At 67.0% G+C, this 55,940-nt stretch carries 51 protein-coding genes, 1 tRNA gene and 2 pseudogenes (1 of these 54 running past the window's edge); 27 read left to right on the forward strand and 27 right to left on the reverse strand.

From position 1 onward, the window contains the following. From EPO51_RS08310 to argF, 3 genes are all read left to right on the forward strand, one after another. On the forward strand, positions 1–301 hold a 301-nt coding region (locus EPO51_RS08310), incomplete at its 5' end, for a TonB-dependent receptor (protein WP_293348611.1). A gap of 100 nt (positions 302–401) precedes the next feature. Then, positions 402–1,637, forward strand: a complete 1,236-nt coding sequence (locus tag EPO51_RS08315; protein WP_465246599.1) for an acetylornithine transaminase — start codon at positions 402–404, stop codon at positions 1,635–1,637. Next, positions 1,634–2,569, forward strand: a complete 936-nt coding sequence (gene argF / locus EPO51_RS08320) for an ornithine carbamoyltransferase (RefSeq protein WP_293348613.1) — start codon at positions 1,634–1,636, stop codon at positions 2,567–2,569. The genes EPO51_RS08315 and argF overlap by 4 nt, the downstream gene beginning before the upstream one ends. A gap of 52 nt (positions 2,570–2,621) precedes the next feature. Here the strand turns inward: argF and EPO51_RS08325 are convergent, their stop codons facing one another. Further along, on the reverse strand, positions 2,622–3,005 hold the full coding sequence (locus tag EPO51_RS08325; protein WP_293348616.1) for a hypothetical protein: 384 nt from the start codon (positions 3,003–3,005) through the stop codon (positions 2,622–2,624). A 128-nt stretch (positions 3,006–3,133) separates the two neighbouring features. Here EPO51_RS08325 and EPO51_RS08330 point away from each other — a divergent pair, with 128 nt between their 5' ends. After that, complete coding sequence (locus EPO51_RS08330; RefSeq protein WP_293348619.1) at positions 3,134–4,030, forward strand: Hsp33 family molecular chaperone; 897 nt, start codon at positions 3,134–3,136, stop codon at positions 4,028–4,030. A gap of 22 nt (positions 4,031–4,052) precedes the next feature. Here EPO51_RS08330 and metZ read toward each other — a convergent pair whose 3' ends face one another. After that, complete coding sequence (gene metZ, locus EPO51_RS08335; RefSeq protein ID WP_293348623.1) at positions 4,053–5,237, reverse strand: O-succinylhomoserine sulfhydrylase; 1,185 nt, start codon at positions 5,235–5,237, stop codon at positions 4,053–4,055. A 139-nt stretch (positions 5,238–5,376) separates the two neighbouring features. On the opposite strand from metZ, the gene EPO51_RS08340 reads away from it, so the two are divergent. Beyond that, the gene (locus tag EPO51_RS08340; protein WP_293348626.1) at positions 5,377–6,396 is read left to right on the forward strand and encodes a 2'-deoxycytidine 5'-triphosphate deaminase; all 1,020 of its coding nucleotides are present in this window, start codon (positions 5,377–5,379) and stop codon (positions 6,394–6,396) included. A gap of 54 nt (positions 6,397–6,450) precedes the next feature. Continuing rightward, positions 6,451–7,317, forward strand: coding sequence for a TraB/GumN family protein (locus EPO51_RS08345; protein WP_293349960.1), 867 nt, complete (start codon positions 6,451–6,453; stop codon positions 7,315–7,317). Positions 7,318–7,324: 7 nt separating this feature from the next. Here EPO51_RS08345 and EPO51_RS08350 read toward each other — a convergent pair whose 3' ends face one another. Continuing rightward, positions 7,325–8,239, reverse strand: a complete 915-nt coding sequence (locus EPO51_RS08350; protein ID WP_293348628.1) for a hypothetical protein — start codon at positions 8,237–8,239, stop codon at positions 7,325–7,327. 5 nt (positions 8,240–8,244) lie between these two features. Then, positions 8,245–8,838, reverse strand: coding sequence for an HD domain-containing protein (locus EPO51_RS08355; RefSeq protein WP_293348631.1), 594 nt, complete (start codon positions 8,836–8,838; stop codon positions 8,245–8,247). Between the two features lie 107 nt (positions 8,839–8,945). Between EPO51_RS08355 and EPO51_RS08360 the strand changes: the two genes are divergently transcribed. Next, positions 8,946–9,020 (forward strand) — tRNA-Gly (locus tag EPO51_RS08360). Between the two features lie 118 nt (positions 9,021–9,138). On the opposite strand, the gene EPO51_RS08365 is transcribed toward EPO51_RS08360, so the two are convergent. Then, a complete protein-coding gene (locus EPO51_RS08365) occupies positions 9,139–9,618 on the reverse strand; it encodes a hypothetical protein (protein ID WP_293348634.1) in 480 nt (159 codons plus the stop codon). A 72-nt stretch (positions 9,619–9,690) separates the two neighbouring features. Here EPO51_RS08365 and EPO51_RS08370 point away from each other — a divergent pair, with 72 nt between their 5' ends. Then, positions 9,691–9,912 carry a helix-turn-helix domain-containing protein gene (locus EPO51_RS08370; protein WP_293348637.1) on the forward strand — a complete coding sequence of 74 codons (222 nt, stop codon included), beginning with the start codon at positions 9,691–9,693 and terminating at the stop codon, positions 9,910–9,912. A gap of 69 nt (positions 9,913–9,981) precedes the next feature. Here EPO51_RS08370 and EPO51_RS08375 read toward each other — a convergent pair whose 3' ends face one another. The 6 genes from EPO51_RS08375 to EPO51_RS08400 form a co-directional block, all read right to left on the reverse strand. After that, a complete protein-coding gene (locus EPO51_RS08375; protein WP_293348640.1) occupies positions 9,982–10,719 on the reverse strand; it encodes a hypothetical protein in 738 nt (245 codons plus the stop codon). Positions 10,720–10,780: 61 nt separating this feature from the next. Further along, complete coding sequence (locus EPO51_RS08380) at positions 10,781–12,250, reverse strand: ATP-binding protein (RefSeq protein ID WP_293348643.1); 1,470 nt, start codon at positions 12,248–12,250, stop codon at positions 10,781–10,783. A 10-nt stretch (positions 12,251–12,260) separates the two neighbouring features. Continuing rightward, positions 12,261–13,865 (reverse strand): radical SAM protein, encoded by a 1,605-nt coding sequence (locus tag EPO51_RS08385; protein WP_293348646.1) that lies wholly within the window; start codon positions 13,863–13,865, stop codon positions 12,261–12,263. 86 nt (positions 13,866–13,951) lie between these two features. Further along, on the reverse strand, positions 13,952–15,514 hold the full coding sequence (locus EPO51_RS08390; RefSeq protein WP_293348649.1) for an ATP-binding protein: 1,563 nt from the start codon (positions 15,512–15,514) through the stop codon (positions 13,952–13,954). Positions 15,515–15,523: 9 nt separating this feature from the next. Then, a complete protein-coding gene (locus EPO51_RS08395; protein WP_293348651.1) occupies positions 15,524–17,278 on the reverse strand; it encodes a PIN-like domain-containing protein in 1,755 nt (584 codons plus the stop codon). Next, positions 17,278–17,562 carry a hypothetical protein gene (locus tag EPO51_RS08400; protein ID WP_293348654.1) on the reverse strand — a complete coding sequence of 95 codons (285 nt, stop codon included), beginning with the start codon at positions 17,560–17,562 and terminating at the stop codon, positions 17,278–17,280. The genes EPO51_RS08395 and EPO51_RS08400 overlap by 1 nt, the downstream gene beginning before the upstream one ends. Positions 17,563–18,012: 450 nt before the next feature. Between EPO51_RS08400 and EPO51_RS08405 the strand changes: the two genes are divergently transcribed. Beyond that, the gene (locus tag EPO51_RS08405) at positions 18,013–19,305 is read left to right on the forward strand and encodes a hypothetical protein (protein ID WP_293348657.1); all 1,293 of its coding nucleotides are present in this window, start codon (positions 18,013–18,015) and stop codon (positions 19,303–19,305) included. Positions 19,306–19,766: 461 nt separating this feature from the next. Here EPO51_RS08405 and EPO51_RS08410 read toward each other — a convergent pair whose 3' ends face one another. Both EPO51_RS08410 and EPO51_RS08415 read right to left on the reverse strand, forming a co-directional pair. Further along, positions 19,767–20,279 carry a hypothetical protein gene (locus EPO51_RS08410; protein ID WP_293348660.1) on the reverse strand — a complete coding sequence of 171 codons (513 nt, stop codon included), beginning with the start codon at positions 20,277–20,279 and terminating at the stop codon, positions 19,767–19,769. Positions 20,280–20,299: 20 nt separating this feature from the next. Next, the gene (locus EPO51_RS08415; protein WP_293348663.1) at positions 20,300–21,331 is read right to left on the reverse strand and encodes a ParA family protein; all 1,032 of its coding nucleotides are present in this window, start codon (positions 21,329–21,331) and stop codon (positions 20,300–20,302) included. A gap of 254 nt (positions 21,332–21,585) precedes the next feature. On the opposite strand from EPO51_RS08415, the gene EPO51_RS08420 reads away from it, so the two are divergent. After that, positions 21,586–22,698 carry a hypothetical protein gene (locus EPO51_RS08420; protein ID WP_293348666.1) on the forward strand — a complete coding sequence of 371 codons (1,113 nt, stop codon included), beginning with the start codon at positions 21,586–21,588 and terminating at the stop codon, positions 22,696–22,698. A gap of 356 nt (positions 22,699–23,054) precedes the next feature. Here EPO51_RS08420 and EPO51_RS08425 read toward each other — a convergent pair whose 3' ends face one another. Genes EPO51_RS08425 through EPO51_RS08440 form a run of 4 tightly spaced genes read right to left on the reverse strand, consistent with a single transcriptional unit; the run spans position 23,055 to position 28,278 of the window. Continuing rightward, the gene (locus EPO51_RS08425; protein ID WP_293348669.1) at positions 23,055–24,014 is read right to left on the reverse strand and encodes a hypothetical protein; all 960 of its coding nucleotides are present in this window, start codon (positions 24,012–24,014) and stop codon (positions 23,055–23,057) included. After that, positions 24,011–27,085, reverse strand: coding sequence for a hypothetical protein (locus EPO51_RS08430; protein WP_293348672.1), 3,075 nt, complete (start codon positions 27,083–27,085; stop codon positions 24,011–24,013). The genes EPO51_RS08425 and EPO51_RS08430 overlap by 4 nt, the downstream gene beginning before the upstream one ends. Positions 27,086–27,088: 3 nt before the next feature. Next, positions 27,089–27,664: a hypothetical protein gene (locus EPO51_RS08435; RefSeq protein WP_293348675.1), complete on the reverse strand. Its 576-nt coding sequence runs from the start codon at positions 27,662–27,664 to the stop codon at positions 27,089–27,091. Further along, positions 27,661–28,278, reverse strand: coding sequence for a hypothetical protein (locus EPO51_RS08440; RefSeq protein ID WP_293348677.1), 618 nt, complete (start codon positions 28,276–28,278; stop codon positions 27,661–27,663). The genes EPO51_RS08435 and EPO51_RS08440 overlap by 4 nt, the downstream gene beginning before the upstream one ends. 176 nt (positions 28,279–28,454) lie before the next feature. Between EPO51_RS08440 and EPO51_RS08445 the strand changes: the two genes are divergently transcribed. Together EPO51_RS08445 and EPO51_RS08450 are read left to right on the forward strand one after the other, a co-directional pair. Next, positions 28,455–28,700, forward strand: a complete 246-nt coding sequence (locus EPO51_RS08445; RefSeq protein ID WP_293348679.1) for a hypothetical protein — start codon at positions 28,455–28,457, stop codon at positions 28,698–28,700. Between the two features lie 59 nt (positions 28,701–28,759). Then, positions 28,760–29,749, forward strand: coding sequence for an MvdC/MvdD family ATP grasp protein (locus tag EPO51_RS08450; RefSeq protein ID WP_293348681.1), 990 nt, complete (start codon positions 28,760–28,762; stop codon positions 29,747–29,749). A gap of 199 nt (positions 29,750–29,948) precedes the next feature. Here EPO51_RS08450 and EPO51_RS08455 read toward each other — a convergent pair. Next, positions 29,949–30,611 (reverse strand): annotated as a pseudogene (locus EPO51_RS08455) (Clp protease N-terminal domain-containing protein); the annotation flags it as partial. A gap of 426 nt (positions 30,612–31,037) precedes the next feature. After that, a pseudogene (clpS, locus tag EPO51_RS08460) lies at positions 31,038–31,363 on the reverse strand (ATP-dependent Clp protease adapter ClpS). Positions 31,364–31,746: 383 nt separating this feature from the next. Here clpS and EPO51_RS08465 point away from each other — a divergent pair. The 5 genes from EPO51_RS08465 to EPO51_RS08485 all read left to right on the forward strand — a co-directional run bounded on the left by EPO51_RS08465 (position 31,747) and on the right by EPO51_RS08485 (position 38,155). Beyond that, complete coding sequence (locus tag EPO51_RS08465; protein WP_293348684.1) at positions 31,747–32,205, forward strand: hypothetical protein; 459 nt, start codon at positions 31,747–31,749, stop codon at positions 32,203–32,205. A 215-nt stretch (positions 32,206–32,420) separates the two neighbouring features. Next, positions 32,421–33,134 carry a TnsA endonuclease N-terminal domain-containing protein gene (locus EPO51_RS08470; RefSeq protein WP_293348687.1) on the forward strand — a complete coding sequence of 238 codons (714 nt, stop codon included), beginning with the start codon at positions 32,421–32,423 and terminating at the stop codon, positions 33,132–33,134. Further along, entirely contained in the window at positions 33,124–35,301 is a 2,178-nt protein-coding gene (locus EPO51_RS08475; protein WP_293348690.1) for an integrase catalytic domain-containing protein, read from the forward strand. The genes EPO51_RS08470 and EPO51_RS08475 overlap by 11 nt, the downstream gene beginning before the upstream one ends. Then, positions 35,301–36,269, forward strand: a complete 969-nt coding sequence (locus EPO51_RS08480) for a TniB family NTP-binding protein (protein WP_293348693.1) — start codon at positions 35,301–35,303, stop codon at positions 36,267–36,269. The genes EPO51_RS08475 and EPO51_RS08480 overlap by 1 nt, the downstream gene beginning before the upstream one ends. 26 nt (positions 36,270–36,295) lie before the next feature. Continuing rightward, positions 36,296–38,155, forward strand: coding sequence for a hypothetical protein (locus EPO51_RS08485; protein ID WP_293348696.1), 1,860 nt, complete (start codon positions 36,296–36,298; stop codon positions 38,153–38,155). Positions 38,156–38,402: 247 nt separating this feature from the next. On the opposite strand, the gene EPO51_RS08490 is transcribed toward EPO51_RS08485, so the two are convergent. Continuing rightward, on the reverse strand, positions 38,403–38,816 hold the full coding sequence (locus EPO51_RS08490; RefSeq protein ID WP_293348699.1) for a hypothetical protein: 414 nt from the start codon (positions 38,814–38,816) through the stop codon (positions 38,403–38,405). A 297-nt stretch (positions 38,817–39,113) separates the two neighbouring features. Between EPO51_RS08490 and EPO51_RS08495 the strand changes: the two genes are divergently transcribed. From EPO51_RS08495 to EPO51_RS08530, 8 genes are all read left to right on the forward strand, one after another. After that, positions 39,114–39,455 (forward strand): ArsR/SmtB family transcription factor, encoded by a 342-nt coding sequence (locus EPO51_RS08495; RefSeq protein WP_293348702.1) that lies wholly within the window; start codon positions 39,114–39,116, stop codon positions 39,453–39,455. A 98-nt stretch (positions 39,456–39,553) separates the two neighbouring features. Next, positions 39,554–39,862 carry a hypothetical protein gene (locus EPO51_RS08500; protein WP_293348705.1) on the forward strand — a complete coding sequence of 103 codons (309 nt, stop codon included), beginning with the start codon at positions 39,554–39,556 and terminating at the stop codon, positions 39,860–39,862. Between the two features lie 4 nt (positions 39,863–39,866). Then, the gene (locus tag EPO51_RS08505) at positions 39,867–41,363 is read left to right on the forward strand and encodes a class I adenylate-forming enzyme family protein (RefSeq protein WP_293348708.1); all 1,497 of its coding nucleotides are present in this window, start codon (positions 39,867–39,869) and stop codon (positions 41,361–41,363) included. 14 nt (positions 41,364–41,377) lie between these two features. Next, positions 41,378–42,355, forward strand: coding sequence for an enoyl-CoA hydratase/isomerase family protein (locus tag EPO51_RS08510; RefSeq protein WP_293348711.1), 978 nt, complete (start codon positions 41,378–41,380; stop codon positions 42,353–42,355). Next, positions 42,352–43,371: a CoA transferase gene (locus EPO51_RS08515; RefSeq protein WP_293348714.1), complete on the forward strand. Its 1,020-nt coding sequence runs from the start codon at positions 42,352–42,354 to the stop codon at positions 43,369–43,371. Before EPO51_RS08510 ends, EPO51_RS08515 begins: the two co-directional genes overlap by 4 nt. Further along, positions 43,368–44,741 (forward strand): amidohydrolase family protein, encoded by a 1,374-nt coding sequence (locus EPO51_RS08520; RefSeq protein WP_293348717.1) that lies wholly within the window; start codon positions 43,368–43,370, stop codon positions 44,739–44,741. The genes EPO51_RS08515 and EPO51_RS08520 overlap by 4 nt, the downstream gene beginning before the upstream one ends. A 106-nt stretch (positions 44,742–44,847) precedes the next feature. Further along, positions 44,848–45,084, forward strand: coding sequence for a hypothetical protein (locus tag EPO51_RS08525; RefSeq protein WP_293348720.1), 237 nt, complete (start codon positions 44,848–44,850; stop codon positions 45,082–45,084). Positions 45,085–45,276: 192 nt separating this feature from the next. Further along, a complete protein-coding gene (locus tag EPO51_RS08530; RefSeq protein WP_293348723.1) occupies positions 45,277–46,491 on the forward strand; it encodes a putative sulfate exporter family transporter in 1,215 nt (404 codons plus the stop codon). Between the two features lie 15 nt (positions 46,492–46,506). Here the strand turns inward: EPO51_RS08530 and EPO51_RS08535 are convergent, their stop codons facing one another. From EPO51_RS08535 to EPO51_RS08555, 5 genes are all read right to left on the reverse strand, one after another. Further along, on the reverse strand, positions 46,507–48,636 hold the full coding sequence (locus EPO51_RS08535) for a M13 family metallopeptidase (protein WP_293348726.1): 2,130 nt from the start codon (positions 48,634–48,636) through the stop codon (positions 46,507–46,509). Positions 48,637–48,771: 135 nt separating this feature from the next. Beyond that, positions 48,772–49,479, reverse strand: coding sequence for a Crp/Fnr family transcriptional regulator (locus EPO51_RS08540; RefSeq protein ID WP_293348729.1), 708 nt, complete (start codon positions 49,477–49,479; stop codon positions 48,772–48,774). 287 nt (positions 49,480–49,766) lie between these two features. Continuing rightward, a complete protein-coding gene (locus EPO51_RS08545; RefSeq protein WP_293348732.1) occupies positions 49,767–50,261 on the reverse strand; it encodes a pyridoxamine 5'-phosphate oxidase family protein in 495 nt (164 codons plus the stop codon). Between the two features lie 74 nt (positions 50,262–50,335). Beyond that, positions 50,336–51,970 (reverse strand): amidohydrolase, encoded by a 1,635-nt coding sequence (locus EPO51_RS08550; protein WP_293348735.1) that lies wholly within the window; start codon positions 51,968–51,970, stop codon positions 50,336–50,338. A gap of 58 nt (positions 51,971–52,028) precedes the next feature. After that, on the reverse strand, positions 52,029–52,202 hold the full coding sequence (locus EPO51_RS08555; RefSeq protein ID WP_293348737.1) for a hypothetical protein: 174 nt from the start codon (positions 52,200–52,202) through the stop codon (positions 52,029–52,031). A gap of 61 nt (positions 52,203–52,263) precedes the next feature. Here EPO51_RS08555 and EPO51_RS08560 point away from each other — a divergent pair, with 61 nt between their 5' ends. After that, positions 52,264–53,277, forward strand: a complete 1,014-nt coding sequence (locus EPO51_RS08560; protein WP_293348740.1) for a DUF4118 domain-containing protein — start codon at positions 52,264–52,266, stop codon at positions 53,275–53,277. 43 nt (positions 53,278–53,320) lie between these two features. Here the strand turns inward: EPO51_RS08560 and EPO51_RS08565 are convergent, their stop codons facing one another. Together EPO51_RS08565 and EPO51_RS08570 are read right to left on the reverse strand one after the other, a co-directional pair. Then, a complete protein-coding gene (locus EPO51_RS08565) occupies positions 53,321–53,854 on the reverse strand; it encodes an RcnB family protein (RefSeq protein WP_293348743.1) in 534 nt (177 codons plus the stop codon). Between the two features lie 31 nt (positions 53,855–53,885). After that, positions 53,886–55,622 carry an MHYT domain-containing protein gene (locus EPO51_RS08570; RefSeq protein ID WP_293348746.1) on the reverse strand — a complete coding sequence of 579 codons (1,737 nt, stop codon included), beginning with the start codon at positions 55,620–55,622 and terminating at the stop codon, positions 53,886–53,888. Between the two features lie 209 nt (positions 55,623–55,831). Between EPO51_RS08570 and EPO51_RS08575 the strand changes: the two genes are divergently transcribed. Next, positions 55,832–55,940: the 5' end (the start) of a bifunctional helix-turn-helix transcriptional regulator/alpha/beta hydrolase gene (locus EPO51_RS08575; RefSeq protein WP_293348749.1), read on the forward strand. It continues 1,733 nt past the right edge of the window; 109 of the gene's 1,842 nt are visible here — the first part of the coding sequence; it begins with the start codon at positions 55,832–55,834; its stop codon lies beyond the right edge, outside the window.

Below are 55,940 nucleotides of genomic sequence, written 5' to 3' on the forward strand. Positions count from 1 at the left end.
GCGCCACTTCAACAAGGTGACGCTGGACGCCTACTCGTCCGACCCGCAACTCAACAACCCGGGTCTGCAGTACGCCACGGACAAGACCCTCGCCTCGCGCGACTACTTCGACCTGACGGCCTCCTGGACGATGCGCGACAACCTCAACTTCCGCGCCGGCGTGAACAACATCTTCGACAAGGATCCGCCGCTCAACGGTTCCTCGAACTGCCCGACCGGGCCCTGCAACGGGAACACCTGGGCCCAGGTCTATGACGCCCTCGGACGCTACCTGTTCATCGGCCTGACCGCCGACTTCTGATCGGAAGATTGACACCGTCACATTCCGAGAAGAAAAGGCGAAGCCTTCCAGTCCCCGCTGCTCACGCGGCGGGGACGTTCCTTTTTGGAGGGTCCTTACAGTGGCCGAGCCGACCACCGCCCCCGTTCCCAGCGATCACATCATGGGCGTCTACGCGCGCGCCCCGCTGGCGTTCGAGCGAGGCGAGGGCTCGCGACTGTATACGACCGACGGCGAGGCCTATCTCGACTGCATGGCCGGCATCGCCGTGACGGCGCTGGGCCACAACCACCCCAAGCTGGTGCAGGCGGTGAAGGACCAGGCGGAGAAGCTCTGGCACACCTCCAACATCTTCCGCATTCCGAACCAGGAGAAGCTGGCCAAGCTTCTCACCGACAACACCTTCGCCGACGTGGCCTTTTTCACGAACTCCGGCGCCGAGGCGATCGAGTGCGCGATCAAGACCGCGCGCAAGTACCACTGGGCCAACGGCCAGCCGGAGCGGATCGACATCATCGGCTTCGACGGCTCGTTCCACGGCCGGACGATCGCGACGATCTTCGCGGCGGGCAATCCCAGCTATGTGGAGGGCTTCGGCCCGGCGCTGCCCGGTTTCGTGCAGGCGAAGTTCGGCGACCTCGAGGGCCTGCGCGCCCTGGTCGGCCCGACCACCGCGGCGATCCTGCTGGAACCCGTGCAGGGCGAAGGCGGCGCGCGCTCCTGGACCGAGACCCAGCTCAAGGCGATCCGCCAGCTCTGCGACGAGACCGGGACGCTGCTGATCTACGACGAGATCCAGTGCGGCCTGGGACGGACCGGTAAGCTGTTCGCCTACGAGTGGGCCGACGGCGCGGCCGATCCGGACATCATGGCCGTGGCCAAGGCGCTGGGCGGCGGCTTCCCGGTGGGCGCCTGCCTGGCCACGGCGGAAGCGGCCAGGGGCATGACCCCGGGCTCCCACGGCTCCACCTATGGCGGCAACCCGCTGGCCATGGCGGTCGGCGTGGCCTCGGTCGAGGAACTGGTGAAGCCGGAACTGCTGGCCCATGTCCGCGAAGTGGCCGGCTACTTCAACCAGCAGCTCTCGGGCCTGAAGGACCGCTTCCCGGAGGTCGTCCTCGACATCCGCGGCAAGGGCCTGCTGATCGGGATCAAGCTGGGCACGCCGAACCGCGAGTTCATGCAGATCGCCCGCGACCAGCACCTGCTGATCGCCGGCGGCGGCGACAACTGCGTGCGCCTGCTGCCGCCGCTGACCCTCAGCCTCGACGAGGCGCGGGAAGCCATGGGCCTGCTGGAAAAGGCCTGCGAAGTCGCGCAGGCCAAGGCGGCCCAGGAAAAGGCGGGGGCCGCATGAGCAAGTCCGTCCGCCACTTCCTCGACCTCTGGAAGCTCGAGGGGACCGAGCTCCGGATCATCCTCGAGGACGCCAAGGCCCGTAAGGCCGCCCGCGCCGGCTGGCCCAAGGGCCGGCCCGACGAGGATCACCCGGCGCGCGGCCGCACCCTGGCGATGATCTTCGAGAAGAACTCCACCCGGACGCGCTTCTCGTTCGACGCGGCCATGCGCCAGCTGGGCGGCGACGTGATCATCTCCAACGCGGTCGACATGCAGCTCGGCCGCGGCGAGCCGATCGAGGACACCGCCCGCGTCCTGTCGCGGATGGTCGACGCCATCATGATCCGGTCCAACGTCCACGAGGACGTGGAACGCCTGGCCATGTGGTCGTCGGTCCCCGTGATCAACGGCCTGTCGGACAAGAGCCATCCCTGCCAGATCCTGGCCGACCTGATGACCTTCGAGGAGCATCGCGGCAACGTCCATGGCAAGACGTTCGCCTGGGTCGGCGACGGCAACAACGTCTGCTCGTCGTTCATCCATGCGGCGCCCAAGCTGGGCTTCAAGCTCAACATCGCCACGCCGGCCATCTTCCACCCGGACATGATGGACCTGGCCCGCGCGGCCGAGCAGCAGGGCCACGTGATGACGACCCACGACCCGGTCGAGGCCGTCCGCGGCGCCGACTGTGTGATCACCGACACCTGGGTCTCGATGGGCGACACCGACCACGACGAGCGCATCGAGGCGCTGGAGCCCTACCAGGTCGACGCGAAGCTGATGGGCGAGGCGGCCAAGGACGCGGTGTTCCTGCACTGCCTGCCCGCCCACCGCGGCGAGGAGGTCACCGACGAGATCATCGACGGTCCGGCCAGCCTGGTCTGGGACGAGGCGGAAAACCGCATCCACGCCCAGAAGTCGATCCTGGCCTGGTGCTTCGGGAAGATCTGACGAGCCGCCTCTCCCCGCTCGCGACGTCGGGGGAGGGAACTCCGCGCCTTATCTACTGCCTGGCCCCCGACCAGCTCACTTCCATGTTGAAGCTCACGTCGAGCTGCTTCTTGCCCCGGTCATAGAGGAAGACGCTGTCGCCGCGGGCCTGCTGGATCGTGTTCATCGCTGCGGTCAACGGCACGGTAATGCTGGGCAGGCGCTGGTAGTCCGAGGTGACGCTGACCGTGTTCGGGCCGGTGCGGGTGACGGTCAGGCTCACGTTGCTGCGGCTGGATCCCTTGGAGTCCGAGATCACGTCGCCGGCGTAGGTCCCGGCCACGGCGTCCGCCAGGTCGGGCTTGCGTTGCGGCTGCGCCGCGGCCGCGCCGGCCGCCAGCAACGCCATGGCCGCGCCCAGCATCGCCGCACGCCCTCCCGTATCCATCCTGCCCACGATCGGTCTCCTCCCTTGCCCGAGCGAAGGTTGCCGCGACTGCGGTCGCGAGGCCAGCCCTTCTGTTTCAAGCGATAGGACAACTCGTCCCGCTCGCAACCGGCCCGACGCGCCCTATATTGCGCCCCATGCCTGACACCCAGATTCCCGACGACGTCGTCGGCGCCTTCCAGATCGAGGGCGAGCCCGTCCGAGGCCGCGTCGCGCGCCTGGGCCCCGCCATCGACCAGATCCTGCTCGGCCACGACTATCCCGAGCCGGTGGCCAACCTGCTGGGCGAGGCCTGCGCGCTGGCCGCCCTGGTAGGCTCCAACCTGAAGTTCGAGGGCCGGCTGATCGTCGAAGCCCGCGGCGCGGGCCCCGTGCGCTATGTGGTGGCCGACTACGACACCTCGGGCGGCCTGCGCGGCTATTGCCGGTTCGACGCCGACGAGGTGGCCGCGGCCTCGACCGGCTTCCTGCGGCCGGGCGCCAAGACCCTGCTGGGCGAGGGCGTCTTCATGATGACCGTCGACCAGGGCAACGAGATGGACCGCTACCAGGGCATGACGTCGATCGAGGGCGAGACCCTGGCGCTCTGCGCCGAGCAGTACTTCGCCCAGTCCGAACAGACCCCCACGCGCGTGCGCCTGGCCGTGGGGCGCGAGGGCGACATCTGGCGCGCCGGCGGCTTCCTGATCCAGTACATCGCCGGCGACGATGCGCGCGGCGACACGCTGGAGGCCTGGGTGCGCACCCAGGCGTTCTTCGAGACCATCGGCGAGGACGAACTGCTGGACACCGAGCTGGCGTCCGAGCGGCTGCTGTTCAGGCTGTTCCACGAGGACGGCGTCCGCGTGTTCGGCTCCAAGCCCCTGCGGGCCTTCTGCCGCTGCAACCAGGAGCGGATCGAGGCGGTGCTGAAATCCTTCGACCGGGCCGAGCGCGAGGACATGGTCGAGGACGACGGCAAGATCCACGTCACCTGCGAGTACTGCAGCCGCGTCTACGCCATCGCCCCGGAGACGCTGGAGGCGGCGGCTTGAAACAACCGATGACGAGGCTTTTTTAGGCCGCGTCCAGCGCCCGGCTGACGTCGCGCACCAGGTCGCCCGGGCCTTCCAGCCCGACGCTCATCCGCACCCAGCCTTCGGTCAGGCCGATCTCCAGCCGTTCGGCCTCGGGCATCGAGCGGTGGGTGGTGGTGCAGGGGTGCGTGGCCATGGACTTGGCGTCGCCCAGGTTGTTCGAGATGTCGACGATCTCGAGGGCGTCCAGGAACCGCCAGGCCGCCGCCCGGTCGCCCAGGTCGAAGGCCACGACGTTGCCGCCTCCGGTCATCTGGTTGGCGATGATCGCCGCCTGCGGATGGTCGGCCCGGCCGGGATAGATCGTCCGCTTGACCTTCGAGTGAGCGGCGATGGCGTCGGCCACCTTGCCGGCGTTCGAGGTCTGCTGCCGCACCCGCAGGTCCAGGGTCTCCAGACCCTTCAGCAGCACCCAGGCGTTGAACGGCGACAGCGCCGGGCCGGTGTGGCGGTGCATGTCCTTGTAGGCCTCGGTCATCAGCTCCGCGGCGCCCAGGATCGCCCCGCCCAGCACCCGGCCCTGGCCGTCGATGTGCTTGGTGGCCGAATAGACGACGATGTCGGCGCCCAGGGCCAAGGGCTTCTGGAAGATCGGGGTGGCGAAGACGTTGTCCACCACCAGCTTGGCGCCGGCCGCGTGCGCGATCTCGGCCACCGCCCCGATGGCGGTCACCTCCAGCAGCGGGTTGGCCGGGCTCTCGACCAGGAACGCCTTGGTGTTGGGCCGGACCGCGTTCTTCCACGCCTCCAGGTCGGTGGCGTCGACGTACGTGGTCTCCACCCCGAACCGCGGCATCCATTCGGATAGAATCCAGCGGCAGGAGCCGAACAGCGCGCGGCCCGCCACGATGTGGTCGCCAGCGCGGACCAGGCCCATCAGGGCGAGCTGGACGGCCGCCATGCCCGAGGCGGTGGCCTTGCAGGCCTCGGCGCCTTCCAGCAGCGCCAGCCGGTCCTCGAACATCTGCGTCGTGGGGTTGCCGAAGCGCTGGTAGATGAACCCCGGCGCATTTCCCGCGAACCGCTCGTCGGCCGACTGGGCGCTGTCGTAGGCGAAGCTCTGGGTCAGGAAGAGGGCTTCCGAGATCTCGCCGTGCTCGGTGCGCATGAGGCCGCCGCGCACCGCTCGGGTCTCGATTTCCCAGTCGCGCGGATCTTCCGCCATCGTGGCCTCCATAAGAACAGGACGCCGCTTGAACGCCGGGCTCCCCGGTCCGTCAAGGTCCGCATTCCTCTAAGCGGCGCCAATTCCTCTCGGCTCAAGCCTTGCCACGCCGCTCTTCTGCGGTAAGGGTTCGCGGCCCATGAGCGAGTTCAGCACTCCGGGCATCCTGCCCTGCCAGTCCATCGAAGCCCTGATCGCGGGCGGCGCCATCGCATCGGCGACGCCGTTCGACGACGACCAGGTCCAGCCTGCGAGCCTGGACCTGCGCCTGGCGGGCAAGGCCTGGCGGGTGCGTGCGTCGTTCCTGCCCCGCAGCGGCACCGTCCGCGACCGCATCCGCGAGGTCGCCATGCACGAGCTGGATCTCACAAAGGGCGCGGTGCTGGAGCGCGGCTGCGTCTACATCGCCGAGCTGCAGGAGCGGCTGAAGCTGCCCAAGGGCGTCTCGGCCCGGGCCAATCCGAAGAGCTCCACCGGCCGCGTCGACGTTTTCGTGCGCCTGCTCAGCGACTTCGGCGACCAGTTCGACGACGTGAACGAGGGCTACGAAGGCCCGATCTACATGGAGATCGCGCCCCAGACCTTCTCGGTGCTGGTCCGCTCCGGCACGCGCCTCAACCAGCTGCGGCTCAAGGCCGGGACGCCCCAGCGGCTGCGCACGGAAAGCGTGGGCGTCGACCTGACGGGCGACATCGCGGGTTTCCGCGGCCGCCGCCACGCCGGCGTCGTCGACCTGGACCACGAGGACGGCCACGACCCGCGCGACTTCTGGGAGCCGCTGATCCCGCGCAACGGCCAGCTGCTGCTGGACCCGGGCGAGTTCTACATCCTGGCCTCGAAGCAGGCGGTGGAGATCCCGGTGATGGAAGCCGCCGAGATGACCCCCATCGATCCGTCGGTCGGCGAATTCCGGGTCCACTACGCCGGCTTCTTCGATCCCGGCTTCGGCACCGACGAAGCCCACGGCAAAGGGTCCAAGGGCGTTCTGGAGGTGCGCAGCCACGAAACGCCCTTCATCCTGGAAGACGGGCAGACGGTGGCCAGGCTTGTCTACGAACCGCTCACCGAGCGGCCGACGCGGCTCTATGGCGACTTGGGGTCGCATTACCAGCGCCAGGGCCTCAAGTTATCCAAGCATTTCCGAGTTTGGGGGGAATGATGCCTGGCGCCTGAGGGAGGGCGCCTCGCAGTCGGGGAAAACGCCGTGGCTTGGATGCGCAGGCTCGCCGGAGCGGCGGGCGCGATCCTCATCGGATGGTTGGGCGCGGCCGGGACGGCCGCCGCCGCACCGGCCATGTGGCGGGTCTCCGACGGCGACAGCGACGTCTATCTCTTCGGCACCCTGCACGCGCTGAAGCCCAGCCTGAAATGGCGCACGCCGCTCTACGACGAGGTGCTGGCCCGCGCCGGCACGGTCTGGTTCGAAGCCGACATGCAGTCGGGGGACCCGGACACCATCCGCCTGCTGGTCCAGCGCTATGGCTCCGACGCCGACCGGCCGCTCAGCCGCAAGCTGGCGCCGTCCGACCTGGGCGCACTGGCGCGCCAGACCGACCTCAGCCGCGTCGACCACCTGCGGCCCTGGGCGGCGGCCCTGATGCTGTCCATGCGTCCGATGCTGGCCCGCGGCGCCTCGGTGGAGAAGGGGGCCGACGCCACCATCACCCGGGTCGCCCGCGCCGACGCCAAGCGCATCCGCGCCTTCGAGACCCTGGAGGACCAGGCCCGGATGTTCGCGAGCCTGCCCGAGGCCTCGGAGGTCCGCTACCTGACCGACGTGGTGCGCGACCGCAGCCGCGGCCCGCGCCTGCGCCTGCCGTTCCAGCCCGCGACGCTGGAAGCCGCCTGGCTGGCCGGGAACCTGGACCCCGGCTACCTCGCTGAGATGCAGGCCGAGAACCCGGCCATGTACGACGCCTTCCTGCGCCGCCGAAACCAGGCCTGGGCCGACAAACTCGCCGCCGGGATGGCAGGCTCGGGCATCGAGCTGGTCAATGTCGGCGCCCTGCACATGGTCGGCCCGGATGGTCTCCCGGCGCTGCTCGCGGTCCGCGGCTTCAAGGTCGTGCGGATCCAGTAGTCGTGGCTCAGCGCCGCCCCGCGCAGGCGCCGGGCTGTTCGGCCTTCCACCGGACGATGGCGTAGTCCGAACCGTTCCAGCGCAGCACCGGGAAGCAGAAGCCCGGTCCGCCGTTGACGATGTCGGGCCAGCCGCCGATGCCGCGGGTGGTCTGGAAGTCAGGGATGCCGTGGCTCTGATACAGCTTCCGCCAGGCCCCCGAGGCCTCCTTGGTCACCAGAGTGTAGCCCTGGCCGGTGTTGCCGAAGCACTCCAGGCCGAAGTCGTTGATCACCGCGTCGGGCCGGCCGTCCCCGTTCAGGTCGCGGATCTCCACCTCGACTTCCTGGCGTGGATCGCAGGCCAGGTACTTGCCGCGCGTGGGCTTGAAGCCGCCCGCCCGCAGCGCCGCGGCCCTGTCGGCAGCGCCCCCGGCGGGTGGCGCGGGCGTGGTCGCCGCCGCGGGGGGACGCGCGCCACCTTCGCCGGGACAGGCCTTCAGCGACAGGTAGCCCTGGGCGCCCTGGTAGGTCCACGTCCGCTGGCAGCCCGGTCCTTCCAGGCTGTAGTCGCGCCAGCCGTTGGTGCGGGTCTCCAGCAGCCTGATGCGGCCCACGCCCCCGCCGACGAGGGTCCAGTTGAACGGACCCTGTTTCCGGATCACCCAGAACTGCTGCCCGGCCGGGCCGTAGCAGCCGGGATCGACGTCGGTGATCACGGCCTCAGGGCGGCCGTCGCCATTCATGTCCACGGCGCTGGGGCGTGGCTGCGCCGGCCGGCCGCAGCCGTTCAGGATCTGATTGCCCTGGATGCGGAAGCCCGCCGCATTGATCATGGCCGCCGCCTCGCGCGCCCGTTCGGCGGGCGTCTGCTGGGCCTGGGCTGTCCCGCCGGCTCCGAGGAAGAGGCCGGCGACGAAAACGCTGCGCCACCCCCACGCCATGGCGCTCAGGCCGCCTGGGGCTTGCGGTAGATCGACTGCCGGGGCGTCGCCATCACCCGGCGCATCATGGGCGTGAAGGCCTCCAGCGGCATGGTGTCGTAGGCCGGGTCGAACGAGTTCTGGTCGTAGAGGTGGCAGAACTGCGCCGTGTATTCGAACCACGGGTGGCCGCGCCATTCCTCCCGCATGTCGCGGTCCAGGCCCAGGTGGTGGAAGAAGTAGTAGCCCTGGAAGATGCCGTGCTTCTCCAGCATCCAGTGGTTCCGCTCCGAGACGTACGGCTTCAGGATCGCGGCCCCCAGCTCGGCGTGGCTGGCCGGCAGCAGGATGTCGCCGATGTCGTGCAGCAGGGCGCAGACGACATATTCCTCGTCCTGGCCGGCCCGGTGCGCCCGGGTCGCGGTCTGCAGCGAATGCTCCAGCCGATCGACGTTGAACCCGCCATAGTCGCCGCCCAGCAGCTTCAGGTGCGACAGGATCCTGTCCACGTGCTCGCCCTGGTGCGCCATGCCGGTTCGCACGATGGCGGCCCAGTCGGCCTGGGTGCCCTCGGTCATCGCGGTGAACGTCGCCCGGTCCCCGGTCGCGCCGTCGGCCATCGTCAACTCTCCACCTATCGCGTTCGCCCAAATGGTGCGGCCCTGCGAGGCCGAGGTCAATTCAAAGCCTTGGCCCGCGCGCCCGCCCCCGCTATGAAGCGCCCGCTGCGGCCGTAGTTCAGAGGTAGAACGTCAGCTTCCCAAGCTGAATGTCGGGGGTTCGATTCCCCCCGGCCGCTCCAAAAAATCCCCACCTTGTCGGCTTCGACCGCATGCGATTCAAATTCGACCAAAGCGATTCTGCGGCGCGAATTTTATCTTGGAAACACAACGTGATAGATGGCGCGGTGTCCGCGGCGTCTAGCGGAGGGTGACTGCAGGAAGCTCGCAACCTGCCGTGATCCACGCGGCCTTATCCGCCTTCAGGCTCGCAGTGGCCCCCGCTCGAGTATCCAGCACGAACATGGCTCCGTCGGCGCCACCGTAAAGAGCGCCTCCACAGAATAGGTAGCCGCCAGATCGCGCTAGTACGGTCGCGCCGATGACCGTGGCCGGTTTCCCGGAGAGCCGCGACAGCGTGTCCTCAAGCTTGAAGAGCAACTTCCGCCGCTCCACCAAGCCCATGTCCGCAATCAAGGCCGCATTCGCCTCCTGCTGCTTGGCGGCGCCGACGGCCCGCGCTCCCTTCGCGGCCTCTTCCCGTTCAGTATGCGAGCCAGAGGTCGCACCCCTCCAGGCTGCGGCGTCATTCGAGCAGTCGTACTTCATGCACTGGGCCTCCGCGGCACCCGTGCCCATGGCGATAAGGGCGATGCACATCGCGATCACGTGGCGAGCCATTCTGCTGCTCCTTGGTCAAAATCATCACTATAGTGACTGGTCCAAGGTTGAGGATTCGTTGCGCCTCCCATCATGGGCTTGGCGCAAGACTTTGGCCGAAACGTGCGGCGGCGGCGAAAGGAACTGGGCCTCACCCAGGAGGCGCTGGCCGACGCAGTGGAACTGGCGCCGACCTATGTCGGTCAGCTCGAGCGGGGCTTGCGGAACCCTACTTTGGCCATCGTGGAGCGGTTCGCGAAGGTGCTGAGGGTGGAGGCGTTAGACTTGGTGGGCCCTTCGACTGATGCCGTCTGACGAGTGCGGTGCTGACTCCAAGGCGAAGTTGGGGATGTCTGCTTTGGGCTCGCATTGGTCAGAGGCGGCCTAGACGGCCTCGATGAGCTGAAGCTCGAAGTTCGCACCAAAGGCCGTGGGTGCCGCAGGTGGGACCGGACCCAGGTCCCGCGGGGTCAGGGCGATGGCGAACCGGCGCTGCCTTCGCTTCGCGCCGGCTGTCCGATAGCGGATCGTCAGGTCGAGGATCGCCGAGGGTCGCCCCTCAAGGCGTGTCTCGGCTGACAAGGCAGCCTGTGCGAGGCACCAAGCGTAGATTCCCACGGGGATGTTGAACTTGTAGGTCGTCCCTGGCGCGAGTTCGAACGTGTCGCTGCGCAATTCGACCAGCAGGGGAATGACGTCCTGCTCGACACCGTTTTTGAGGAGCGAGAGCGCGCGCTGATCCGGCCGAACCGCGAAGGCGTCAGGCCCGACGGACAGCAGTTCTCTAGGCGGGAGATCAGTTCGGGGCGCGTCGCTTGGCCGCACCGACGCCACGAGCTGGGCTTGCAGCATCGCCCCGCTGCCGATGTTGCGGATTGTGATGTCGCCTGGCGCCATCCCGTCCCAGAATTGACCCGTGAAGCTCAGCTGCGCCCGCGGCGCGTGGTTCGGCGTTTCAACCGTGGGCGCGCCGGCCAGGGAATCGAAATGCTGCTGTCGCGACAGGGCTGCTGCGGCCACCGCGCACAAGGCCGCGCCGAAGGAGCCGAAGGACGAGAGAAGGTTGAGCGCGTCCTTATCGAACAGAGCGACAAAGCCAGCCCAACTCTGCGCAAGCGTCATCGGTCATGCCCAGCGGACGTCGTCCCGCACAGGCGGCTGATCGGATGGCGAGCGCCAGCCATCAGTCCTTGTCGAACTGGCGTCGTAAGGTCTCGCCAAACGCGTACTCGACTTCCGCGCGCGTCGCCCCTGAGGCTGCAATCAGGCGGATCAGCTTTTCGACCAGGCCAAGCTCGCCGTCTGCGGCCTGCATGGAGGCGACCCGGTCCGCGCTCGCTGCGAATGAGGCCCCCAGCAGATCGCTGCGTGCGACGGCCTGTCCGCCTTCGCTCGGCCCAGCCGACAACGGCCGAGGCACCTCAGCAGCTTCAGACTGCACCCGCTCTTCTCGCGCCCGGTGCCGCGCCACCGAGGCGTCGCGGCACCGCTTGGCGATCGCACGGCCGAGCGGCCCAAGCTCGGCCAGTAGATTTGCATAGTGGATGTTCTGTTCGAAGTCGTCCCGCCGCGCGTTCGGAAGAACCCGACGGTCGATGACGTGGATCTCGCCGATGCACCAGCCGTTGAAGCGGGCTTCGGGAAAGACTTCGTCCGCCAGGCTGGCGGCCCCGATCTGGACATTGCCGGCGCGCAGCCGCAACCCGCCGACCTGAGACTTCGTGGAGATATGGCCGAGGTAGCTGTGATGCATGAGCCAGCCCACAGCCACGAGGCCGTCCTCGCCCTCGAAGGTCAACAGTTCCACGTTGCAGGCGTCGTCTTGGACCGTGTCGGTCACCGCAAACCTGTCGCGATAGGGCCGCGTAATGGGCGCACCCTCGGCCCCGATCTTGATCTGCAGGTCGGCCATCCGGACGTGACCATCCAGGTGGGCGGTTATTTTCTCCGCATACCGAAACTCACGCGCGAACGGAACCGGGGCGACTTGCGCCAGGTAGGTCTCGATCTGCGGGGCGCTCAGCAGGGCATCCCTGCGCAGGCGCACAACCTGGGTGAGCTCGACTTCGAAGAAGTGCTCCGGATATCCGCTACCATCGAGTTCGGAGATCGAGACGATGCGCTTCATGACGCCCGGGAGGTCGTCGGTCTGCGTGACGTCGCGGAGGGTGGATTTCAGCTTCACGCAATCCCACGCGACCTCGACGACTGGTTCGTTTGCCGCAGCCCGGGTGCGGAAGGTCAGGACCCGGCAGTAGGCCAATCCAGCCAACCGCCCCACGCCTCGGAATCCGCGCGCATCGGTTCCGCGCTTACCGCTGGCACCGATGGAGAGAAGGGTGGCGGCGGCGCGATCCGCGGCGATGCCCGACCCGTTGTCGCGGATGAGGATCGACCGCTCGACCGGGTTGATGTTGATATCGACCCGACCGGCGTCTGTCTTGCTAAGGACGCCGGCTCGGCGGGCGTCGTCGATGGCGTCTGCGGCGTTCTGGATGTACTCGCGGTAGATCGTCAGGGGATCGACGTACATCGCGCTGCTGAGCAGCTCGAGAACATCCTTCCCGATGGTGATCAGCTCGCTGGTGGGTGACTTGGTAGAGCGAGACCGGCTTGTTGATCCGGTCGCGGCGGCCCTGATTGCACTCGTCACGGCTAGCTCCTTATGCCGCCAGGCCGTTGACGATGGGCTCAGCTTCGTCGTGCAGGCCGGCGTCTTCGACACGGTCTTCGTCCGGCATGTCGCAGACGTCATCGACTTCGGCGCCGATGTCACGCTGAGCCCGCCAGATCTCCCGCTCTTCATCCTTGGGAATCGGCAGGTAGAAGGCCAGGAGCGCCTTGAGTCGCGGATTGCTCTCGTCGGCGAGGAGGTCCGCATAGCGGCTAGGGTCGCGGGACGACAGGCGCTCGAGAAGTGCTGCCCTCTCATCCTTGTCCAGGCGGCCCATCAGGGCCGAATACCGTTCGAACTCCTCGCGTCCGCCCAGGCTCTCGTACCATTCGCGATTGAAGATGAAGTGGTGTGGCCGCGCGAGGATGGCCTCAAAATCGACGAAGGTGTCGCCGAAGGCGCGTTTGAAGAACCGGGGTTCCCCGCTGACGACCCCATGGGTCGCCTGCAGGACGATCTGCAGCGAGCGCAGCTGGTAGCGCGTCCACTTGGCTCCGATGAAGCCACGGTCCGGCCGATCCGTCGGCTGGTACCGCATCGGGAACGACCAAATGCGGACACCCAGTTCCTCGTTCAGCGACACGTTGAGGCGCATGCGTTCGAACAGGTCGGCCGGGTCGTCGTGGAAATTGTAGAGCATGTAGTTCGACAGTTCGTGGAGCCCGAACTCGTGGGCGTAGCGCACTGCCTTTTCGTAGGGGCCCTTCAGCCCGAGGTGGTCGAAAGCGATCCGCAGCGGGCGAAGGGCGATCGTGGAGAGTTCCCGCAGGTACATCGGGTCCTTGGCCAGGATGCGCGCGTCGACACCCTGATTGAAGTCGACGCGCCGCTGGGAAGCCACCCGTTCGCCGGGACGCTGCAGCTTGGCGCCCGCTTGGAAGCCGAGGTCACGGATTTCGGCCATCAACTCCTTGAAACGGGGAGATGCGACCACATTGTTGTCCATCAGGAGCAGATCCCGCTTGGGACCATGGCGCTCTTCGATCGCTCGGATCATGCCCGTCAGCGACTCCACGTCGCGCTGTGCGCCTTCGAGCTTCGGCACACCGCAGAAGTGGCATTTGCGGATGCAGCCTCGCGATGCATAGGCGAAATAGGCGTCACGTACCGGGTAGCGATAGTCGACCTGTTCCAGGATCGTGTAGTCCGGCACTAGATCCTCGATGGGGGTTCCATCGCGGTCGTCAGCGTAGAGCTCCTCGGCGAACTCATCCAGCTGCAGGGCGACGGCCGGCGCCTCGGTCAACAGGCCTTTGATAAACCGCACGCCCGCCCAGCGGGGCTCTTCCGTGAAGCGGGCGTTCATCAGGGACGCCGCGATCCCGCCCACAAAGACCCGCTCCGACCGGCCGCCGACGAGATCGAGGGCGAAGTCGATCGTCTCGGCGATCTTTCGGTACTCGAACGAGAAAAGCGTGGTGAGATAGATTCGATCCCAGGCCGTGTCCCGCAGGCTGGGATCGAGGCCCTTGGCGAACCGGACCTGATCGTTCTTCCCGTGCTGGCCGTGGTAGGCAGCGAGCTTCATCAAGCCCAGTGGCGGGTACTTGTTCTTGTAGCCCGGCTCGAGAAGCAAAATTCGACGTCCGGCCATTCAAGCGCACTCCCCGCGCAAGCTTAGACCATCATCGGCACGATGACGATCGCGATCTCGTGAACCTATCAACGGTGCCTTGACGCCTAAGCGTATCGCTTAATGATGGCCTTGCGCACCGACTGGTAGAGCTTGGTGTCGAGCATGCTGGCGAGCACTTCGAAGACCGGCTCTAGGTAGGGGGGGTACTCCGGCTCCGTCTGCTTAGCAGACGCCCTCGGCGTCTTTGGCTCGGTCAGTGTCACCGACGCCTGCCGGGCCAGGTCCTTCAAGGCCGCGGTGGTCTTGCGAAGCTCGACCTGCTGGTCCTGCGTGTAATCGCTGAGCGTCAGGCCTTCAACCTTTCGCAGCGCAGCGCGGATTTTGTTGGCGACCTCCGGCGCTGGCGGCGCTGGTGGGTCAGCGTGCAAGACGCTTTGGATATCTTCGATCTCGCGGTCTGCCTGCTCCTTCACCTTTTCGAAGCGCTTGGAGTTGCGAGCCGCGGAGGCTTTATAGACCACGCTAACGTAGTCCTTCAGCGCCTCCCGGATCTGGTCCTGCATCTCACGCCAGGCGGGCGAATCCTCGAAACCGTCACGTCGGGCATTGGGGATCAACACTCCGGGGAGGGTGTCGATGAAGATCTCGCCCAAGACCCAGAACTGGAACCGTTCGTATGACGTCTGGTGGTTCCGCATGATCCGCGAAAGGATATCGGTGCCGTCGAGCTGGATGTTCTTCACCCGCACGCGAATGCCAGCGACATCCGGGTCTCCGATCATACCGTAAAGCGGCGTCTCGCCGTGCCAGCCCCACCACTTCGCACCCTCGACCGTTCCGCCGTCGAAGAAGCTGATCTTACGAATGGGCGCCGGTTTCTTGTTCGCGACGGTCGCACGTGCGTAGGGCTTGAAGAGCTCGTCGAGCCCATCCTCGCTCGCCCCAATGAAAAGACGAACGGTGGGTGGCTCCATCCCGCGGCCCCTGGCCTCAGCGAGGATCTGCTCTCGATAGTCGCCGAACGAGTCCGAGAAGCGGAGCGGTGACACGACGCGCAGGTAGGCAGCGAGGTCGCCGATGTCGCGCAGTTCGGCGGGCGCGATGGTGAGGTCGATCAAACTGACTTTGGTGTAGTGGGCGGCGACATTGGGGGCTGGCGTGCGCGTCGCTGTAATGTGCGCAGTGAAGACGCTCTCCAGGTCCGTGGCCTCGAGCAGCGCTTTGCGGATGGCCGCGCAGTCGTAGGAGACCGTGACCTCTTCCTGGTAGCCAGCTGCCTTGCAGCGGAACTCCAGCCGTTCGCAATAGGCGATGCCAGCCAGACGCCCGATACCCCGAAAGCCGGCCTGCCTTCGTGGGCTTTTCCGGGAGGCACCGATGGCCGTGAGCGTGTTCCAGACGAGATCCGGCAGGATGCTCGCGCCATCATCCTCGATCGTGATCATGCCGGGTTCTTCCGGGCTCACGATGATCTGGATTTTCCCCTCACCGGGCAGCAGCGTCCGGTCCGACCGCGCCGCTTCTATGGCGTCGAACGCGTTCTGCACGTACTCCCGGATAGCGTCCCGTGGCTCCACATACATACCGGTCGTCAGGGACTCGAGCACGTATGAGCCGATTAGGACCCTCGGTTCTGGCGGGTCGGCCGGCTTGGCTGCTTCTGACATGGACCCCTCTTAGCGCAATCTGAAGTCGGTGTTCGGGCCCCATCGGGTAAGGCCAATGATCTCGTCGAATTCCACCCGCTCACTCCGGATCAGGTTGGTCTCGATCTGTCGGGCGGGGACACGGAAGTAGGCGGCCAGCGCGTTCCGGACCTCATCGACCGTCGCGGCGTCCGACCCGATCAGCGCGCGAAGCGACCTCGCGTCGCCGGGCAGGACGTCTTGAGTGAGCGACGCCTCGCCATTCAGGATAGCGACGAGCCTGCGGCCACGCGAAGCCGAGGCTTCCGTCGCGAGTTCGAGCCGGACCCGCGGCTCGTTCCAGTCCGGAAGCAACAGGAAGGAGCGCTCTCGCCCGGCAAGCCGCGCCTGGAGGCCCAACAACGCGGGTCGGAATGCCTCGACCGTCTGGACCGCGAACAGGTCGTCGATGGCGCCGGCCAGTGGCATGTCCCGGGGCTCTCCGTTGGTGTCGAAATAAGTGCCGCCATACATGCCGGAGACGAGATCAACGGCCTCGCCCCGCCCCAGATTGCGCCCGATGATATCGCGCACCAGGATCGAAGCGGGTTCAAGTCCGACAGCGACCGCCTCGACCAAGAGTCGCCCGAGCGTGCGCGGCTCGTCGAGCGGCGCCTCGGCCTCAAGACGGCTGCGCACCGCCGCGACGCCGGCTGCCGCCTCGGTGGGGTCGAGACTGCCGAGCAGCCTGACGATCTCTGCGACGGCGATTGGGGCCTGGCGCTCGGGCTCGCGCGGCAGCTCCTGGCCTTCAGGCACCTCTTCCGGGGGACCTTCGGTACCCTCGGCTGGCGCGTCAGCTTGGGCGGCGGCCGTGTATGCTGAGAAGAGATTGGGGAATCCGCCGCCGAGTTCCCGATGCAGGAGCACGGCCAGGGTTGGAAGCGTGACAAGCGACAGCGTCGCGCCAGCCCTCGATTGCTGCAATTCGTGGACCAGCAGCGGTTGCGGGAAGATGACCTTGAATCCATCCGTGAGTAGGTTGGAAGCAGCCTTCCCGGCGTCGTTGCGGACGTTGGGCGGCGTAAACGCCCAGTCGGGCTTTACGTCATTGCTCAGCAGGACGATGGCGTTGGCTGGCACATCCTTGCAGCCACGGACCACCTCGAGCCAGATAATGAGATCGCCGTACCTGTTGTCATCCTTCTTGCGGTCTGCGATGCCAGGCGGAAGGCCGCCCTCCAAGCGGACGGCGTGGATGGCCTGGACATCGCGCAAGTCCGCGTAGATGTCGCTGTCGAGAACCCGTCCGTTCAGCAACTCGACCAACACCTCCGTAGTCTCTTCGAGGCTCTGCGATGCCGCCTTTTTCAGGTGCTGGGCGCGCTGACGAATGGTGACGATCTCGCGGTCCAGGGCCGCCAGGAAGCCGACACGGTCCTGGGGACCTTGTGCGCCGGGCTGATTGAAGCCCGCAGCCCGTCCGTCATCGAGGAAGCGTCGCGATTCAGACTGAAGGAGGGCCAAAGCCGAGACGAAAGCGTCGGCGGAGCGCACCATCGGCACGAGTGGCGGGGTGTCTTTCGAGATCTTCCCGAAGAGTTCGTGGGCGACCCAGGCCGGCACTCTAAACCGCTTGCCGAGGCCCTTCAGCCAGTCGCAGACCTCCTTGCGCGCCGCAGGGTGGAGGCTGCCAACGGCGATAAGGAAGGACGTGTCCGCGAAGAAGTATGTCTCGCTCCCGTCGACGACGGCTTTCAGGTCCGCAACGAACGCGGCGCGGGAAGTGAGGCGGTTCTGGAACATCAGGGGAGCAGGTCAGCCGCGTCCGGGGGCTCGGAAATGCGGGTCATCACGGAGATCTGCAGCGGTCGCAGCGTCCCGCCGTCAACACCTTTAGTGCCGCCGGCTTTCCGAAGGACCTGGCGCCGCTTCTGGGCGGCCTCCTGCGACGGAAACCGCTCGGCGCGCCCGGAATGCATCGCGAGTTCCAGTTGCCCCTGTGGGCCAACCTGCTCAGAGAGATACACCGGTCGCGTGGTCAATGGGCCGCCGCCCAATGTCCAATACGACTCAGAGAATTCGAACACTGTGCCCCTCCCGCAACCCTCGCTGTGGGGCGGGGTCATTTACAACCGTGACCGTACATGTGTGGTATTGGCGTGCAACAGCGCAGCCTGTTTATGACGGCATCGAATAGGACGAGACAAATCTGACGTCGAGTATGAGACCTGCTGGCCGACGGCTGTCGCGACCTGCCGGCTCGCTTCCAGTGGGCCAAGCCCCGTTCGAACGCTCCGCTGGGCTGTGTCCGCACCGGTCATTCCATGTGTACCAAGGATCTGCCCGAAGGTATCTCGTGGCCGGTCTAAGGCGCCGCCATCTTGAACAGGCGTGACGCGCCGGTAACGGCGGTTGATTTTGTCTTGGACGAAGTCGGAGGCTGAGTGGCGGTCAATTTTCTAGATGGTCGGAAGCTGATCTCCGCCGGGACGCTCGTCGGTCCCCGCGTATACTCGACAGATCTGCTTTCGAGACACTTGAGCTACGAGGACGTTCCGGGATCGGTCCGGCAGGCCGCGCGTGCGCTGAAGATCAAGATCATCACTAAAGGTACCGTGGTCTTGAACAGCACCCACTTCATGGACCCGTTGGGTGTGAAGTTGTGCATCTCTCATCCAGACATCCTCGCTGGCGAGGGTATTCTACCCGCGTTTCGGGTTGGCGATGCTGCCCTGAAGGTACCCCCGGCGCTGACCATTCCGCACTACGAAGCGGTTGGCGTGGGGGAAAACCTGCTCGCCGACCATATGGGTTGGTTGGACGGGCAGATTGGGCGCGTGATGCCGTGGGAGTTGGCAGATGTCGGTGACCGACTGCGCCAGCGCTTGATCGCAGGAATCTCGTCGGATGGCTCAGCGATCGCGAAGTATCTGGATGGCGTTTCCAACCAAATTCAGTGGCGCCAGGAAATCGTTTCGGCCCTTTCAGACATGGACATGAGCCGTGATCGACACCTCCACGACTACATTGCGGGTCTGCCAAGCGGAGTGAGGGAAAAGGTCGAGTCGTACGTGCAGGCCTCCTACCACGCCGTGGGGACAACGGTCGTGAACTGCGAGGCCGGTACCGATCTCAGTCCCATGTCGCGTTTCAAAGCAGAGAGCGTTGTGCTCGCGAACCGGGATGTTCAGCTCGGTGAGCTGTCGGACGAGGGGATATTTCTCAAAGTATTCATGGGCTACGCGCTCAACCAGATTCAGTCGTGTCTAGTGCCTGCCCAAATTGTGGACCAGATCACATTCACCGAGGCGCATCGACTGAGCGCAACGCTTCGGCACCAGGGATTTCAGGAGAAGTACGAGCGCATTGTAGAAGGCGCCATCCGTGCTGCATCAGGGACCGCAAGCGTTGAGGAGATCGATTTCGAAGAGATCGCCGCGATCTCGGCGAACATTGCGGAGGCCTTTCAGCTGTATCTCGATGAAGAGCTCTCGACCTACAGGACGGCTGAATTCGATCTGACCAAGAGTGAGGCGCTGCAGACCGCCGCAGACCTCGGCCTCGATGCGCTAGCTGCGATCCCCGGTGCTGGCACGATCGTTTCTGCCGGCAAGACGGCGGTCAACTCGGCGAAGGTTGCCGGACTTTCGGCGCGCGCTTTCGATTTCAGGGACAATGAGAGGGCATTTGCGGCCGCGAAAGACAGGAAGAAGGAGGACATCGCGACCGTAATTGGGAAGCTGCACATCAGTGACGGAAAGCGTTCCCAGTTGTTGGATGCGGTGGCCGCGTTAGCGGACATCTATGCAATCCGGGCCCGGCGGGCTTAGGTCGTGAAGCGCAGCGTCGTAGGGTAAGCGACGCAGCAAGGTGCTTCGCGCCGCCAACGTCAGGGCTTGGCCGCGATCAGGCTGCTGACGCGCTCGATCTTGTCGACCCACTGCGCGACCGCTGGGCGCCGCCATTCGATGAGCATCCGAAGGCGGACGAGTAACAATGGTGGGCCAGGGCGGAACGCCTGTTTTCCGCCTCGACACCAATGTCCGGAAGTGGCGACGATCCGCGATCTTGGGCGGGTTGTAGGGACTTGGACCACGAAGAGATGCGCGCAGTGGCGGCGCTCCTGCGCGCGCAGAGAACTCGCGTGGCGTGAGCATGGCGGGCCCAGACACGAGAACCAGGATCTTGAGCGTGGAGACGCTGGTGCCGGAGTTCAGTAGTTCGAGCTGAGACGTGCCCATCCAATCTCGAACCAACGGCCCGATCAGAACATTGGCGATGCGCGCGGGACCTAAGAACTTGGCTTGAGAATGATGTCTATCCAGCGACCGTAGTCATCGGGGGAATCGCCTGGCAGAGCCGCCTTGATGTCCCCGATCGCGCGCAAAGCGTCTTCAAATCGGGCCGGCGCCATGTCGTTCAACTGCCGAACGATCGCAACCACAGCATCGTCTCGTCGCGCAGGCATCGGGAGTTTGAGCCCCGCGGCCGAATACGCAGCTTTCAAGTCGTTGGATTTTGGAAGCGCCTGCTTCGTTCGCAAGGCCTCAAGCAGCGACGCGAGGATCGGCGCGCGATCTGCCGTGAACTTCGGGTCCGTAGTCGAAGACGCCATCTTCGGCTTGGCCTTTTTGGGCGCGCGCTTTGACGGCGCCCTGGCCGGTCGGGACTCCTCCGCGACGATAGCCAGGGATCGGATCGCATCCGCAAGCTCCCGGGAACCTCGGCGCGTTTCCAGTTCCTGGATGAGCGGGCCCCAATCTTCGACTCGATAGCGGACGAAGAGGGCGGCCAGATCCTTCACCAGGGACGGAGTCCTACTCGTCACAGTCCGACCCTTTCAAGAATCTCGTTCCCGACCCGCGTAAGCTCGTTCTTGCGCTCTGTCCGGGCATTGTCCGTCATGAATATCGGTTGTCCCCGGCGCGCGCCCGTCGGGTAACTGTCCGAGTGATTGAGCTCAGCCTTAAAGACGTGAAGCTTCAACTCCGCGGCCTCCTTGCGAACGCGTTGCCGTGAGCGCGTGTGTTCCACGCGGTCGCTTACGTCGTTGAACAAGATGCCGGCAACCTCGGGCGCGTCTTCGTTGGGGTACGTTCGCTTGAACTCCTGCAGGGATTTCAGGAGAAGGGGCATGCCGATCGTGGCAAGGAATTCCGGCTTCACCGGGACCAGGATCCAGTCTGCGGCGTGATAGGTTGCGGTCGACAGGATCGACTCTGTCGGCGCGCAGTCGATGATGATTAGGTCATAGTCCGATCGCACGTCGTCCAACTGATCGCGAAGGACATGACTGCGCTCCAGCGCCAAGCGCATCGTCCAAGCTAGGTCGAGGCTCGCCGGGATCAAGTGGAGGCATGAGCCATCCTCCCAGTTCTTCACCTTGCGGATCAGCTTGTTCACCTGGACAGGAGGTTGACCCTGCGAGGGCTGGAACATCGCATCGACGGTCGGAAGTCCCTTCTCGATCAGCTGTTCGTATCCTTCGGCACCGAGAATGTACTGGCTGAGGTTGAACTGTGGATCGAGGTCGACGAGCAGGACCTTGAGGTTCTTCAGGTAGGCGGCATACCAACCGAAGTTGGATGCCACGGTCGATTTTCCCACGCCGCCCTTCATGTTCATGACGGCCATGACGACCGCTTGCTTCGCTGGCGCTGCGGCAGCGGCGCCATCTGCCGCGGCGCCGAGTTGGATCTCGTAGCCTTCGGCCTCTGCCCATTTCTGGATCGACTCAAGCGTCCACACCGGTCCGGCCTTGAGGTTCGCGGCAGGAGACGGAAAACCGCCCTTGCGATTTCGCCAGTTAGCGACCGCCTGCTTGGTAACGCCCAGCAGGAGCGCGATCTCGGCCACCCCGACCAACTCCATTTGATCCAAACCCTTGTGCGAATGAAGCGTACAACAAGGTAGAAAGTTTTAGACCAAGGGTCAAATGATCTGTTGACAGCGATCGGCCGGTTATAGTTTTGTAACAGCTCCAAAGCGCGGCGGCTTCAAGAGAGCCAATGATTTTTGGAGGGTGGTCCCCGGGAGAGGCGTACCTGTCCCGGGGTCCGATCTGCCAACGGTTAAGTTGGCTGCTATAAGCCTACATCTATGAGCGCGGCATGGCCGAAAGTCAAGAAATCTACCCGTATTCGGCCGAGTCTCTTGAGCGCCTCACCGAGGGCCTGACCGCCGCGCGACTCGCCCGATACATGGTCTCTGCAAACGGCGATCGCAACCGGGCGCTCCAGCTCTACCTTTGGAATGCCCGGCTTTCCAAGGCGTTCCTGTTCCCCCTGCAGGCGTGCGAGGTGTTCACGCGCAACGCGATGCACAAGGCGTTCTCAGAGCGGTGGGGGCAGGATTGGGTGTTCGATCCGCCTTTCGCCCTCAATGAGCACTCGAAGCGCTCCCACGTGAAGGCGCTTGATCAGCTGGCCCGTCGCAAGAAGGGCGCTGCAATCTCGCCTGACGATGTGGTCGCAACCCTGAACTTCGACTTCTGGTCCAACCTGCTGCGCGCCGATTACCAGGAAGCGCTCTGGAGCGACCGCAGCCTCTTCGCGAAGGTGTTCCCGAACCTCCCGAAGGACCATGGCCGTGGCCAGGTGCAGTTCGAGGTGGCGGCGGTGAACGCCTTGCGCAACCGGATCGCGCACCATGAGCCGATCTCGGCGCAGGACCATGGGAAGGCGCTCAATCGCATCCTCGATGTCATCGGCCTGATCTCCAGAGACTATCGCGACTGGACCCGCGCCCATTGCACGGTGATGGGCGTGGCGAAGTCACCACCGAGCATCCACTCCGCCGTGCCCGGTCGGCCCCTCGCCCAGGCGAACCTGCGGTCGCCGACGATGATCTCCAGCGAAGCGAGCCTCCTCGAGGCGCTTACGTCCGTCGCTTCGGCGCGCCCAGGCTTGCTCCTCGTGCGGATCCCTGACGCGCCGGGCTACGCCGCGGTGTCAGCGCAATCGATCTCAGGCTACCTGGCGAAACACATCGCGGCGGCCCAGGCGGACACCGGCGGTCTGATCGATCTGGGCGACCACACGGTCGAGGACGTTCTGACGACGGTCAGCCTCGTGCTGCAGGAAGTCGACCGTCGGGCGACCACCGGCGACGCCATGGCCCTGTTCTATCCCTCGCAGAAAGGGACCGCGCGCCCGGACGCGCTCCTCGTCGTGGAGGATGGCGTTCTCCACGGCTTGCTCACCCGACCCGACGCGCGGTTCTAGGTCGTGGGGTGAGCTTCCCCCTAGGTCCGTAAGATTGCTCGAACTCAAGGTGAGCCGGCGCGAGTCTCTATCACCCGATTGGCCTCAGAACGGCTGGTTGCCCGACTTCGCACCCCTCGCCAACGGGGCGCTTGAGGCCGAAGTTGTGGGCCCGTAACGTCCGGTTCCTGGCCCGGTCCCAATGACGGCTCTTGGCGCACTACGGACCTCGTCTTCCAATCCGCGCATAGCGTGAAGTCTGGCCTTCGGCGCACCAGCTCGAACTTGGCGGATTCGCGGACGTCATACGTCAGCGGCACAGACCGCGGTCCGTCGCCAGACCGCCGCCGCGGGCCTGAAGCCGAGGGACGAGCCCGCTATGCGACGGGGGCGGGCTGCACGGTGAGGCCCGAGCCGACGCCCGTGGCCAAGTTCCAGGCCATGCCATACCGGGCGCCGAAGGCGCCAACGAGGAATTCCTCACACTCGAGCCGATGCAGCAGGCGCTCCAGCAGGATGCAGCCCGTCAACAGCCGTTCAATCTGGTCCGTGGGCGGGTCACGGGGGTTCACGAAACGGCTGAGGGCTGGCCACTCCGCCACCGGCTTGGCCGCGACGACCTCCGCGAGGCGGCGCAGGCCCTCTACGCCCATGCGATGTCCGTGAACCCGTTGCGGCTCGTAGCGATCGTCGAGCCCGCGCCGCACCGTGAGCCAGGCGCACTTTGTGGCGACGCTTCCTTGCACAACAACGACGCCGCGCTTCGGCGACGGAAGATGGAGCGCGTCGATCTGGGCGTAGGCCCAGGTCCGATAGGCTGCGACATCCACATGAAGACCGCGCAGCTGCGTCAAGAGCCGGTCGCTGCCAAGCGGGGCGCTGTGGCCCGCCTCCATGCAGACCGGAGATGTGGCGCGGCCGTAGGCGAGCTCGAGGCTACCATTCCCGTGGTCGATCGCGCAGAGGCCGGCGCCGGCCTGCAGGCCCTCTAGGTGGAGGGCGGCCGCCGTGAGGGAGCACTGGGCCTCATCCTCAGCTTCCATGAGCGTGATGCCCGCAAGCGCGTCTGCGCCGAGTTGGCGAGCCAGCTGACGGGCCGCCTCCGTGCCAAACACCGCGATGCGCTCGGCGCTGAGCCGGACGGCCGTTTGACGGAGCGTCTGGACAATCTCGATCAGGCGTTCCACGCCCAACGCCGCTGCGTTGCTGCGGACGAGGCGCATCAGATCAAGGTCGACCGCATGGCCGCCAACAGGGACGAGCGTGTCGCCGGCCCGGTCCGCCACAAGCAGGCGGATGGAGCGGCTACCGACCTCTATGACTGCGACGCGCATCATCGCCGCTCCAGCAGCCACGAGCGGCCGGCCCGCCACCGCTCACGCGCACGTCCGAACTCGGCGAAGCCGCTCATGGGCCGCTCGGTGCGCCTGAGCCGCCGCCAGGCGCCAGGACTGAGGCCTTCCAGCCGCTCCAGGAGGGCCGGATCGGGCCGCGCTCGCGCGAGTTTGAGGGCTCCGATGTGCTTCGCCAGCGCTTCCACCCGGACGGGGCCGGCGCCTGGGAGGCTGTCGTTCCAGAAGCCTTGCCGGTAGAGGCGCGCCGCCTTCACCGGATCCGGCTCCGCGTCACCCAGATATTCAAACCACTGGGGGCTCAGGATGCCGGTGGCCGTCGACAGCAGACCCCACGCTTCCCGGTTGTCATCGCTTGCGTACCGCAGCCCCTCCAGGTTGGGGCGCTCGCTCATCATCAGCGCGGCTCGCGCCGTCAGAACGGCGAACCGGGTGGTCTCCCGCTCGGCTTCCGGGAGGGTCGCGCAAGCCCGCACGGCGCGCTGCAGCAGCCGCCATTTCTGCACCGCTATCGGCGCAATCGCGCCGTCGCGCGAGCCGCCGGCGCGCTTTCGGCGCTCAAGCTTGTGGGCGAACTTGGCGGCGATAGTCAATTCAACGGGATGGATCAGCACATTGCTCGGCTGGTCGGCGACGTGGTCCTGAAACGCGGCCCACAGGTCGCCGTCGGCTTCGCTTGAAGATCGCTCCGCCCAGCGCAGCTGGCTCCAGCCGAACGGCTCGCCAATCCGATTCAGGCGCTCCTGCGCGGTGATGAACTCTGAAGCCAGCTCGGACGAGACTTGGTGAGCCAGGCGGCGGCCTTGGGCGAGATGCCACTGAGCTTCGTGCAGGTAGGCCGGGCGCAGGGCTTGCGTGAAGTCAAAGCGGCCAGCGCCCTGTATCGGCCTGAGAAAGCCTACGAGCGCATTGGCCGCGCGCATATGCCGTTCGGCCTGGGTGCGCAGGTCGCCCCTCGGGGAAACGCGTCCGCGCAGCAGGTATTCCCCCGACGTCTCGGCGAAGACCAGCAAGTCGTCGGCTTGGTGTTGTACGGCCTGCAAGCCCGAGAGCGTGACCTGGCACTCTCTTTCAGAGCAGTCGAGGACGGTCCGCGCCATTTCAAAGGTGAAGCCGTAGCGGAACACCGATAGCGTCTCCGTGGCCTCGTACAGTGGGTCTGGGACCGTCGCGGGGATCTCGGCCGGCTGGAAATCTTCCTCGTCGACGAGAATGAGGCGAGTACGTCCAAGGTGGCGGCGCGCGACCTTGTTCAGAGCCGGATCGATGGTCCACCCGCGGCGATCCAGGCCCTGGATTTCCTCGAGCAGCGACGCGGGCTGCAGGCGGGCGAAGGGGCCGGTCGGGAACGGCTCGGCGCGGTCGAGATGCTGCGCGCCAATGATCACGAGAACATCGGGTGCGCGCCGCGGCTGTTCAGCCGTAGGCCGTCGATTGAGCTGGTCGATAAGGACCTTCGCGGGCCGGCTGCGCGAAACGGTGAAGGCGAAGTCTCGAAAGCTCCGCTCGTCCGCGTTCAGAAGGTCCCACGCGACACGCCAGAAGCGATCGTTCGCCTCCTCAGGCGTCGCGCGGATGAACGCGAAGCTCGCCTGGCGCTCGTTGCGTTCGAAGTCCTTGAACGCCGGGCTCGTGTCGGCGGTGGCGTTGTCATTGATCAGGCACAGAGCCTGCGCCACGCGAAGCGCCGGGACATCGACGAGGTGCAAAATCGGGCTGGGAGAGGTGCGAATGGCTGTCGCCGTGGCTCGGATCGCCGCCAACTCATCCCGGGGAAAATCGTCGCGCTTGTAACGCTTGAGGCCGTAGGAGGCGTCGGGCGCGCGCACATAGCGGTGCTTTCGCCAGTGCTGGCCGAGCGCGTGGTCGGCGAAGTCGCTAAGGCGCGTTCCGGCGACCACGTCGAGGTGGCCGCGGTGGCCGGTCGCCACGGAGCCTTCGGGTACGACGATCCGGTCGAAAAGCGAACGACGCGCGCACTCGACCTTCGCTTCGCCGTGGAAGGGCATCGCCTCCACCCACCTGTCGGCGCCCTTGCGATCCCAATGCACGCCACTGCCATTGGCTATGCGTGCGCCAAGGCAGCCCGTCACGGCGATGCCGCCCAGTCCTTCGTGACCCACGAAGCGCCCCAGCACCTCCAAGGCTATGAGCGCCTCGAGGCTGCGTCCGTGGAAGCGGAAGCGGCCGAAGCGCTTGACGAAGGGTTCGACGATCTCCGACGCCGTGGTCAGGTCCAGCGACACGGACGCCTTGCGGACGGCGGCCTGAAAGTCGAAGGCGAGGGCGCCGTGCTTCTTTTCCCAGAGATCCACCGCGGCCTTGAGCGCCGTTTCCAACGACGGGAGCCAATCGCCGCACACGACATTCCGCCCGCTGTACAGGCCAACCGAGCTGTCCCCGCCCAGGCGCACCTTGATCTTCATCGGTAGCGCACAGGCGATGGCCTCATCTTCCTCCAGCACCAGCAACGGCCAGGCATGCTCGGTCTGCTGCAAAGCGTTCTCGACCATCGACCAGCGCGGGAGCGCGACGGACTGGCGAAACTGCGCCAAGGCCAGATCCGCTTGTCGATCCGGCTCCCGGTAGGCGGCGATCAGCGCCGCAAGCGCTCCCTCTGCGCCGGCCGCGCTCCAGTCCGGGCCAAGCTCGAGCTTGGCCAGCCGGATCAATTGGGCCGGCTTGTGGGATCCGGCGCGAATGCGGTTGGCGACCAGCTTCGCGCCGGCAAGCGCGGACCGCTGCCCGTCCCAAGTCACCCCCTGCAGCGCGGCTTGCCAATGCGGCTGGTGATCGCCCCAGCATTCGATCAAGTGCTCGGGAAGGTGAGCCAACAGCTCGAGCGCCGCCGACGGCAGCGCCTGAAGCCGCTGCAGATAGCCGTAGATCTCCGTGCTTTCGGGCGGGCGGCAGTCCGCCCAGACAGGGCCGAACACCAAGTCCTCATCGTTCGGGGAGGCGGCGTCAAAAGCCGACAGCAACGCCACGCCGAGAGCCACCTGCTGGCCGACAATCCAAGGCGACGACGCCGCGCCTTTATGTGCGTCGAAGGCCATGGGTCACGTCCACGAGGCCGGAAACGTCTTGGGGGACTTCTGGTGTGACACCACCAGCTGCCTCGCCAGGCGCTTTCCGAGCCCCTCCACCAAGAACTCGATGGCCGAGACGGTTGGCGCCAACGGATAGTGACCATCCCCCAGCTGTAGCCGGGTCACCTGTTGCGCCGCCGTCAGCTGGAGGACCACAACCCCCTTGCGCGCGACGAGCCGTCCGCCGCCGCGCAGGGCGCCGAGGTCGTCCTCCTCGTCTCTGGCCCCCGCGCGAGCGGGCCCTCGAGCGCCGGGCCCATGCCCGTCATAGGCGGCCATGCCGACGAACCGCTCACCTTGTCGCGAGGCCCGATCGTCGTTCGCCGCCGACGGCGAGCCGTCCGTCCTGTTCGCCAACGCCGACCTCGCCCGGGCTGCCTGAACGGCTTCGGTGAGAATGCGGCGCCCACGCTGGACCAAGCTCCGGTCCGCGCCATAAAGACCATCGCTCTCGCGAAGGATTTCGAGATCGGACATCTCTGAGAGATCGTCGCCCAGGCCATGTAGGATGGCGTTTACGATACGATCATCTTGATCGTTGCTCATGAGTTCCATCCTTCGTACATCTGCTCTAACTGGCGACGTACGTTTCTAACTCTGGATGCAAATTGGATACGCGTCGGTATCGAGCCAACGAAGGCTTCGAGCTCGCCCCCCTCGAGGCCGGAGAGCATGCCGAGGACGATCTTGCGCTCGACCGGGTCGTCGAACGCGGCGAGCACAGCCTCGACCTCGTCCAGCGCGGCGATGACCGCCGCAGGATCCTCGCCCCCCAAGGCTCGTCGCAGCGGGCCGCTGCCGGCGCCTCCCCACAAAAATTCGCCTGTCCCGGACTCAACGACGCCGGCAAGCGTCTCCTCCGCGTGAGCCGGCTCGCGCGCCGCAGCAAGTTTCGAGCGGTGCACGATGGCGATGATGTTCTTGAAGAACACGGTCATGAACGAGTGGTGGGCCGGGACCTGCCATCGTTCGTCCATCATCCGCAGGACGACTTCGTGCACGGCGTCCCGGTCTGAGTTCGGGTCTCGTGCGCCGAAGAGGCCGAGCACACGACGAGCGAACCGCATGAGGCGATAGACGTCGGCCGAAGAAAGCCGGTGAACTGCTTCTGCGACTTCTTCTGCAGTGAGGTAGCGCACGTCAGCTTTGCGACCGGGCACTTCGTTGCCTCCCTTCGCCTACCTATCCATGTCAACGGGAACAGCGCTCGCGGACACCGGCGCGAAAAAAAGATTCACGCAGTACAGGCCCGGTTCCTGTCTCCAGACCTGCGGCCCGGGAACATTTCAAAGTAGGCGAGGTGATGGCCACCCGCCCGACGCGTGGAGACTACACAATGTATGACATCAGACGGCTCGAAGACCTAACGGGCGGCGAGGCTCCGTTCATGATGCTGCTGGCGAGGCCGACGCCCTATGACGTCGAAGCCATGATGCGGCGCGCTGACGGTCTCACCTACGATGCGGCCCGCCAGGTGAACGAGGGGGAAGGCGATCCGCTCTCGATGGGCCGCAGCACCTGCTTCCGGCGCAGCAGCACCGGCGTGATCTTCTTGGACAACGACCGGTCGCAAGACGACTGACCCCCTCGTGGCCGCCCGAGTTCAGCTCGCGCGGCCCTTTTCTGGAGCCCACAACACCCATGACTGTGCTCATCATTACGAACCGCGATGACGTGCACGCGGACCTGGTCATCCCCCTCCTCGAAGGGGCGGACCACCGTCGTCGCGCCGTGCGGCTGAACACCGAGGATTTTCTCGTCAACTGCCCTTTCGAACTTCATCAGCCCAGCGCAGAGGCGAGCCTGAAGATCCTCGACGCCGACCGCCGCCTCGAGTTCTCGGAAGTGACCGCCGTCTGGTACCGAAAGCCGCCGCCGGTGGTGCCGCCCGATGAGCTGGCGTTCCCGCCGGCCCGAGGCTTTGCGGTGCGCGAGGCGGAAGCCGCCTTGCGAACGATGTTCGACCTCCTCGAGGATCGCTACTGGATGAGCCCGGTCCCCAGCATCCGAAGGGCCAGCCAAAAGCTCCCCAATCTCAAGGTCGCCGCGGACCTGGGGTTCACCGTCCCGCCGACACTGGTCACCAACCGGCCTGCGGCTATCGAGGCCTTCGCCCGTCGGTACGACTGGAACGTGCTGGCCAAGCCCTTCACCTTCGACACCTTCCAAACGGGAGGCGATCGGCCGCAGTCATGGGATACCTTCGCCGCGCGCTTCGACGCGGCCACCTTCGAGGCGGTGCGCGAGAGCGTTCGCCTGTGTCCCGTGATCGTGCAGCCCTATGTGGAGAAGGCCCTGGAACTGCGCGCGACGCTGGTCGGACGCGAAGTCTTCTGCACAGCCCTGCATTCCCAGGAGCACGCTGACGCCCGTGAAGATTGGCGCGCCGCGGCCGTCGAAGAGATTCGGCATGAGCCGTTCGCGCTGCCAGCTGAGGTCGAGGCCCGACTGCTCGCCTTCAACGATCACTTCGGTCTCAACTTCTCGGCTGTTGATCTCATCCTGGACCCGGGCGGCCGCTACGTCTGGCTGGAGGCGAACCCGAACGGGCAGTGGCGCTGGCTTGAAGATTTGACGGGGCAGCCGATCTCAAACGCGATCGCGGCGCAGCTCGCGCAGGCTCACGCCTGACAGGTTCCTCGACGGATCATCGTCGTCGAGTCCTTGGCCCAGGCGCTCAGGGCGGCGGCCGTTGTCGCGCCAAGTCTTGCGCGGATACCAGGCCGCGCAGCGAACCGCGAAAGTCTTTGCCGTTGAGCCCGGCAGCTGCGCCTTGACCATGACCTGGAACAGGGATGTTGAAGACTTCGGGGTGCGGGGTGCCGGGGTTCGTGTGCCGGAGCTTGTGGAACGCCTCGTAGTCGGTCTTCAGGCCCTTCAGGATCTTGATCGTGTCTTCGATCGTGGGCTCGTTCACGTCGATTTTCTGGAAGCGGCGAACGAGGGCCCGGTCCTTCTCGAAGTGCTGACGGAACGCCTTGTAGGTCGTTGAGCCCATCCGCCAAATTAGCGGATCGACCTCCCCCGGCTTGGCCTTCTCGTTGAGGTTGATGCAGTAGGCTTCGAGCGCCTCGCCGCCGGTCTTCACCTGCGGCTTGTCCTCGCCCTCGGCGCCCTTGCCGGGCTTGGCCTCGGACGCGCCGGCCTTCTTGGCGATGCCATGGGCGATGTAGTTGACCGCGTCGTACCGCGTCATGTCGTGCCTTTGCAGGAAGTAGGCGGCGTGGCTCTCGGGCTCGCTGAAGATCGCCACCAGCACATTGGCGCGGGTGACTTCCTCGCGGCCCGAGGACTGCACGTGGATCATGACGCGCCGGAAGCCCGCGATGGGCTTTGCGTCTTCCCCGTCGTCGACGACAAGGGAGCGCAGTTCGTTGTCCACGTAGTTGGTGAGCGTGGTCCTGAGCGCGCCGACGTCGCACGCCCGCATCACGCCGGCGGCGTCCCCGTCATCGATCAGACTGAGGAGCAGGTGCTCCAGCGTCGCGTATTCGGGCTTTCGCAGCTGACGCACGATCTAGCGACTGTTGAGTGAAAATCAGGGGTAAGCCCCGAATCATCGATCTGCGAGGAAGGGGCTGCCGCCAGAGCATCGCGACAGCCCAAGTCAAGTTCAGATAAGAAATCGAGATATGACCTCGGCAACTTTGGCCATCGCTGTCGGCCCCGTGGTGATCGCCATGACAGCCACCACGCCCAGGCCTGCAAGGCGGACAACAACGACGGCATAGAAAGCAGGTAGAGCGCAGGGCCCTTTTGCTTCGAATGAGTTGCCCGAAAACTTGAGATGGTCGCTACGTACGAGCTGACCACGTCGATGAGTTTGAGAACCAGCGCCCGTTCGACGAGCGCCTTTCACGACGACGTGGGCCCTCGACGTGGATTCTTGAGTTATGCGAGCAAGTGAAGGCAAGTGCCTCTAGTCCTCTTCCATGGTGCACTGCAGCGGGTGCTGATGCCGCCGCGCCGTATCAACGACCTGACCTACTTTTGTTTCCGCCACTTCGTACGTGTAGACCCCGCAGACGCCCACGCCATGCTGATGGACATGGAGCATTATGCGGGTCGCGTCTTCGCGCGACCTGTTGAAGAACTGCTCAAGTATGTGCGGGGCGAATTCCATCGTCTCGTCGCCGTCATGAGCAGAAGGACTCGGTACATCGACGACTTCTCCGCCTTCGCCTTCGGCGGGAGGGCCGCCGAGCGAACACCGGCGTTAGCGCCACCTACCTTTCGCTCGCTCATGTGTCTGGTCTCCCGGTGTGCGGCACTGACCGTAGCCAGAGCGATAGCGCAGGGACATCGCCATCGGAAAATTCGCATCTGCCTCCGCGAGATGGACGCGGCACGGTGATCCTCACGCGTGGCGTGGGGGAGGCAACAATGAACACACATCATCTGGGCGGCCTGTGGGCCGGGCGGAGCAGGGCCGGCCTTGCGCCGAGGCGACGACCTCGCCAGTGCCCCAAATTCTTGACATTTTGGGCGTTCTGGAGTAGTTGATTAGAGCATTCGGCGGGCGGGGCTCGACGAGGCATTCCCGAAAACTGGAACCTGCGTTGGCGCGTTATTCTGCTGCGTCGACCCTATGCTTGCCCAGGTGGGCAACGATCCGAGAAACAGCTCCTATGACTCACGCCTTTGGCATGTGCGGCATCGACGGCAATCGCCAGCTCCCCCCTCAAGAAGGCCGCCGCGTAATGTATCCTCAGCCGCCGTTCTGGGCTGATCTCGCTCCCACCCTCCGACAGAAGATTGCCGCGTCCACGCCTGCTACGCTCTTCCTGGCGCTACTTACGACGGCTCCGAACGCCGACGGCCTTGGAGAAGTTGAGTTGGTGGTTGAGGGCTACCGCCGCGTGCCGTTCCCCTGGGTGCACATGAACGGCTCGTATGACGTCAATCCACATCCCCTCAGCATTGTGCTGCCTCAACCGTCGGGTGCGGTGACTCACGTTGGTCTCTACGACGACCTCGGGGAGTTGCGCTTCTACGGACGCATCTTGTTCATGAGGCACGACTGGACGCCGGCGCGGGAATTCGACTTCTTGGACCATAAGGTGCGGATGAAGCGAATCCGGCAATAAAATACATAACGATCTGGGGATCATGAATAATTGTAAAGAAATGTATTGATCCAAGATTTCGTGGCGGAGTCATGTTTCGGGTAAAACGTGACTCATTTTTCTATTGACCATTGGGCAAATGCGCGACTTATAGAGTGTCCAGAACTTAAGGAGGGTTCTGGATGTCTCTACATTGCAACCGAGGTGGTCTCCGAACCGGGCGCCAACTTCATGAGATGTTGGAGATCGAGCGGCGCGAGCATCGCATCGCCTGGCTCAGAACCTCTGCCACGATCTATCAGCGCGCAGATCGTGGCCCGATGCGTCCAGTGGGACGCCGGCGGGGGGTGCGCCCTGGCGGGCTCTACTCGAGCCACAAGAACGGCAAGATGGTTGGCTTTGAATCGCTGGCCGAGAGGGATGCGATCTACTGCGCAGAGGTTCTGCCTCAGGTCGTCTCGTACCGTTCACAGCCTCATACGATCGAGGCGATCATCGACGGTGTCGCTCGTCGCTACACGCCAGATCTAGAGGAAACGCTCTCCAACGGGCAGATTCGGATCACGGAGGTAAAGGAGGACTTCGAGGCGTCGCGTGACCCTGACTACGCTGCGAAATTGAACCTCTTCGCGACTGTCTACCGCGGCATGGGCTGGGACTTCCGCATCCTGCAGCGACGGGAGTTCGGCGGCACCTTGGAGTTTGCGGGAATCTGCAAGGTGCAGTCCTTCCGGCGAGTGGCCTTCGATGCCCACGACTTAGCCCTCGTTCGCGAGCATCTCGCAGGCGGTACGAGGCCGCTCGGCGAACTCGCCGATCTGTTCCAAACCCCCGTGATCGGGCTGGCGACCGTCGCAGCGATGATGGTGGCGCGCCTCATGCTGATCGACCTCTCCGGCGGGTTCACGACCGACGCCTTGGTTCGGGAGTTCGACGACCGTGGCGCGTAATCTCTTCCCCATCGCCGTGGGTGATCGCGTGATCGTCGACGGCACCCAACTGGTTCTCCATTCGATGGCTCCCAGCAAGGTCGGTGCGCCACACGAACCTGACATCTTCCAGTTCAAGGACCCGCGCATCGATCGGGTCGTGACCTTCCCGCAGGCCGCCTTCCTGAAGCTCTACAACCAGAACAAGGTCAGGATATTAGGGGCGAACGAGTGGATCAGCGATCGCCCCATCGAGCTATGGGATGACGAAGGTCGTCTTGACGCGTCGGCGGCCTTGGCTGTCGAGAAGGCGCGGCGTCGCCTCCAGTACCTTCAGGCATACGACCAAGCGCCCGTTTCAAGGTCTACCGAGCAGCTTCGAAGGTTCATCCACCGCGTCGCTTCGACCCTGCCCGACCCCAAACCTCCTTCGCCTGGGGCTTTGCGACGTTGGATCTCAGAACGCGGCGAGCCCGATGACCGCCGGCTCTCCGAGATGGCCGACCGAAGACCTCGCGGGCTGCGGGCCTTGAAGCTCGACGAACGCGTCGAAGCGATCGTCGAAGAGGAGGCGGAGGCCTACTGGAACAACATCCGGGTGAACCTAACCGAAGTCTGGCACCGAGTGGAGGCAAGGGTCCGAAAGGAGCTGGCCAGCGCCGAGGGCATCGCGCGACCCGCATTGTCCACCATCAGCCTTCGGCTCCGGCAGATGGTCACGGTTGATCGCGCCTGCCGGCGATGGGGAAAGCGCGAGGGCCTACGCCGCTTTGGTTTGGTGAAGGGGGCGATGGAGGCCGAGAGCATCCTGGACATCGGCGTGATCGACCACACAACCCTCGACTGCTGGGTGATCGACGATCGCACGGGCCAGCCGATCGGCAGACCTCGACTGACGGTTCTCCTGGACTCTTGCTCGCGGTACCCGCTGGGATTTCACGTCGGATGGCGTGATGCGAGCTTGGAGGCTGTGATGGCCTGCCTGCGACACGCAGCACGCACGAAGGACTACCTTCGCGAAAGGTATCCCGGGATTCGGAATGCCTGGCTCGCCTACGGTTTGCCGCGGACGATCGTGTGCGACCAGGGCTTGGAGTTCATGGGCCGGTCGTTCGAGGATACGTGCGCGACGCTCGGGATCTCGATCCAGCCGGCTCCTGTCCGCACCCCTGAGTACAAAGGACAGGTCGAGCGGCTGTTCGGGACCATCCGGCAGGGTCTTCTCGACAAGCTCCCCGGCTCCGTTCCCCTGCGCCCGCAACTGATGAAGGAGTTTGGGATCGATCCGGAGAAGACGGCCGTAATCTACCTCTCTGAGATTGACGAATTGATCCATCGCTTTGTGTGCGACGTGTACGCGGTGGAGGTGCATCGTGGGCTAGGGGCCCCACCGGGGAAGGTTTGGCGCGATCACGCTAAGACGGACATCATCGAGCTGGCGCGCGATCTTGCGCTTCTCGATCGAGCATGTGCCACCGTCACCACCGGCAAACTGACCAAGGAGGGCATCAAGCTTCATAGGCTTGTTTACCGGTCTGAGGCTCTCGCAGACCTTCGCCTTCATCTGGCGCGTGGCGGGACCCGGAGCGATCGGTCCAATGGCTCGATGCGCGTGAAGATCGCCTACCGTGAAGATGACGTATCGCAGGTCTCCGTCTGGGACCCCGTCCTCAACGACTACATTGATGTCCCCTGTACGGACGCCGCGTACACCAAAGGCCTGAGCCTCTCGCTCCATAGGATGATCAGAGCCTGGTGTGACGAGACCAATCGCGAGTTTCAGACTGCGATGGACAGGCTCGGCGCACGCGACGCCTTCTACGAGCGCATAGACGAGTTCCGCGCCCGGGGAGTGATCGCTCGAAAGCGCCTCCAGCGTGTCCGCCACGGAGAGCGCGAAGTGCGCGGCGACTTGGTACGCCTCGTCGAGACGACGGCGCCAGGTAGTCTACCTGTCCCTACGGTCAACGAGGTGGGCGTGGATACCGCGCGAAACCGCGTCGATGGGCATCATCTCGAGCCTCGGGCGCGCCTGGGCGGTCGTGCTCGTAAGAGGCCCACCAAGGGCGTGAACAAGCCCACCACCGCGTCTAGCCGTCACGTAGAGACGGATCGGACAACGTCGTCTGTCGGCGACGCAAACTGGACCTCCCTCGTCAGCCGCGCCCGGCAAGCGGAGGACCGCTAATGTCTGCTCAGAACGTGGCTGAGGCGGCGCGCCGTTTGGCGGCTGCCGACGCGATTGTGGTCGACAATCCTCGCGCCCGTGCCGCGCACCGCACCTTCGACTTCATGCGCGAGAGCCGCCGTCAGGGGTCCGACCGCGGCACGCGGGGCTTCCTGATGGTGGCTCCGCCCCAGACCGGCAAGTCGACGATTCTCAGCAGCTATTTAGCGCGCGCCAATACCGAGGAAGCGCTGGCCGAGGGGCGCATCCCCGTCTTGATGGTGACGCTGACCGCAAACCAGACCCGCAAAGGCCTCTCCCAGGACATCCTCAGGGCGCTCGCGCCGTTCGGCTATCTGGCTCCGTGGAAGAGCGGAACGGAGTCAGTGCTACTCGACCGGGTGGCAACCTACATCCGCCGGTGCCAGGTCGAACTCCTGATCCTCGATGAGTTCCATCACCTCGTTCACAGCGACAAGCTTGAGGTGAACTCCAGCGTTTCCGAAATGGTGAAATGGCTGCTCATCGAGGCGGTCGCGCCGATCGTCATGTCGGGGATCGATGACGCTTGGAAGCCGGTCCGGGGCAACGTGCAATTGGCGCGACGGTGCGAACCGCCACTGGAATTGCACCAGCTTGACCCCTCCTCAGCTGAAGATCGCAAGCTCTTCCAAGAGTTTCTTGCTGCATATCTTGTTGAACTTGAGGATCGCGATATTGCGAAGAACGCGACGAACCTCCTTCACATGGATGGCGTGCCGGATGGCTTGTTCAGCGTCGCCAAAGGCGTCCTCGGCGAGACCTGCAACCTTCTCAAATCAGCGCTCCACTTGGCGCTTCAGGACGGGCGCGAAGAGATCACCCACGCCGACCTAGAGCTCGCGACCGACATGAACTACGTGGCGTTCAAGCCGGGCACCTCGAACCCGTTTAAGGTCGGCCTACCAGCTCTTGCTCCCGCGAAGCTCTCGCGATCTGCGAGGCCATGACATATCCCTGGCCTCATGTAGGGCGCTTGGTTGCCGTGACGCCGCCCATAGAAGGGGAATCGCTGCTTTCGCTCATCGTCCGCCACGTGGAGCTCAACTTGCTTTCGCGTCCGGGCGAAGTGCTGGAAGAGGTGGACATCCGGACTGCGACGCCTGGATTCATGCCCTTCACGATGCGTGACTCCACGGCGGATTTGGCGCGAGCGCTGGGGTGTCGGGAAGACGAAATCCTCTCGCGGATTTACCGGCAGCCGACCGACAGCCGACATGAGGCGGTGAACTTCCACGGCGCGCTTCTGGAGCGGAGGTTCTTGGAAGCAAAGGTCCGCCGCGTGTCGCCGCAGGCGTTGGGCGTGTCACCGCATCACCGAGCTGCGTGGATGGTGCGAGCCCTCTCCTTCTGCCCTGAAAGTGGCGAACTACTCATCGAGGCATGCCAGGCCTGTGGCTGCACCCTGGGCTGGACTAGATGTTCGGCGGTCTGGCGCTGCGACCGATGTGGCTTCGACCTGCGTCGGAGCACGACACAGGTCCCATCGCGGAAGGAGACGGCAGAAGCGATTGCCGCAGCGCGGCTTGTCGATGTTCGATCCGACATTCGTGCAGCGGAACTCGCTTGCCTGCCCGCAGCGTTCCGCTCGTGGGATCCGGGGCAAGCCTTCGCGGCAATTGTTGAATTCGGCCTGGCGTCCAGCACATCGAGCGATGCGAGAGCCGCGCGCAACCAGGCCGTCGGCGCAGGCGACTTCTCGTCGTTCACCATCGCTGACCTCGCGAAGGGCCGTCGCTTTGCGCTGGACTGGCCTGAGTCCCTCGCAGAGCTGGCCCGTGAAGAATACGCTCGGACGGGCTCCACTTCCGTGAGGCGTTGCTTCGGGACGTTGTCCAAATACTTCTACGCCTCAACGCCGCCATCGCCATTGAGGGATCTCATCCGAGATGCGGCCGCCGCTGCGCTTCATGAAGCGCGGGTCCCCGCGAAACTTGCGGCGGCCGTCGTGAAGGGCGGCTCTACGAGAACCCGCACGATCTCAGCGCTGGAAGTGGAGCGTTTGGGTATCTCCAGGAGGGAGCTGCGCAGGCTGGAAGGGAAGAGCTCAACCTTCGTCGCAAGGCAGACGGGGAAGGGAGGAACGACCCTATACGACCTTGAGGCCATCACGGGGCTAAAGGCGGACTTAGAGGGCAGTGTTTCATTGCAGGAAGCGGCACGTCGGCTGGCCCTACCAGCCTATGCGTTTGAGGCGATCCTTGCAGCCAAGCTGCTTTGCCCTGTCTCGAATCCCGACGTCGCTGTGGTTGCCGCCGAAGTGCGGGTAACCCAGGAATCTCTGAACGGCATCATCGGCGCCTTGGAAGCAGCGCCTCGGAAGGATGTCGATTGCGTTGGCTTGGTCGATGGCTGCCGCAGGCAGTTTCATCCTGCTCTCTGGGCGATGATCCTAGCTGCGTTGCTCTCCGGTCGTTTGCCAATTTCCCGGCGGAACCGCGCTGGCAAGGGCGTCTTCGACAGCCTGCGAGTCGCACGTGCGCCCTTAGCTGAACTCTTAGGAGAACTCGCGCGCCAGCCGATTGCCCCTAACGTCTGGGCCAGTTGCCGTACGATCGCGGCCGTGTTCGGCGTGCCCGAGCAAGTTGTCTCCGCCGCTGTTCGCGCGGGGTTGATTGAGGGCGATCTGCTTGTTCGCACCTCACGAGTCTCGCTCGCCAGCGCCGGGGCCTTCGACAGGAAGTTCGTCATGTCGGACGAAGCGAGCGAATTGTTGGGCTGCGCTAAGCCCAAGATCTGGGGCGAACTGACTTCCCGCGGCCTGCGGCCCGTCGCAAGTGTTTGCAGGCACAGCCTCTGGGACCGGCAAGCGCTTGAGCGCCTCCTAAACAGCTGATCCGTACAAGCCGGCCTGCTCCTTCCGAGGCCTCGCTGCAGCCCTCTTTTGAATCATTTTGGTCATAGGCGACCGGCCTTTGAATCGGTTCGTGGCCTAGCGATGAATCAACGGTCGAAGTTCAACCCGAAATTCATCATTCAAATTCAACGGGCTGACTAGGCGCTGGGAATCGTTATCAATCGAAGCCGACACACCTTCCTGGTCGGTCGCCTACCGCCGCGAGGCGGCGGACGAGCTTCGACACCTAGTTGGGCGGCACGGTGGACGCGGTGATCTGGGCCTTGGTCATGGAGCTGACCGCGCCGCCGTCAGCCCCCAGGGTCAGGGCGGAGGCGGGCAGGTTCACGTTGCGGCCGTCGACGCTGGCCGAGATGGTGGTGGTGCCGTCCGGCGTGCGGATGACCCGCGCGATCGAGCCGATCGTCGAACCCTGGGCGTCCTTGATCGCCATGCCGGGCTTGTAGGGCGAGGTCGTCGCGCTGGCGTCGGCGGCGGGCGGCGTGGCGGCCGATGGCGCGGGAACGGTCGGCGACGCGGCGGGCGGATTGGACGCCGGCGGATTCACCGTGCCCGGCGCGGCGGCGCCCGGCGGGGTCTGGGCCTGGGCGGCAAGGCCGAAGGCCAGGCTCAGCGCCGCGGTGCAGAAAAGGATTCGCATGGATTCACTCCCTCGTTCCGCCCCCGGATCGGTAGAGGAAACCGCTCCTGCAACGCGAGGTTCCCGCGAAGCTCGGACTCAAGGCGCCCAGGATCGCGTGGGCCATGATGCTACGCCGGAGGCGGGATCAGGCGCCGCCCACCTCCGGTGCAGCTTTCGCTTTCACATCCGCCGTGGACGTGCATCACTCGACGCGAAGTTCTAATTAGTCTTAATGTCCGCCTGAGAGTCGCTCTCAATCGCATCTTCGTCGGCCGTCGACGAAGGGGGGAATGCAACCTCGAGTGTTCTCGACACATGGAAACGCCGACCGCCAGCGCCGCCCTCTCCGCCCTGGGGAATGAGCGGCGGCTACAGATCTTCCGATTCCTGGTGCAGGCCGGGCCTGACGGCGTCGCGGCGGGCGAGATCGCGCGCCGGCTCCATATCCTCCAGAACACCCTTTCCAGCAGCCTGGCGGTCCTCCATCACGCCGGGCTGGTCACCTCCCGCCGCGACGGCCGCTCCATCATCTACAGCGCCGCCTTCGCCCAACTGGGCGAGCTGATGGACTTCCTGGTCGAGGACTGCTGCGGCGGCAATGCCGAGCTCTGTCCGGCGTTCGCCGCGCGGGTGAGGGCTGCGGCCAGCGGCGTCTGACCTGACCGCCTCGATGTCCGGCCGCGCCCTCCGGTCGCCGAACCGGTATGCACCCTGCCCGACGGCGCGCTAAGGTCCGCGGAAACGGGAGTATGCCGATGGACCTGAAGCCTGGGTCGCGCTGGAAGAGCGCGGTGTGCGAGGGAGAGTTCGTGGTGGTGAGGCCGGCGAAGGGCCCGGTGAGCCTGGAGTGCGGGGGCCATCCGGTGATCGCGCACGCCGCGGAGCGGGCCGGGGACCTGGTGCTGTCCGACGCCCATGCGGGCGGCAGCGCCGCGGGCAAGCGCTACGCCGATCCGGAGACGGGGCTGGAGGTGCTGTGCTCCAAGGCGGGGAAGGGCTCGCTGAGCCTGGACGGCCGCCCGATCGGGGCCACGGAAGCCAAGAAGCTGCCCTCGTCGGACTGATCGGATGCACACTGCCCTCCTGCTGGACATGGCCGCGGACGCCGCGCCGGAGCGGCTGGCGCTGGGCCGGCGGGCCGACGGCCTAACCTTCGAGGCGACGCGGCGCCGCGCGCGGGCCGGGGCGGGCTGGCTGGCGGGGCGCGGCGGCCAGACGGTGGCGTTCCTGGGTCTGAACGGCTGGGCGATGCCGGTGGCGGTGTTCGCCAGCGGCCTGCTGGGCAAGCCCTTCGCGCCGCTGAACTACCGGCTGCCCGACGCCGACCTGAACCGGCTGCTGGCCCGCACCGCGCCATCGGTGGCGGTGGTCGACGACGAGATGCTGCATCGGCTGACGGCCCATCCCGGCGTGACCGTCGTCCCGCGCTCGGCCTTCGAGGCCGCCTGCCGGGCCGATCCGCCGGACGAGCTGCCCTGGGCCGATCCGGACATCGCGGTCCTGCTGTTCACCAGCGGCACCACCGGCGAGCCCAAGGCCGCGATCCTGCGCCACGCCAACCTGACCAGCTATGTGATCTCCACCGTGGAGTTCCTGGGCGCGGAAGAGGGGGAGGCGGCCCTGGTGTCGGTGCCGCCCTACCATATCGCCGGCATCTCGGCGGTGCTGACCGGGGTCTATGGCGGCCGCCGCATCATGCACCTGGAGACCTTCACGGCGCAGGCCTGGGTGGACGCGGCCGCGGCGGAGGCGATCACCCACGCCATGGTGGTGCCGACCATGCTGGGCGCCATCCTCGACGTCCTGGCCGAGCGGGGCGAGACCCTGCCGGCCCTGAAGGCCTTGAGCTACGGCGGCGGGCGCATGCCGCTGCCCGTGATCGAGCGCGCCCTCGAACTCCTGCCGCACGTGGACTTCGCCAACGCCTATGGCCTGACCGAGACCAGCTCGACCATCGCGATCCTGGGGCCTGACGACCACCGCATGGCGATCTATTCCGACGATCCGGCGGCGCGGCGGCGGCTGGGCTCGGTGGGCCAGCCGCTGCCCAGCCTGGAGGTGGAGATCCGCGGCCCCGAGGGCGATGTGCTGGAGCCGAACCAGTCGGGCGAAATCTATGTCCGCGGCGAGCAGGTTTCCGGCGAGTACACGACCAAGAAGGTGATTCAGGACGACGGCTGGTTCGCCACCAACGACGGCGGCTGGTTGGACGAGGACGGTTATCTCTTCGTGGAAGGGCGGCTGGACGACGTGATCGTCCGCGGGGGCGAGAACATCTCCCCCGGCGAGATCGAGGACGTGCTGCGCGAGCATCCGGAGGTCGCCGACGTGGCGGTGCTGGGCGTGCCCGACGACCGTTGGGGCGAAAGGGTCGCCGCCGTCGTCGTGCCGAAAGGCGCCGCTCCGCCGCCCGACGATCTCGCCGCCTGGGTGAAGGCCCGGCTGCGCTCCACCAAGACCCCCGAGACCTGGGTCTTCCGCGAGGCGCTGCCCTACAACGACACCGGCAAGCTGCTGCGCCGCCAGCTCAAGGCCGAGATGAGCGCTGCGCCCTCCGTGGCCTGACGGCCGGAGGAGGCATGAGCACCGCCCTCATCGGCGACCTGACGGAGCTCGGCGGCGTCGGACTGGCCGTCACCGAGATCGGTGTCGATCCGCCGCCACTCACCGCGACGCCGGGCGTCGTGCAGGTGGGCGTGCATCGCGGCGGACCGGTTCCCGGCGGCGGCCTCGACCCCTTCGACATCCTGCTGTCGTCCGATCCTGCCGCGCCCGGGCCCTGGGTCGGCGCGCCGCCCGCCCGCCTGGACGCCATGGTCGCCGAGCTGAGGGCCGCAGTCGAAGCCCAGCCGACGGCCGCCGCGGTCGCCGCCCAGGTGCTGCGCGCCAGCCTCGAGGTCAGTTTCGAGCAGGCGCTGGTCGCCGAGTCGCTGGCCTATTCCATGCTGCTGGCCTCGGAGGGCTTTCGGGCGTGGCGCGCCGCCAATCCGCCGCGCGACCGGCCGGACGACGGGACCCCGCGCGTGCTTGTCGACGCGGGCCGAACGCTGGGTCTGCGCCTGAACCGCCCCGACGCCCGCAACGCCTTCGACGCGCGCATGCGCGATGAGCTGGCCGAAGCCCTGAGCTTCGCGATGGAGCATCCCGACGCCCCGCCCGTCAGCCTCACCGGGTCCGGCCCCGCCTTCAGCGCCGGCGGCGACCTGGACGAGTTCGGCCGCGCGGCCGATCCCGGCCAGGCGCACCTGATCCGCACCCTGCGCTCGCCGGCCCGGCTGGCCCGGGCGCTGGGCGGGCGCCTGACCGCCCACCTGCACGGCGCCTGCGTCGGTGCGGGCATCGAGGTCCCGGCCGCCGCAGCGCGGGTCACGGCCCGTCCGGGGGCCCACTTCCGCCTGCCGGAGGTGTCCATGGGCCTGATCCCCGGCGCCGGCGGCACGGCCACGATCCCGCGCCGCATCGGCCGCCGCCGCGCCTGCTACATGGCCATCTCCGGCGCCGACATCGACCTGGCCACGGCGCTGGCGTGGCGGTTGGTGGATGGGGTTGAGGTGTGAGTCCGATCCGGCCGGCCCTGGACGTGCTCTGCGCCGAGGTCGCCGAACTGACGGCGCGCGCTGGCCGCCGCGTCGATCCGGCGGGGCTGGGCGTCCTGGACCGGACCGGCCACCTGCGTCTCGACCCACCCGGCCTCGCCTCGCCCAACCGCGCCTGCCGCCTGGTTCGCGCCGCCGACGGCTGGATCGCCGTGAATCTGGCCCGCGCGGAGGACCACGACCTGATCCCCGCCTGGCTCGGCGGCGAGTTCGGCGACGATCCATGGGCCCAGGTCGAGGCGCACGCGCCCCGCCATGCCTGCGCGGCCCTCGTCGCCGGCGCGATCCTGCTGGGCCTGCCCGCCGCCGCCGTGGGTGAGACCATCGCCGACGGTCCGGCCGCACCGCTGATCCGCATGGCCGGCGGGGGCGCGCCGCGCGCCGCACTGAACGTCGTCGACCTCTCCGCCCTATGGGCCGGCCCGCTGTGCGGTGCCATCCTGGCGGCGATGGGCGCGTCCGTGACCAAGGTGGAGAGCGTGCGCCGGCCGGACCCGACGCGGACCTCCACGCCCGGCTTCTTCGAGAACCTCAACGGTGCGAAGACCAAACTCGTCCTCGACCTCGCCAGCCCGGACGGTCAGGCCCGCCTCAGCGACGCGGTCCTCGCCGCCGACGTCCTCATCACGGGCGCCCGGCCGCGCGCCTTTGCCGCCCTGGGCCTCGATCCGGCGACGGTCTTCGCCGCCAACCCCGGCCTGGTCTGGACCGCCGTCACCGGCCACGGCTGGACCGGCGAGGCGGCGGCGCGGGTCGGTTTCGGCGACGACACCGCGGCGGCCGGCGGCCTGGTCCGCTGGACCTCTGGGGGGCCGCGCTTCCTGGGCGACGCCCTGGCCGATCCGGTCACGGGCCTGGCCGCCGCGGCGGGGACGCTGCGGGCGCTGGGACAGGGTGGCGGGTTGATCGTCGACGCGGCCCTGGCCCGTTCCGCGGTCGGCGCCGCCGCGCTCTGCCGCCTGCCGCGCGCCGCATGAGCCTCGCCATCCGGAACGTCGAGGTGGATGGCCGCGCCGGCCTCGATGTTCGCTTGGACGGCGGCCGCGTTGCCGAGATCGGGACCGGCCTGCGCGCCGCCGAGGAGCTGGACGGGACGGGCGGGGCGCTGATCCCCGGCCTCTGCGACCACCACATCCACCTGCTGGGCCTGGCCGCTCGCGCCGATTCCGTGGCGCTGGAGGACGTCACCGACGCGGAGGCCTTCGCCGCCCGCATCGCCGAGGCGGCCGCGGCCCGCCCGCCCGGCGCCTGGATTCGCGCACTGGGCTATCACGAGGCCATGGCCGGAGACCTGGCCCGCGCCGACCTCGACCGCCTCGCGCCGCGCCACCGGCTGCGGGTCCAGCATCAGACCGGGTCGCTGTGGGTGTTGAACAGCCTGGCGGTGGAAGCCCTGGGCGAGGGCGACGATCCGCCCGGCGTGGAGCGGGACAACGGCCGCATCTGGCGCGGCGACGCCTGGCTCCGCACCCGGATCGGCGTCGAGCCGCCGCCGCTGGCTCCGATCGGGGCGCGCCTGGCGGCCTGCGGGATCACGGCGCTCACCGACGCTAGCGTGACCACAGACGCCTCCGCCGCGGCGATTCTCGCCGGCGCCCACCGCTCAGGCGCCCTGCCGCAGCGCCTGATGCTGATGAGCGGCGGGCGGCTCGCCGCGCCGGACGACGGCGCCTTCGCGGTCGGGCCACTGAAGGTGCTGCTGGACGACCATGCCCTGCCGGACTTCGACGACTTCCTGGACCGCATCGCGGCCGCCCGCGACCAGGGCCGCACCGTGGCCGTCCACTGCGTGACCGCCGCCGAGTTGGCCCTGAGCCTGGCGGCCTTCGAGGCCGCGGGCGCGCAGGCCGGCGACCGGATCGAGCACGGCGGGGTCATCCCGGCCGATGCGGTGAGAGTCCTGAAGCGCCTGGGTCTCACCGTCGTCACCCAGCCCGCCTTCATCCACGAGCGCGGCGACCGCTATGCGGCCCGTGTCGATCCCGCCGACCAGTCCGACCTCTATCGCTGCCGCAGTCTGCTGGACGCGGGCGTGCCGGTGGCCGCCAGTTCCGACGCTCCCTATGCCTCGCCCGACCCCTGGGCGGGGGTCGCCGCGGCCGTCCATCGCACCAGCCGGGGCGGCGTGGTCCTGGGCGCCGGCGAAAGGCTAGACCCCGCGCGGGCGTTGTCGCTCTACCTCGACGATCCCGCCGCCGCCGGTCGCGCCCCGCGCCGGATCGCCGTGGGCGCCGCCGCCGATCTCTGCCTGCTGGACGCCCCGCTAGCTGACGTTCTGGCCGCGCCGGACGCCGGGAGGGTGCGCGCCACGCTGGTCGCCGGGCGGTTGGTCCATCTGCGACCTTGAGCCGATCGTGGAAATCCCTACGGGCAAGCCCTTAGGGGTTCGACCGAAATGGTTAGCGACCCCTTCGCGGGTCTAGGTTTCCCCTCAAGAGACAGGGAGAAACCAGATGCTTGCGACTGCCGCCGCCGTCCGCGACGTGACGACCCTTCCGGCCTTCGTGGCTCGGATCGCCGACTACGCCGCCGACGGTCCCGCCTACTTGCGCCTCGCCGCCGACGGCGCGATGGAGTGGGTCGCCGCCCAGTGCGACGCCACCCCGTTCGTGTCCATGCGCGAGGCCACCCGCCACGCTACCCGCCTGCCCGCCCGGCTGCGCGCGTTCGGCGTTCCCCGCCGCGACTAGGCCCGCCGATTCGGCCGCGGTCTTAGGATCTCATTGAGTATCCTGAAGCGCATCGGAGTTTCAGATTCTCGATGCGCTCCAATGAAGGGATGAACGTTCTCCCGGTCCGGCCGTTATCGGCCGCCTTCGGCAATGATATTCCCACCTGCTCCGCCATCCTTGGACGCTCGTTTCCGCGGGCGGGGTTGGACGATGCTCAAGGCCTTCACGCAGCACCCTGAGACGGTCGGTGAGACCTACTTCGAACACCTCGGCTCGGCCTGGGGTTTCGCCTTCACCATGGCGGTGGGCGCCCTGGCCTGCCTGCTGCACGGCCTGTTCCCCTTCGCCTTCCAGTCTTCGGGCAGCCGCCGCATCCGCGAGTTGCACGAGCGCATGGTCACCCATCGCACCGCGCCCAAGGCCCCGGCCCGACTTCCCGCCTGGGCGCCGGGCCTTGCGCTGGCGCTCGTGCTCACGGGCGTCGCCACCTGGATCGCCACGGCGATGCACGCCCCCGTGGCCCCCTTCGCCCTGGTCGCGGGCTTCCTGATCGCCGCGCCGCTGGCCGGCCGCCTGGACCTCGCCCCCGGCCTGAAGGTCGCGGAGCGTCCGCTGCTGCGGGCCGGGATCGCGCTGCTGGGCCTGCGGATCGTCCTGGGCGACATCGCCCACCTCGGCGTGACGACCCTCCTGCTGGTGCTGGGCTGCGTGGCCCTGACCCTGGGCGTCGGCTCGGCCATCGGCCGGCTGTTCGGCCTGCCGCGTGGGTTCTCGATGCTTTCGGCCAGCGCCACGGCGATCTGCGGCGCCTCCGCCGCCATGGCCGTCGCCTCCGTCCTGCCCAAGGGGCCCGAAGCCGAGCGCCAGACCGGCTATGTGGTGGCCGTCGTCGCGACGCTCTCGACGCTGGCCATGCTGGCCTACCCCGCGATCGCGCACCTGGCGGGCCTGCCGCCGGAAGCGGCCGCCATCTTCCTGGGCGCCTCGATCCACGACGTGGCCCAGGTGGCGGGGGCGGGCTATTCCGTCTCGCCCGCCGTGGGCGACATGGCCGTGACCGTGAAGCTTGTCCGCGTCTCGCTGCTGGCCCTGGTCGTGGCCGCGGTGGCCTTCTCGTTCGCCAGCAGCGCGCGCGGCGAGGGCAAGTCGCTCGGCCGCGCGGCCCTGCTGCCGGGCTTCGTCATCGCCTTCTTCGCCCTGGCCGGGCTGCGCTCGACCGGCGTGGTGCCGGCCGGGGTGCTCCCCGCCGCAACCTTCGCCTCCAACCTGCTGATCGGCGCGGGCGTCGTCGCCGTCGGCGCCAAGACCTCGATCGCCGGACTCAAGTCCATGGGCTGGCGCCCGCTCGCCGCCCTGGCCTGCCAGACCGCGCTGCTGTGCGGCCTGGCGTTCGGCGCGGCCCAACTCACCATCCCTCCTCTTTAGGAGAGGGATGGCCCATCACCAGATCTTCACCCGCTGCTCGGGCGCGACGTAGAGCTTGTCGCTCGGCTGGACGTCCCAGGCCGTGTACCAGCCGGGGATGTTCCGGATGGTCCCGTTGACCCGGTAGTAGGCCGGCGAGTGGGGATCGGTGACCACCTGCTGGCGCAGCGCCTCGTCGCGGCTCTTCTCGCGCCAGACCTGGGCCCAGCCGAGGAAGACGCGCTGGTCGCCGGTCAGGCCGTCGATCACCGGCGCCGGCTTGCCCTTCAGTGAGGCGTGATAGGCGTCGAGGCCCAGGCTCAGGCCGCCGTTGTCGCCGATGTTCTCGCCCATGGTCAGGCCGCCCTGAACCTTGGCGCCGGGCAGGGGCTCGAACGCCGAGTACTGGGCGCCCAGCCGGTCGGCCTGGATCTTGAACTTCGCGGCGTCCTCGGCGGTCCACCAGTCGCGCAGCACGCCGTCGCCGTCCGACTTCCGGCCCTGGTCGTCGAAGCCGTGACTGATCTCGTGGCCGATCACCCCGCCGATGCCGCCGTAGTTGATGGCCGGGTCCGCGTCGGGGTCGAAGAACGGCGGCTGTAGGATCGCCGCCGGGAACACGATCTCGTTGTTGGCGAAGTTGTAGTAGGCGTTGACCGTCTGCGGGGTCATGCCCCACTCGGCCTTGTCCACCGGGCCATTCAGCCGAGCCACCTGGCGCTGCCACTCGTACGCGCCCGAGCGCAGGACGTTCCCGTAGAGGTCGTCCTTCTCGAACGTCAGCTTGGAATAGTCCTGCCACTTGTCCGGATAGGCGATCTTGACGGTGAACTTGCCGAGCTTCTCCAGCGCCCTTTCGCGCGTCTCGGGCCCCATCCAGGCCAGGGTCTCGATGCGGCCCTTCAGCGCCGTGCGGATATCCACGACCAGGGCGTCCATCTTGGCCTTGGCTTCCGGCGGGAAGTAGCGGGCCACATAGATCCGGCCGATGGACTCGCCGATGCCATTGTCCATGAACGCCGCCGCCCGCTTCCAGCGCGCCTGCTGCTCGGGCTGGCCGGCCAGCTCCTTGGACCGGAACGTCCAGTTGGCGTCGACGAAGCGCTTGGACAGGTACGGCGCCGCGCCATCGGCCACGTGGAACGCCTGCCAGGCCTTCAGCGTCTCAAGCGGGGTGTCCGCATAGATCTTCGCCACCTTCGGGAAGGCGGTGTTCGTGCTGACCACGACCCGCTCGACCTTCGGGAGGCCGGTGGCGGCGAGGTAGCGGTTCCAGTCTATGCCCGGGGTGAAGGCGGTGAGTTCGGCGGGCGACATCGGGTTGTAGGTCTTGTCGCGGTCGCGCCGCTCGATCCGGCTCCAGCTCGCCTCGGCCAGCCTGGTCTCGAACTCGACGATGGCCTTGGCGTTCTCGGCGGGCTGCTCCCAGCCGGCCAGGGTCAGCATCTGCTGCACATAGGCCTGATACTTGGCCTTCTTCTCCGCGAAGTTCGGCTGCAGGTAGTAGTCGCGATCGGGCAGGCCCAGGCCGCCGTTGGCCGTGGTCACCGCGTATTTCATCGGGCTCTTGGCGTCGATGTTGATGCCCACGGGGAACAGGGAGGTGAAGCCCGAGACGTTGGCCTTGCCCATCAGGACGGTGAACTCGTCCTTGCTCTTCACCCTGCGGATCTCGGCCAGTTCCGGCGCGATCGGCTTGGCGTCCAGCTTCTCGGCCAGGGCCTCGTCCATGAACGCGGCATAGCCTGCGGCGATCTTAGCGGCGTCCGGGTCGGTGAGCTTGCCGGCGGCGGCCTCTTCAAGGATCGCGTGCATGCGGTGTTCGCTGAGCTCGCGCAGCTTGTTGAAATTGCCGTAGCGGACGCGATCGGACGGGATCACCGTGCGCTCGTCCCACTTGCCGTTGGCGAACTTGAAGAAGTCGTCGCCTGGCTTGACGCCGCGGTCCATTCCCGAGAGGTCGAAGCCCCAGGTTCCGTACTTGGGAGAGGCCAGCGAGACCTCGCCGGCGCCCGTCGGCGCGTCTGTGTCCGCGAACAGAAGCTCGCTGGCGCAGGCTGCGTCGAGGCACGCGTGCTCCTCGTGGGCCAGGGCGGCCCCGGCGGCGAAGGTCAGGGCGGCCGCCGCCCCGGCGGACAGCAGGATTTTGCGCGTTTCGGAAATCATCGATCTCTTCTCGACTGGAACGGAGCCCCATTCGGCTCCGAAACCCCCATCGAGGCGGACAAAACGAGGAAAATCGATCCCACGCAATGGGCTAGCAACGAGCGGGATGCCGGCGCCACGAAGGGGCTGGAGCGCTCAGGCCCCCAGCAGCCGGGTGTAGGTGTTGCGGATCACGCCGTAACATTCGCAGGTCAGCCCCTGGAGGGCCTGGCGGTCGACGATGTCCACCACGCCGCGACGGTAGCGGATGACGCCCTTCTCCTGCAACGACCGGGCGACCGCTGTCACCGTCGTGCGCTGCACGCCCAGCATGTCGGCCAGGAACTCCTGGGTCAGGGCCACGGTGTCGGTGGAAATCCGGTCGTGACAGGTGAGCAGCCAACGGCAGAAGCGGGCCTCCACCGAGTGCAGGGCGTTGCAGGCCACCGACTGGATGGCGTGGCCGTACAGCGCCTCGGTGTGGCGGTCGACCAGGTCGCGCAACGCGGGGCTCCTGTCCCAGACCTCGTGCAGCCGCTCGGCCCCGATCCGGGCCGCCCGCAGCGGCGTCTGGACGATGGCGCGGCTCAACGAAAGCCGCGGCGCCACGGCCGCCATCAGTCCCAGTGCGCCCTCCGGCCCGATCGTGGCGCTTTCGATCGCTGCGCCGTTTTCCATCAGGGTCATCAGCGAGACCACCCCGTCGTGCGGGAAATAGACGTGGTCGATCGGATCGCCGGGGTCATAGAGCAGCCGCCCGCGCTCCAGTTCGATCTGGACGAGGTTCTGAGCTACGAGCGCGTAATCTGAGGGCGGCAGCGCTTCGAGCAGGCTGTTCTGTGCCAGGGGGACGGGCCTCTGCATCGGGGACTTGAAACGCCGCTCTACGGCTTGGGTTTCAAGTTATCGACGCGCGACGCTCAAGACTGTCGAGAACACGACACTCACGCAGCGTCGTTTGTAAATTTAGGTGAAATCTTGGCCGCATCTATAGAAGCGGCACGCCTTGGCGAGCTGCCGAGCCTGTCGGTTAGTCGACGCAACTATAGATGACGTGCGTTTTGGCGCGCGAATCAGTTCGAATCAACTTTCAAGGACAGGGCGCGGCGGCGACGACTATTGTCCCTCGCGCCCCGGCCTCAACTCGCCGCCTAGTGGAAGTTCAGGTCGCGCCGCTCGCCGACGTCGGGCGTTGAGTTGCTCACGTTCGCCTTCGCCACCTCGAACGCATACTTCAGCAATCCGCCCTCCGTGATCCAGACGGCTGCTTCGGTCACCTCCAGGCGCAGGAGGGTCAGGGCAGGATCGTCCTTCCCCTCGGGGTACCAGGCCGCGACGTGGGTGTTCCAGTAGCGATCGATCCGGTCGCGATCGTGGGCCAGGGCCAGCCGGCCGTCGATGCAGGCCTGCAGCTTGCGGTCCAGGAAGATGAAGGCGGCGTCCGTTCCGGCCGCGCCCGTGGCGACCTGCTGCGCCAGGTCGGTGTCCTTGCGGGTGAAGAACCACAGGGTGTTGCTGTCCCGCTCCACGAAGGCGGTCATCGGCTGGAAGTGGTGACTGTCATGGGTCAGGCCGAGCATGCCGGTGTGCTCGTTCTCGACCGCCTTCCACAGGCGGTCCTGGACGTCGGCGTTGCTGAGGGTCATGGCGGTCTCCAGGGTTCAAGGGGTCGCCCCCCAAACCCGCAGCCGCCGCGCCCGTTCCGTGGCGTTCCCGACGTTCAGGGCTTCCGGTAGACCACCTGGCCGTCCACCACCGTCAGCACGGCGTGGCCCTTCGGAATCTCGGCCTCGGGCGCCGTCATCAGGTCCACGGAGAAAGCGGTGAGGTCGGCGCGCTTGCCCGCCTCGATCGTGCCCAGCTCGTCTTCGGCGAACCGGGCGTAGGCGGCCGACGACGTGAACAGCTTCAGCGCCTCGGCGCGGCTGAGCGCCTCCTCGGGATGCCAGTTGGGCGCCGAGAAGCCGGCCAGGTCCTTGCGCGCCACCGCGGCGTAGAACTCGATCAACGGATCGCCCCGCTCCACCGGCGCGTCCGAGCCGCCGACCACCGTCACGCCCGCCTTGAGCATGGACTCCCACGCATAGGCCCCGGCGAGCCGGCCTTCGCCCAGCCGGGCCGGAGCGAAGTGCAGGTCGCCGATGGCGTGGCTGGGCTGCATGGAGGCGATCACGCCCAACGTGGCGAAGCGTGGGATATCGGCCGGTCGCACGACCTGCGAGTGCTCGATGCGCCAGCGCAGGCCGTCCGGCTTCTGCTCGGCCATCAGGTCCAGCACGTTGGCGTTGCCGCGGTCGCCGATGGCGTGGGCCGCGACCTGGATTCCCACGGCCTTGGCCTTGGTCATGGCGTCGCGCATCCGTTCGGGCGGCGTGCGCACCAGGCCCGTCGTGCCGGGCGCGTCCGCGTAGGGTTCGAACAGCGCCGCGCCGCGGGAGCCCAGCGCGCCATCCTCGTAGAGCTTGATCGCCCGGGTGACGACCCGCTCGTCGCCGGTGTTGCGCGGGCCCTGGGCAAACAGCGGCCCGGCTTGGTCGGCGTCGACGGCATTGTAGACCCTGAGCGGCGTCTTGCCCTCGGCGTTCAAGCTCTCCAGCAGCTCTACGTCGGGCCAGGAGACGCTCATGGAATGGACGCCGGTCCAGCCGTAGGCGGCCTCGACCTTGAAGGCGGCAGCGAATGCCGCGCGCCGGTCGGCCTCGGTGGGCGGAAGCTGCAGCTTGCGGACCAAGGCCATGGCGTTGTCGACCAGCAGGCCGGTCAGCTTGCCGTCGGGGCCCTTGAGGATGTCGCCGCCGGCCGGGACCGGAGTGCTCTCGTCGACGCCCGCCGCCTTCAGCGCCGCCGAATTGGCCACCAGCGCGTGGCCGTCGGCGCGGACCAGCAGGACCGGCTGGTCCGGCGCGATGGGATCCAGGTCGCTCCGCTGCAGGAACCGGCCCTCGGGCCAGCCGGTCTCGATCCAGCCGCGGCCCCAGACCGGCCCCGTCGGCTTGCGTGCCGCCAGATAGGCCTTCACTCGCATCATCGCCTCGGCGGCCGATTTCGAGCCCTCCAGGTTCAGCGACAGCTCCCGCTCGCCGATGCCCCGCAGGTGGGCGTGGGCGTCGGCGAAGCCGGGGAACAGGGCCGCGCCCTTCAGGTCGATCGTCTCGGTGCCGGGGTTGAGCTTCAGCCGCACGGTCTTGGGATCGCCCACGAAGGAGATCCTGCCGTCCTGCACGACCACCACCTCGGCGGTCGGGCGGTCGGCGACGCCGGTGTAGATCGGCCCGCCCGAGATCCACAGGTTCTGGGCCATCGAGGGCGTCGAGACGAGAAGGCTGGCGGCGCAGGAGGCGAGGATCAACTTCATCCGGCGAAGCTAGCGACCGATTTCCGCCAGAACCAGCCCGACCGCGCCGGTTTCGCCGCTAATGCTCGGAGCCGCCCAGGGCGTGGTCGTAGATCGCCTTGGCCGTGCCCGCGATGGTGCCGGCGGCGGTGCGCAGCCCGGTCTGGCCGACCAGGGTCTCGGCCTCCTCGGACAGCGCCATCAACTCCTCGGCCATCGCGGCCAGCTTGAGATAGACGTCACGGTCGTTCATCGCCCACCTTTGTGTCGATCCGGTCAAGCGCGCCAGCCCCATGTGTGCTAGAGCCCGATGGATGTCCAAGCTTGCCGAACGCCTACCCTCCGCCTTGCGCGACCCTGTCGTCATGCCCTGGGTCTGGACGGCCGCCATGGTCGCCGCCGCTTTCCTGTTCCGCCTGCAGTTCGAGGATGTGCTTGGGGGAGGTCTCGCCTACTCGACCTTCTATCCGGCGGTGATCCTCGCCGCCTACGCCTTCGGGCGCGGCCCGGCGGTCGCGGCGGCCCTGGTCTCCTCGGTCCTGGCCTTCTTCTGCTTCGTCCAGCCGGCCTTCGCCTGGAAGGCGACCCCCACCGTCCTCGCCGCCTTCGGCTTCTTCAGCCTGGTCTGCGCGGTGGCGATCGTGGTGATCACCGGCCTGACCGGCGCACTGAAGAACGTGTCGCGCGAGCTGGGCCGGGCCCAGGCGGTGGCCGACAGCCATGCGGGCCTGTTCCGCGAACTCAACGAGCGGATGACCCACCATATGCGCCTGGTGGCCGGCATCCTCGCCCTGCAGGCCAAGGGCGAGCCCGAACCCCAGGTGGCCGACAGCCTGAAGCGGGCCATGGAGCGCACTCTGCTGATCTCCCGGGTGCACCGAGAGCTGGGCGGACGGGTGGACGAGGCCGTGGATTTCGACGCGTTCGCGGCCGCGCTGGCCCGCGCCGTCTGCGTGGCCCGCGATCAGCCGCCCGAGCGGGTGCTGGTCGAGGCGTCCGGACTCAAGTTGGACACGGAGGAGGCGACCTCGCTGGGCGTGGCCCTGGCCGAGTGCCTCGGCGCGCTGTTCGACACCGGCGTCACCGGGCCGCTGCGCCTCCGCTTCGGCGCCGACGGCCGCCAGGCCGAAGTGGCGATCTCCGAGACGGGAGAGGGGCGCGACGGCGCGCTGGTGTCGGTGACCCACGGCTACCTGCTGCGCGCCATGACCGAACAGCTCGGCGCCGCGGTGGCGCTTCGGGCCGACGCCGGGGGCTCGGCGCTGGTGCTCTCGCTGCCGCGAGGCGGCGGCGGCGCGCCAATGAACCCGGTCTCGACCCTGCACTGAGCTCGTAGCAAGCGGGGGAAGGTTTCCCTTCCCCCATCGCATTCTAGTAGCCGTTCATCAGCACTTCGGCGATCAGCCCGGTGGCCAGGGCCATCAGCACGAAATTGCCGTCGGCATAGACCCAACGATAGCCGCGGGGCGGCGCGCGTAGGCCGTAGTAGTAGGGGTCCTGCACATAGTACCCGCGGTACGCGGCCGGCACATAGGCGCCGCGCCGCCAGTTGTGGCCGCGCACGACCGGCCGATATCCGTAGCCCGGCGCGTACCAGTAGCCCGGCCGCGCGCCGCGGTAGCTGCGCCATTCGGACCGGTTCCGCCAGGTTTCGGCGCGAGCGCGGTTGAAGCGGACTTCCCGCTGGCTCTGCCGCACCTCGGACCGGTCGCGGTTCAGTTCGCGCTGTTCGCGGCCGGTGACCACGCCGTCGCGGTGGGCGTCACGGCGGTCCTCCCTCAACTCGCGGCGGTCTTCCTGCAGTTCGCGCCGATCCTCGCGGCGCTCATGGGCGGGCTGGGCCGAGGCCGCGATCGGCGCGGCGGCGGTCACGACCGCGACGGCGGCGTACAGAAGGTGTTTCATAGCGGGTCCTCGGGTTGCGTGTTCCATCGCCTCACTTGGCGCGGGTCGCGCTGAACCCCTCCTGAACCCCCGACTTCAGGTTCGGTTCATCTCGGGCGGCGCCCCGTCCGAAGTCCAGGGGGATGGAGAGCTTGCAACGGAAGCCGCCCGTCTCGAAGCTGAGCTCTGAAGTCCCGCCGAGTTCGCCCATCACCGCGCCCTGAACCATGCGGGTGCCGAACCCGCGCTGGCCTGGCGCGGTCACGGCGGGACCGCCGCTTTCGGCCCAGTCCAGCAACAGCTCCTCGCCCGCGCCGCCGGGGATCACCGCCCAGCTCACCCGCACCCGTCCGGCCCGGGTCGATAGGGCCCCGTACTTCGCGGCGTTCATGGCCAGCTCGTGGAACACCATGCCCAGCGCCAGGGCCTCGCGCGGAGCCAGGTCGACCTGCGGCCCGTCCAGCTGCACCTGGTCCGGCGGATAGGGATCAAGCTGCTGGTGCAGCAGTTCGTCCAGCTGAGCCCGCTCCCACGAGGTGCGTGTAAGCGCGTTGTGGGTCTGCGAAAGCGCGATCAGGCGGGCCTCGAACAGCTCCCGGAAGTCGTCGATCGAACCGGCCCGCTTGGCGGACTGGCGCGAGATCGACTGCACGGCGGCCAGGGTGTTCTTCACCCGGTGGTTCAATTCGTCGATGAGCAGCCGTTGGCGCCGCTCGCTGTCGGCGACCTGGGCGAAGGCCTCCTGGCGCTCGGTGATGTCGAACATCACCCCCACCATCCGGCGCGGGCGTCCGGCGACGCGGTCCACCACGCGGCCGCGCACATTGACCCAGCGGGTCCCACCTCGCCGAGCGACGATGCGGAGCTCCAGGTCATACTCCTTGTCCGTGTCGATCGCGGCCTGCAGCTGGGCTTCCCGCACGCCGTCGCCGGACGGCGCCATGGCCAGCAGGTCGGCTACCCCGAACGGCGTGCCCGGGCGGCGATCCAGCAGCCGCCGGCCTCGCGGCGAGACGTGCAGCGTCCGGTCCGGCAGCGACAGCTCCCAGTAGCCGACCCCGCCGGCTTCCAGCGCCGCCAGCACGTTCAGGCGCTGGTCGTACAGCGCCGCCAGCAGGGCCAGGAACAGGATCAGCATGGCGCCTGCCGCGACGCCCAGCCCCAGCCCGTAGGGCGGCGCGCCGGAGCCGATCCCCGCAGCGTGGCCCGGAGCCAGGATCAGGGCGGCCATGCCGGTGTAGTGCATGCCGGCGATGGCGAACCCCAGGATCAGGGCCGCGGTCGCCCGCCAGCGCCGCGACCGCTCGCGCCGGGCCGCCACCAGCGCCGCCGTGGCCGCCACCACCGCGATCAGCAGCGACAGCGCCACCAGCCGCGGCTCGTAGCGCATCGGCGCGGACATGCGCATCGCCGCCATGCCCACGTAGTGCATGGTGCAGATGCCTGCCCCCATCGCCGCGCCCGCCAGCATCACCAGGGCGCCGCCCGACCGCTCCCGGGCCGCCGAGAAGAACGCTCCCCAGGTGGCCGCGACCGCCAGCGCCAGCGACAGCAGGGTCAGGCCGACGTCGTAGCCGACCGCCACCCCGGGATCGAAGCCCAGCATGGCGATGAAATGCATGGACCAGATGCTGACGCCCATGGCGACCGCCGCGGTCCCGAGCCACACCTGTCGGGTGCGGCCGATGTGCGAGCGCACCCGGCGAGACAGGTCCAGCGCCGTCCAGGATCCGAAGACCGCGATCAGCAGCGACAGTGCGACAAAGACCGGATGGTGATGGTGCGGCATGGCCCCCGACTCGACCGCCGCCCACACTTATCCGGAAACCCGGGATCGCCAAGAGAAGATACAACCAACACATGCAACTACTCGCGTAACGGAAGTTGTTGAATGTCGGGAATGCGACGTCCGTGGGATCGCGGCGCCGGGATTGCAGGGAACCGGTTCCGCGAACCTTGCAACTGCCGTGGCGAACGGCGCGTAGTCCCTTCAATCGCATGCAAATCAAGTCCGCCCGACTCTCCGACCTGCTCCGGGCCCGCGGGCCTGCGGGCGCTCCTGTCGAGCTGTTGCTGGACTCCTGGGCCGCGGTGGAGGACGCGGTCC

The sequence above is a fragment of the Phenylobacterium sp. genome, from assembly GCF_004297125.1.
Taxonomy (GTDB): domain Bacteria; phylum Pseudomonadota; class Alphaproteobacteria; order Caulobacterales; family Caulobacteraceae; genus Phenylobacterium.

Bases quoted from the DNA above. Each gene is read 5' to 3' on its own strand.
- argF (WP_293348613.1), top strand. From the start codon at position 1,634: ATGAGCAAGTCCGTCCGCCACTTCCTCGACCTCTGGAAGCTCGAGGGG.
- EPO51_RS08330 (WP_293348619.1), top strand. From the start codon at position 3,134: ATGCCTGACACCCAGATTCCCGACGACGTCGTCGGCGCCTTCCAGATC.
- metZ (WP_293348623.1), bottom strand. From the start codon at position 5,237: ATGGCGGAAGATCCGCGCGACTGGGAAATCGAGACCCGAGCGGTGCGC.
- EPO51_RS08340 (WP_293348626.1), top strand. From the start codon at position 5,377: ATGAGCGAGTTCAGCACTCCGGGCATCCTGCCCTGCCAGTCCATCGAA.
- EPO51_RS08345 (WP_293349960.1), top strand. From the start codon at position 6,451: ATGCGCAGGCTCGCCGGAGCGGCGGGCGCGATCCTCATCGGATGGTTG.
- EPO51_RS08350 (WP_293348628.1), bottom strand. From the start codon at position 8,239: ATGGCGTGGGGGTGGCGCAGCGTTTTCGTCGCCGGCCTCTTCCTCGGA.
- EPO51_RS08355 (WP_293348631.1), bottom strand. From the start codon at position 8,838: ATGGCCGACGGCGCGACCGGGGACCGGGCGACGTTCACCGCGATGACC.
- EPO51_RS08365 (WP_293348634.1), bottom strand. From the start codon at position 9,618: ATGGCTCGCCACGTGATCGCGATGTGCATCGCCCTTATCGCCATGGGC.
- EPO51_RS08370 (WP_293348637.1), top strand. From the start codon at position 9,691: ATGGGCTTGGCGCAAGACTTTGGCCGAAACGTGCGGCGGCGGCGAAAG.
- EPO51_RS08375 (WP_293348640.1), bottom strand. From the start codon at position 10,719: ATGACGCTTGCGCAGAGTTGGGCTGGCTTTGTCGCTCTGTTCGATAAG.
- EPO51_RS08385 (WP_293348646.1), bottom strand. From the start codon at position 13,865: ATGGCCGGACGTCGAATTTTGCTTCTCGAGCCGGGCTACAAGAACAAG.
- EPO51_RS08390 (WP_293348649.1), bottom strand. From the start codon at position 15,514: ATGTCAGAAGCAGCCAAGCCGGCCGACCCGCCAGAACCGAGGGTCCTA.
- EPO51_RS08395 (WP_293348651.1), bottom strand. From the start codon at position 17,278: ATGTTCCAGAACCGCCTCACTTCCCGCGCCGCGTTCGTTGCGGACCTG.
- EPO51_RS08420 (WP_293348666.1), top strand. From the start codon at position 21,586: ATGGCCGAAAGTCAAGAAATCTACCCGTATTCGGCCGAGTCTCTTGAG.
- EPO51_RS08425 (WP_293348669.1), bottom strand. From the start codon at position 24,014: ATGATGCGCGTCGCAGTCATAGAGGTCGGTAGCCGCTCCATCCGCCTG.
- EPO51_RS08430 (WP_293348672.1), bottom strand. From the start codon at position 27,085: ATGGCCTTCGACGCACATAAAGGCGCGGCGTCGTCGCCTTGGATTGTC.
- EPO51_RS08435 (WP_293348675.1), bottom strand. From the start codon at position 27,664: ATGAGCAACGATCAAGATGATCGTATCGTAAACGCCATCCTACATGGC.
- EPO51_RS08445 (WP_293348679.1), top strand. From the start codon at position 28,455: ATGTATGACATCAGACGGCTCGAAGACCTAACGGGCGGCGAGGCTCCG.
- EPO51_RS08450 (WP_293348681.1), top strand. From the start codon at position 28,760: ATGACTGTGCTCATCATTACGAACCGCGATGACGTGCACGCGGACCTG.
- EPO51_RS08465 (WP_293348684.1), top strand. From the start codon at position 31,747: ATGACTCACGCCTTTGGCATGTGCGGCATCGACGGCAATCGCCAGCTC.
- EPO51_RS08470 (WP_293348687.1), top strand. From the start codon at position 32,421: ATGTTGGAGATCGAGCGGCGCGAGCATCGCATCGCCTGGCTCAGAACC.
- EPO51_RS08480 (WP_293348693.1), top strand. From the start codon at position 35,301: ATGTCTGCTCAGAACGTGGCTGAGGCGGCGCGCCGTTTGGCGGCTGCC.
- EPO51_RS08490 (WP_293348699.1), bottom strand. From the start codon at position 38,816: ATGCGAATCCTTTTCTGCACCGCGGCGCTGAGCCTGGCCTTCGGCCTT.
- EPO51_RS08495 (WP_293348702.1), top strand. From the start codon at position 39,114: ATGGAAACGCCGACCGCCAGCGCCGCCCTCTCCGCCCTGGGGAATGAG.
- EPO51_RS08500 (WP_293348705.1), top strand. From the start codon at position 39,554: ATGGACCTGAAGCCTGGGTCGCGCTGGAAGAGCGCGGTGTGCGAGGGA.
- EPO51_RS08505 (WP_293348708.1), top strand. From the start codon at position 39,867: ATGCACACTGCCCTCCTGCTGGACATGGCCGCGGACGCCGCGCCGGAG.
- EPO51_RS08510 (WP_293348711.1), top strand. From the start codon at position 41,378: ATGAGCACCGCCCTCATCGGCGACCTGACGGAGCTCGGCGGCGTCGGA.
- EPO51_RS08520 (WP_293348717.1), top strand. From the start codon at position 43,368: ATGAGCCTCGCCATCCGGAACGTCGAGGTGGATGGCCGCGCCGGCCTC.
- EPO51_RS08525 (WP_293348720.1), top strand. From the start codon at position 44,848: ATGCTTGCGACTGCCGCCGCCGTCCGCGACGTGACGACCCTTCCGGCC.
- EPO51_RS08530 (WP_293348723.1), top strand. From the start codon at position 45,277: ATGCTCAAGGCCTTCACGCAGCACCCTGAGACGGTCGGTGAGACCTAC.
- EPO51_RS08535 (WP_293348726.1), bottom strand. From the start codon at position 48,636: ATGATTTCCGAAACGCGCAAAATCCTGCTGTCCGCCGGGGCGGCGGCC.
- EPO51_RS08540 (WP_293348729.1), bottom strand. From the start codon at position 49,479: ATGCAGAGGCCCGTCCCCCTGGCACAGAACAGCCTGCTCGAAGCGCTG.
- EPO51_RS08545 (WP_293348732.1), bottom strand. From the start codon at position 50,261: ATGACCCTCAGCAACGCCGACGTCCAGGACCGCCTGTGGAAGGCGGTC.
- EPO51_RS08550 (WP_293348735.1), bottom strand. From the start codon at position 51,970: ATGAAGTTGATCCTCGCCTCCTGCGCCGCCAGCCTTCTCGTCTCGACG.
- EPO51_RS08555 (WP_293348737.1), bottom strand. From the start codon at position 52,202: ATGAACGACCGTGACGTCTATCTCAAGCTGGCCGCGATGGCCGAGGAG.
- EPO51_RS08560 (WP_293348740.1), top strand. From the start codon at position 52,264: ATGTCCAAGCTTGCCGAACGCCTACCCTCCGCCTTGCGCGACCCTGTC.
- EPO51_RS08565 (WP_293348743.1), bottom strand. From the start codon at position 53,854: ATGAAACACCTTCTGTACGCCGCCGTCGCGGTCGTGACCGCCGCCGCG.
- EPO51_RS08570 (WP_293348746.1), bottom strand. From the start codon at position 55,622: ATGCCGCACCATCACCATCCGGTCTTTGTCGCACTGTCGCTGCTGATC.